The sequence below is a fragment of the Alloyangia pacifica genome, assembly GCF_900116195.1.
Taxonomy (GTDB): Bacteria; Pseudomonadota; Alphaproteobacteria; order Rhodobacterales; family Rhodobacteraceae; genus Salipiger; species Salipiger pacificus.
Genome location: NZ_FOZW01000014.1, coordinates 1 through 53,516, shown reverse-complemented (window position 1 = coordinate 53,516; position 53,516 = coordinate 1). Strand labels below are relative to the sequence as shown.

The following is a 53,516-nucleotide window of genomic DNA, read 5'->3' as shown; positions in this document are numbered from 1 at the left end:
GACGATGACGACACTGCTGTCGAGCGACAGCAGCAGCCTGCTGTCGGCGGTCGATCCCGCCAGCGGCTTCGACTACGCGATGTTGGGACTTTGACGATGACGAACGATGCCTCCCCGACGCCGGAGCAGATGCCCGGCGCGAAGAAGCCCTCGGGGGCGCCGCGCTGGATGCGCTGGCTGCTGCTGGGATCGCTGGCGCTGAACCTCGCGGTGGTCGGGGTTGTCGCGGGCGGCCTCCTGCGCCATGGCGGCCCCGAGCGCGGCGGTCCGCCGCGCGGACGCGAGTTCATCACCCCCTACACGCAGGCCTTCTCGCAAGATCAGCGGCGCGAGCTGGGCCGCCAGCTGTTCAGCTCGTTCGAGCGCAAGCAGGGTGACCGCCCGCGTCCCAGGCCCTTTGCCGACTATCGCAGCGCGCTTGAGCTGCTGCGTGCCGAACCTTTCGACAGTACGGCCTTTGCAGAAGCGCTGTCCGCGCAGGACGCCCGTGCAGCGGAACGGCAGAAGATGGGTCAGGACGTTCTGGTGGACTATGTTGCCACGCTCTCCCCGGAGGCGCGGGAGGCCTATGCCGACCGGCTCGAAGCGGAGCTTGACGCCCTGGCGAAGCGGCTGCCCCGGAAGCCCCGGGACTGACACGTCGCCCGGATCGCGGGCGTGACAGTGGCGCGGGAAAGGCCATCTGACGGGCCTGTCAGGCCCTCGGCCCATACCCGCAGGCAGCGCGCTCGGCTGTGTCCAGGAACTCTCCTCAGATCCGGCGCAATTCCCTGATGTTCAGCCACGGCTGTGGCTGCCGTTCGGGCTCTGCCAGCCGGACCTGGTTCCGCCCCGCCTGCTTGGCGGCATAAAGCGCCCCGTCGGCTCGGCGCAGGACCGTCTCGACAGGGTTTGACCCCGGCTCGGTGAAGGCGATGCCGATGCTGATGGTCAGCGCGATGCCGGCCTGTGACCCGCCCCCCGGACCGATCAAGGGCAAGGTCAGCCCGGCGATGCGTTCACGCAACTGCCGGGCGGTGGCAAGGGCGGCTTCTGCGTCGCTGCCGGGCAGGGCGATGAGAAATTCCTCTCCGCCAACCCGCGCGACGAGATCCCGCGGGCGCAGCGCATCGGACAGCGCGCGCGCCGTCGTCGCGAGCACGCGGTCGCCGATGGAATGCCCCCAGTGATCGTTCACCTTCTTGAAATGGTCGAGGTCGGCGATGAGCAGGGCCAGCGGCTGTTCGAGTTCGGCGGCCTGCTGCGCCAGCCGCGCCAGCTCTGGCATGGCGTAGCGGCGGTTGTAGAGCCCGGTCAGAGGGTCGATTATCGCGGCGCGCAGGCCGTTGCGGAGAGCGGCATGATGTTGCTCCGCGCGGCGCCTCCGGTTGATCAGTCGCGGCAGACGGAGCGCAAGCTCCAGTGCATCCGGCCCCCGGTGCAGCAGCTCGTCCGCGCCCAGATCCAGTGCACGGGCCGCATATTCGGCGCGCTCCGGCTCTGTCACATACACCAGCGCGGCGCGACGCCGGGCACGGGCGGTGCGCAGTTGCGACAGAAATGCCAGCCCGGCCTCGGGGGCTGCAGGGTTGTCAATCAGCACGATAGCCTCGGCCGGGGTGACGCCTTGTTTCAGCAGATGGCCCGGCGCGAGGATGCGGACCTGAGCGCCGAGATTGATCCGCAGCCGGGTCGCCATAAGGGCGACATCCGCCTCCGGGTCGAGCGGGACAAGGGAGATACGCGCCGGGCGGTCGAAGTTCCGTGGCAGTTCTGACAGCCCAAGCGCGCGCTGGGTGTCATTGCGCAGCTGCAGTTCGTCCTGGGCGCGGCTGCGGTGGATGAGGTTTCTCAGCCGGGCGAGCAGCAGGATATCCTCGACCGGGCGGGCGATGACATCATCGGCGCCGACCGCGAGCAACGCCAGCCGCCGCTCGGGCTGATCCTTTTCGCAGAGCAGCACGAGCGGGGTGTCGGCGTGGCCGGGCAATGAGCGCAGCCGGGTGCAGAAGCCGCTGCTGCACATGTCGGGCAGCATGGTCGCAGAGAGAACGAGATCGGGGTGGAGATCGTCGATGCTGCGCAACGCCTCGGCGCCACTGGCCACCGTCGCGACCTGGTAGAAGGCCGAGGCGAGCTTGGTCCGAAGCTGGTCGCACTGACTGGCCGAGCCCCCGACGATGAGTATGCGTCCTGCCATCGTCCTGTTCCTGCCCTCGTGTCGTCCGCGTGTCGCCCATCCGGAGGCCGTCCCGCGCCGCGCGGCCTTGCATCCCCGTCGCGGCTCAGTCTTTATGAAAACTGGTTAAGAAAGCCTTTCGATTGGCGGGGAGTTGCACGGATGGTGGGGCGTGACGAGGCAGAGCTGATCGGGTTGCAGGCGGCGGCCTGGCTGGCCGCGAACGACGAGCTTCTGCCGGTTTTCCTCGGCGCCACGGGAGCGTCTGCCGAGGATTTTCGGTCCGGTCTGTCGGACCCGGGCTTTCAGGGCGCGGTGCTCGACTTCCTGCTGATGGACGACGCCTGGGTGCGGAGCTTCTGCGACGAGGCGGGGCTGGCCTATGATCTTCCGTTCCAGGCGCGCCAGCACCTGCCTGGCGGCGGCGAGGTGCATTGGACGTGAGCCCGCAATCCGGCCCTCGTGTGGCGGCGGTACTCTTCGACAAGGATGGCACGCTGTTCGATTTCACCCGCACCTGGAGTGCCTGGGCGCTGCGGGTGATGCATCAGCTTGCCGAGGGTGATGCGCGGCTCATCGATGCCATGGCGCGCGAGCTTCGCTTCGATCTCGGCAGCGGCACCTTCCTCAAGGACAGCCCGGTGATCGCCGGCACCAGTCTCGAGGCGGCGGAGTGCCTTGCGCAGGGGTTGGGCGGGCGTGATGCCACGGCGCTCGAGCGCTTTCTATCCGAAGAGGCGGCCCGCGCGCCGCTGGTCGAGGCCGTGCCTCTGGCGCCGCTGCTGGATTCGCTGCGGCGGTCCGGGCTTCGGCTGGGCGTGATGACCAATGACAACGAGGCGGTGGCCCACGCGCATCTGCGGCAGGTCGGTGTTTCCGACAGGTTCGATTTCGTCGCCGGCTTCGACAGCGGCCACGGCGCCAAGCCATCGCCCGCGCCCTTGCTGGCCTTTGCGACCGCCCTCGGTCTGCCGCCCGCCCAGGTGGTCATGGTCGGCGACAGCACCCATGACCTGCAAGCGGGCCGCGCGGCGGGCATGAGAACGGTTGCGGTGTTGACCGGTCCGGCCGGGGCAGATGACCTGCGTGACCTCGCGGATGTCGTGCTGCCCGATATCGGGCATCTGCCCGGATGGCTCTGCGCCGTGGAGGCCTGAGCTGGACAACTCCGAAGAATTTTCGGCATTGCGGATTCGTTAAGTTCCGTCGCCTAGAGTGACCGCATTGGGCCTGCCATGGTGGCAGCGGCGCACCGGCGATCACATTGGGCGGCCTCCGCTCAGGGGCATTTGGTCAGAGGTGTCTTGTCAGGGGCGTTCATTCTGGCGTGTGCAGGCTGATCTGCGGGGTGCCTGCGAGGCCTCACCATGCGGGGAATTTCCGCAGGCGCTAGGACTTCAGTCGGCCCGTCGCTCGTTGCGCTCAGGGGCGATGTTTCCTGAGCTGCGTTTGGTGTGGCTGCGCCGGCGCCAATGCGCAAGGCACCTTACAGGCGGGCGTGGGCGCGGCCGGAAAGGGTGCTGGGTCCTTGCAGAAGAGCGTGCGCCGTTTGCGGCAGGACTGCGGGATCAGCTCCTGACCTTCAGAAAGGGAAGTATCGATGTCGCCAAGATCGCGCGAAACGGCGCTCCCGGGCTCGGGCGGAGCCAGCCACGCAACGGGCGGCGCCTAGCGCGCCGGACCCCTGATGGATCGGCGGATGCACGGTCTTGTCGCACGCACTCTGCAGTGCTTCGTTCAAGACACCTACGGGGAGGAGCGCTGGCGCCGGGTTGCCGATGACGCGCGACTGGAACTGCCTGAGTTCGAGGCCATGCTCGACTACGAGGCCCAGCTTATCGGGCGCGTTCTGACGCGGGCCGAGCTGGAGTTGGACAAGCCGCGCGCCGCGATGCTCGAGGACATTGGCACCTACCTCATGACCCACCCCAACAACGAGCGCCTGCGCCGGCTCATGCGCTACGGCGGCGAGGATTTCATCGACTTCCTGCATTCGCTCGAGGAACTGCCGGGCCGGGCGCGGCTCGCGGTGCCCGATCTGAGCCTACCGGCGCTGGAGCTGAGCGAAACCGCGCCGCGTCGCTTCGCCCTTGTCTGCAAATGCACCGGCCCGACGAGTCGGGGGTACTCCCACGTTCTGGCCGGTGTGCTGCGCGCCATGGCCGACGACTACGGGGCGCTGATCCTGCTCGATCTCGCCGACGGTCCCGGCGACGACGAGCTGATAGAGATCACGGTGATCGAGACCGCCTATACGAGGGGGCGCAGCTTCGTTCTGGGGGCACATGGCGCAGGACAGGGCGGATGACGCCGCTGGTTCTGCCTCAGGCGACCCTGGATGCACTGTGCCCCATGCACGCGCGGCTCGATTCGTCGGGACATGTGCTTGGCGTCGGGCCGACATTGCAGCGCGTGCTCCTCGGTGAAGCGAGCTGCCGCCTGCATTTCTCGGACCTCTTCGAGATATTCCGGCCCCGGCACGTCACGGGGCTCGAGGATCTCCTGTCGCTTGCGGGGCGCCGGCTGCAAGTGCGGCTGGCCGGCCCGAGGCGCGAGACGCTGCGCGGCCTGGCCATGCCCGACGCCTCCGGTGGGGCAATCCTCGATCTGTCCTTCGGTCTCGGCCTCGTCGAGGCGGTGCGCGACCATGCGCTCACCAGCAGCGATTTCGCCGCCACCGACCTTGCCATCGACATGCTCTACCTCGTCGAGGCGAAATCCGCCGCGATGGAGGCGTCGCGGATGCTCAATCGCCGCCTGCAGGGCGCGATGCTCGAGGCTGAGGAACGCGCCTTCACCGACCCGCTCACCGGCCTGCGAAATCGCCGCGCCGTGACCCGGACGCTGACCGACTTGCTGCGGCGCGATGCGGCCTTCGCGCTGATGCACCTGGATCTCGACTTCTTCAAGCAGGTCAATGACACGCTCGGACATGGCGCCGGGGACCGGGTGCTGGAAGCCGTGGCTGGACTGATGCGCGAGCTGACCCGCGAAGGAGATACCGTGGCGCGGATCGGCGGTGACGAATTCGTCATCATCGTCGCAGGTGTGACCGAGCGCCAGCGACTCGCGGAGCTTGCCGCGCGTCTCATTGCGCGGCTCGAAGCTCCAATTGAACTGCAGGCGCAGGGTGCGGTTCGGCCGGCTCGGGTCTCGGCAAGCATAGGGATCGCCCTGCACCGCCCGGGCGCAGCGGTCTCCCCCTCCGGCGCTGAGACGCTTCTCGAGGAGTCTGACATCGCGCTCTATGACGCAAAGCGGGCCGGGCGCGGGCGCTATGCGTTCTACCCGCCACCGGAGCCCTCCGTTGGAGAGGAGCGCTGCCGTGCACCCGGCCGTCGCGATGATGCCGGCGAGGGTTCCGCAAGGTGAGGAAAAAAAGACCGAGATTTTTTCCAGAAGGGGGTTGCGCCCTCCCGGAGGCTGGCGTAAATCCCGCGCCACGGTTGGGGCGTAGCCAAGTGGTAAGGCACCGGTTTTTGGTACCGCGCACCGTAGGTTCGAATCCTACCGCCCCAGCCAATATCTCCTAACATACCGAAGTTACGAGACTTTCGGCCCGAGGGCGGTAGAAATGCCCCCGTAGGTGCCCCACCTATCTGCCCCCTGTTTTGCTGACCGCTTCCCGCATGCGCTGAGCATAATGACGGGGTCATTTGCCGTGTGCGGTCAGGTGGTCTCCTGGTCGGTCAAGCAGGAGGATCGAGGGGGATAAGCAGCATGTGCGGCGGCAGGATGAGGTCGATCGTTATCGGCCCGCCTTCTGTCACTTCGTCCAGTCGGCGCCCGCTCTGGGTCAGGCTACGTTCGGTCGTCGGACCTTGATTTCGCTGCAGCGTTGGCCCCACGCGATCGACCAACTTCCCGGCGCCTGTCTTCGCGAAGGTCATTGCATACGCTTCATGCGGCAGCACGATGGCCCCGCCGGTGGCGGACGGGGCCGCTTCCGACCCAATCTCAGAGCGGCGGTGAGAGCGTCGACCACGGTGGCGGCGGGATGAGCCCGCGGCGGGTGTCGTGTTCCAGGGACAGCAAAGCTCTTAGTTCAGAGCATGCCCGTGTTCCGCGGAGCTGAGGGCGCGGCTCGATCCGTCCTGCGCGGGTTGGTCTCGTCCTGCCGCAGATGAGGCACCTGCGGCAGGGCTGTTCTCACGCGGCGATGGCGTCGTCGATGGTCGAGAAGAATTCGCCCCGGGTGAAGGGCATCGTCAGGATGCCGCTCGCGCCCAGCCCCTTGGCGAGCAGCGTCGTGGCGACCCGCGCATAGCGGTTCAGCACGACGATCGGCTGCCGTGTGTTGCCAGCGCGCAGGTCGCGCAGGAAGGCAAACCCGTCCTGATCCGGCAGCTCGGGATCGAGCATAACGAGATCGTACTGGCCGCTTTCGATCAGCGGGCGCGCATCCACGGCAGTGGCCGTCTGAAAGGCGCGATGACCACCCTCTGCAAGGATGCGGTCCAAAGCACTGCGCTGGTCCTGGTCGGGAAGGATCAGAAGGATCCGGGCCATGAAGGTCTCCTCTTGAGCGGGTTCACAAGCTCCCAAGGATGTCGGGGTCGGTGAAATCGCTCAACCGAGTCGTCCAGAGGTTTACGTAGCGTCCACGTGGATAAGCCGGGGGGAATGTGTGGGGTTACCCTTTCGGTTGCGAAAAGGTCACTGTGCGGGCGAGGGGGGCAGGACATGGCGCGCCGGAGTTGGAGGGGCACCCGCAAGAAGCGAATGACCTCCAGAGGCGCCCTCTATGGGTGCAATGCGATGCGCCTCTGCCCGCCTTGGGAGCAATCCGTCGCGCCCCGGTGAAAACTTGCGGCATCCGGGCAAATGCCTGTGCTAGCGCTGAGCTTCGGAAAATCAGGCCAGTGATGGAGCAAGCCATGGATCCCCGCCAACTCGAGATGACCGTGCTGATGACACCAGACATGGCGAACTTCAGCGGCAAGGTGCACGGTGGTGCGCTTCTCAACCTGCTCGACCGGGTCGCCTTTTCCTGCGCCTCGCGCTTCTCCGGACGCTACGCGGTGACGCTCTCGGTGGACCAGGTGACTTTCAAGCAGCCGATCAACGTCGGTGAACTGGTGACCTTCCGCGCGAGCGTGAATCACGCGGGCCGCACCTCGATGGAGATCGGCATTCGTGTCGAGGCCGAGGATATTCGCAAGGGCACGCGCCGCCATACCAACTCGTGCTATTTCACCATGGTCGCGGTGGATGACGAGGGGCGTCCTGCCGAGGTGCCGGCGCTCACGGTCAGCACCGAGCTCGAGAAAAAGCGCCATCGTGCCGCCGCGTTGCGCAAGAAGCTGCGGGTGCAATTCGGCGAGGAGATGCGGAAGGCTGCGGAGGGCTGACGCGCCGCCCCCGCGGGGACGCAGGCTCATCGAATTTCGCAAGACGCCCCGCTTGGCGGGGCGTCTTCTTGTTTCATCGGGTGTTTCGCCCGTCCAGTCACAGGCGGCTTGAAGAGCATGTGCTTCTTTTCGGCCGACGACATCCTCGCTGAGGGCATGTTTCGCTTGTCGTGAGGGGCTCAACTTCCTTGTGAGCGCTCACATTTCCCGGAGTGCCGGAATTGACAGCTCTCCGTGTGGATGTTTAGATATAAATGTTAAGCTCGAATATGAATATACCCCCGCCTCGCGAGAGCGGGGCCCATCCTTGCCCGCATTGCCGAGGACCAGACATGACCGCCCAACGACACGGCCAGATCATCGCCGTCGATCCGGAGGGGATCGCGGAATACAAACGCCTGCACGCCGCGGTCTGGCCGCAGGTGCTGGAGATGATTTCCGCCTGTAATATCAGAAACTACTCGATCTTCCTGAAGGAGCCGGAGAACCTGCTCTTCGCTTACTTCGAGTATGTCGGCACCGACTTCGAGGCGGACATGGCAAAGATGGCCGCGGACCCGGTGACTCAGGACTGGTGGTCGCATTGCATGCCGCTGCAGCGTCCGCTCGACACTCGGAGCGAGGGCGAGTGGTGGGCCGAGGCTGAGGAGGTCTTTCATCATGACTGACCCTGCACAGAAGCCCGGCAGCACCATGATCGGTCCCTTCCTTCTGCTCAGCGCCGCGGACAACGTGCTGGTCGCTCGCGAAAGTGCTGCCGAAGGCACCGAGGTGCCTCTCGAGCACGGGCCGGTGGCGCTGGCCCGCGCGATCCCGCTGGCCCACAAGATTGCCCGTCACGACATCGCCGAGGGCGAGAGAATCCTGAAATACGGAATGCCTATCGGCATCGCGACCGAGGGCATCCCTGCGGGCGCGCATGTGCACGTGCACAACATCCGCTCCGCCTACACACCAACCCACATGTTGCAGGATGCCGACGGGGTTTCGGCGGCGGTGGCGCAATGAAGGGCTGGCTGCGGCAGGACGGGCGCAAGGGTATCCGCAATACGGTGGTGGTCGCCTACCTGGTGGAATGCGCGCATTTCGTTGCCTCGAAGATCGTTTCGGGTTTCCCCGAAGAAGACGTGCAACTGATCGGCTTTCCGGGCTGCTACCCCAATGAGTATGCCGCGCGGATGATGGACCGGCTCTGCACCCATCCCAATGTCGGCGCGGTGCTCTTCGTCAGCCTCGGCTGCGAGAGCTTCGACAAGGTGCGTGCCTCCGAGGCCGTCTCGGCCTCGGGCCGGCCGGTGAAGACGCTGGTGATCCAGAAGGCCGGGGGCACCGCCTCGACCGTGCAGATGGGCCGCGACTGGGTGCGCGACGCGCTGGCGCAGGTGGCCGAGGTGCCGCGCGTGCCGATGGGCGTCGACGAGCTGGTGATCGGCACGGTCTGTGGCGGCTCCGACGGCACGTCGGGCATCTCCGGCAATCCGGCGGCGGGCAAGGCCTTCGACCTGCTGGTGGGAGAGGGGGCGGCCTGCATCTTCGAGGAGACCGGAGAACTCATCGGCTGCGAGGAGATCATGGCCGAGCGCGCGGTGACCCCCGAGCTTGGCCGGGCCCTGCGCGAGAGCGTGCAGAAGGCCGAGCGCTATTACGCCACGCTGGGCTACGGCAGCTTCGCCGCGGGCAACGCGGCGGGCGGGCTCTCGACCATCGAGGAGAAGAGCCTCGGTGCTTACGTCAAATCCGGCGACAGCCCGATCTCAGGGCTGATCAAGCCCGGCGACGTGCCGCCGCGCGGCGGGCTCTACCTGATGGACGTGGTGCCCGACGGCGATGTGCGCTTCGGCTTCCCCAACATTTCGGACAATGCCGAAATCGTCGAGATGATCGCCAGTGGCGCGCATCTGTCGCTCTTTGTCACCGGACGCGGCTCGGTGGTCGGCTCCGCCATTTCTCCGGTCATCAAGATCTGCGCGAACCCGCAGACTTACAGAAACCTCTCCGAGGACATGGACGTGAACGCCGGGGACGTCATAGAAGGGAAGCGCAGCATCGAGGAGGTTGGCCGCGAGATCAGGGATCTGGTGGTCGCGGTGGCGGCAGGCGCACAGACGAAGTCCGAGGCTCTGGGGCACAGGGAATTCATCTTGACCTACAAGAGCTTCGAGCCGATTGGCCCGGCCTGTCTGCCGGCCGCATGATGCAGGATGAACGAGGAGGAAGAATGAACCTTCAACAAAGACTTGCCGGCAAGAAGGCGGTGATCACCGCCGCCGGTCAGGGAATCGGTCGCGCCACGGCGGAGCGTTTCGCCGCCGAGGGGGCCGAGGTGATCGCCACCGACATCAACGACGCCGCGCTAGAAGAGCTTGGCAAGATCGAGGGCATCACGGCCAGAAAGCTCAATGTGCTGGACGGAGATGCTATTTCGGCTTTTGCCGAAGAGGTTGGTCCGGTCAATGTGCTGTTCAATTGCGCGGGCATCGTTCACGCCGGCACGCTTATGGATGCGACCGAGGACGAGTGGGATTTTGCCTTCGATCTCAACGCCAAGGCGCAGTTCCGTATGATCCGCGCCTTCCTGCCGGGGATGCTCGACAACGGCGGTGGCTCGATCATCAACATGTCCTCGGTCGCGGGGCCGATCACCGGCCCGGTCAACCGGCTGGTCTACTCGGCCTCCAAGGCCGCGGTTGTCGGACTGACCAAGGGCGTCGCCGCCGACTACGTGACCCGGGGCATCCGCTGCAACGCGATCTGCCCGGGCACGGTCGACAGCCCCTCGCTGCACCAGCGCCTGCGCGACACCGGCGATTACGAGGGCGCGCTCAAGGCCTTCATCGGGCGTCAGCCGATGGGCCGCGTGGGTGACCCTGCCGAGGTCGCCGCGCTGGTCGCCTATCTCGCTTCCGACGAATCCGGTTTCACCACCGGTCAGGCCCACGTCATCGACGGCGGCTGGACCACCTAAGAATTCAAAAGGATTTCCCCATGAAACTCGCACGTTACGGCGCACGCGGCGCCGAGAAACCCGGCCTGATCGATGCCGATGGCAAGCTGCGCGACCTCTCGGGCCATGTCTCGGACATCGCGGGCGATGTGCTGACCGACCTCGACAAGCTGAAGTCGATCGACCCGGCCTCGCTGCCGCTGGTCGAGGGTGAGCCGCGCTTCGGTGCCTGCGTCGGCGGCACCCGCAAGTTCATCTGCATCGGCCTGAACTACGCCGACCACGCCGCCGAGAGCGGCATGGATGTGCCGCCCGAGCCGGTGATCTTTGCCAAGTTCACCTCGGCGATCTGCGGCCCGAACGATCCGATCATCATCCCGCGCAATTCGGTCAAGACCGACTGGGAGGTCGAGCTTGGCTTTGTCATCGGCAAGACCGCGAAATACGTCAAGGAAGAGGACGCGATGGATCACGTCGCGGGCTTCTGCCTGATCAACGACGTCTCGGAGCGCGAATTCCAGGCCGAGCGCGCCGGCCAGTGGGTGAAGGGCAAATCCTCGGACAACTTCGGTCCGACCGGACCCTGGCTGGTGACCCCGGATGAGGTGGGCGACTTCGACAACCTCGGCATGTGGCTCGAGGTGAACGGCGAGCGCGTGCAGGACGGCTCAACCGCCACCATGGTCTACCGCGTGCCCTTCCTCGTCTCCTATCTGTCGCAGTTCTTCACCCTGGAGCCGGGTGATATCATCTCGACCGGCACGCCTCCGGGCGTCGGCCTCGGCTTCAAGCCGCCGCGCTATCTCAAGGCGGGTGACACGGTGGAACTGGGCATCGAGGGGCTTGGGACTCAGAAGCAGCTCTGCGTGGCTGACGACTGACATATGCGGCCTTGCCCCGTGCGGGGCAGGGTCCCGCCCTGAAAACAACGCGGCGCGGTCCCATGGGCCGCGCCGTTCGTCATTTCGGAAGATTCCGAAAAAGCCTCAGTTCAGGCTTTTGGGGTAGATGAAGCCAGTCACCGGGTAAATGCTGCCAAGCGCGCCGGGGTTGCTCTCGAGCCGGACCTCGGACCAGTCGTTGCGCGGCGAGACATCGACCACGGCCATCTTCAGCGACACCTCGTTGCGGTGCCAATTGGCGTGATCGACCATAACCTCGCGCGGCGAGACCACCTCGGATACGACGGCGACATGGCCCATCGGCAGGCGCGAGGTCTTGCTGAACGCCATGACCGCACCGATCGCCGGCTGCTTGCCGCGCTGGTAGAGGTTCTTGGCCTGGCCCCACCAGGTCTCGGCATTGCCGCGGATATTGATGCCGCTGAGGTTGCGCGCGTAGGGCACGCACCAGACTCGCTGTCCCTCGGACTGCAGTTTCTGCGCCTCGCGCAGGGCAAGCTCCTGGCGGTCCGGGCTCAGCTCGATGTCCGACAGGCGCTGGATCTCGGGCGTGCTGGAGCAGGCGGCGGTGATCATCAGCAGGAGTGCGCAGGCGACCGGCATGGCCCGCGACTTCAAGGTGGCGTTTTCCACGCGCATTGTGTCCCTCGGCGTCTTGTTTTTCTGCTCGGCGCCGCTGTTCCCGCGGCGGCCTCGTCGGCAGAATGGTAAACACGACGCTTGTAACAAATCGAAGAAAACGTGACCGCTTTGGAACCGGCGGATTTCCGCCTACACGTTCCCTTTCCGTTCCGGAATGCACTCGGCGATCACGGCAAAAGTGATTAAATTTTAGACTTTTGTCAGGGGCAAGTCCGGAACCAAGAGGCCGGCGGCGGCGACATGTCCTCGAAGCGCTGTCTGCCGGTGCTCTTCAGGCGGGCGAATCCGTGATCTCGGAAAGGTCCACGGCCACGAGGCCGAGCGCGCGGGCGGTCTCCAGCGACAGCTGCGCGCTGTCGAGGCCGCGCGCCGCCTGGTAGCGGCGCACCGCCGCCCGGGTTGCGCCGTCCATTTCGCCTGTCACCGTGCCGGAAAACTCCCCGCGCGCCGCGAGCGCGCGCTGCACCGATGCGATGAACTCCGGCGTCATCTGCGCCGAGCAGGGGGCCTCGAACCGCATCTCCCCGCGCGGGCGCACCAGCTTGGGGACCTTGGTGCGGCGGTAGATCGGCGCGCGCAGCACCGTGCCGTCCTCTGCGATCTCGGCTTGCACCACCAGCACTTCGCCCGAAACCTGCTCGTAGATCGCCGGCACGTGTTCGCGCGCCCAGCAACTGCCGTCCGCCGCCGTCTCGGTCGGAAGCGGTGCCTCGTCCTCGGGCAGCTGCGGTGCGGCGCAGGCGGCAAGCAGCACCAGCAGGGCGGGCAGGCAGGCGCGGGGCAGGAAAGGGGGCATGGCTCGGCCTCGTGACGTCTTTTGCGGCGGACCCTAGCAAGCGCCGGGCTGCCGTGGAAGCGGCTCGCGCGGAGCGCTTTGCCCGCGCGACAGGGATCCCACGCCTCCCTGCACGGAAACCGCGCCGCTGACCTCTGGACCCGCCCCCATGACGAAGGCTACAACGCGCCCTGACGAATGATGGAGACAAGGCCGATGGCGAAGATCACCTATATCGAGTTTGGCGGCACCGAGCATGTCGTAGAGGTTCCGAACGGCCTGACCGTGATGGAAGGCGCGCGCGACAACAACATCCCGGGCATCGAGGCAGATTGCGGTGGCGCCTGCGCCTGCTCGACCTGCCACGTCTATGTGCACCCCGACTGGATCGAGAAGCTGCCGCCGAAGGACGACATGGAAGAAGACATGCTCGACTTCGCCTTCCAGCCCGACGCCGACCGCTCGCGCCTGACCTGCCAGCTCAAGGTGACCGATGCGCTCGACGGTCTGGTCGTGCAGATGCCGGAAAAGCAGATCTGAGCCGAGCGGCCGGATCCCCGCGCGGGTCTGCCCGCGCTGACCGGGCGCGATGCGGATCTGTCCGCGCGGGCGGCGCGGCGCTCACCGTCGGACTGGCACTCGCGCTGGCACTGAGCTTTTTTCTCGGCGCGGCGCGCGCCGAGCAGCCCCCGGATGCGCGCTACGCCGAGCCCACCACGCGCTACGATCACGGCGTGCTCGGCGATGCGGTGGAATGGGGGGCGTTGCGCTTGGACGGACCCGGTGGCCCGGTGCTGCTGCGCCTGCCCAAGACCCGCGTCTTCGAGGACATCGCCCCGCGCGTCCTGCCGCTGCCCGAGGGCGGCTGGGCGGCGCTGGTGGTCGAGAGCGATCTGGCGAAGGGCGCCCGGCTGGCGCTCTATTCCCGCGCGGGACTGCTGGCGGCGACCGACTTCATTGGCCAGCCGCACCGCTGGCTCGCGCCGCTGGGCGGTGCGGACCTCGACGGCGACGGCGCGCTGGAACTGGCCTATGTCGATCGTCCCCACCTTGCAAAGACCCTGCGCGTGGTGCGCTATCATCCCGGCGATCCGCATCTGCGCGAGGTCGCCGCGCAGCCCGGTCTGACCAACCACCGCATCGGCTGGGACTTCATCGCGGGCGGCCTGCGCGACTGCGGCGATGGTCCCGAAATAGTGCTGGCCGACGGGTCCTTCTCGCGGCTGGTCTCGGCACGGTTGAGCGGCGCGACCCTCGTTCTGAGGGACCTCGGCCGCTGGTCTCGTTCCCGCTCCGAGGCGGCGTTGCGCTGCCGCTAGCGCAGCGGTGTCCGCAATAAAGTCAGCCCGCCCCTTCTTCTCTTTCCAAATACGCCCGCCGGAGGCGGTCCCGGCGCGCCACGCGGACTCAGTGGGGGTAGGGCACCAAGATCAAAAGGGGCTTTGCTTTCCCGCCCGCCCCGCGTACCCATGCCCGTATGAGAACACTCTTTCTTGGGGACGTGATGGGCCGCGCCGGACGCGCCGCCATCGCCGAGACGCTGCCCCGCCTGCGCGAAGACTGGAAACTCGATTTCGTCGTGGTCAACGGCGAGAACGCCTCGAGCGGCACTGGGCTCACCGGTGCCCATGCCAAGCTGATTCTCGAGGCCGGCGCCGACGTGGTGACGCTGGGCGACCATGCCTTCGACCAGAAGGAGATGCTCACCTACATCGAGAGCGAGCCGCGCATCATCCGCCCGCTGAACTTCGCCAAGCAGGCGCCGGGCAGGGGCGCCGCGCTCTATACCGACCGCCGCGGGCGCAAGGTGCTGGTGCTGCAGGTGCTCGGGCAGGTCTTCATGAAACGCGCCTTCGCCGATCCCTTCTCGGCAGTGGACGAGGTGCTGCGGCGCCATCCGCTGGGCGGTCAGGCGCAGATGATCCTCGTTGACGTGCATTGCGAGGCGACCTCGGAGAAGATGGGCATGGGGCATTTCTGCGACGGGCGCGCCAGCCTCGTCGTCGGCACCCACACCCATGTACCCACCGGCGACGCGCAGATCCTGCCGGGCGGCACCGGCTACCTGACCGACGCCGGCATGTGCGGCGACTACAACTCGGTGATCGGCATGGACAAGGCCGAGCCGATGCGCCGCTTTGTCACCGGCATGGGCAAGACCCGCTTCCAGCCGGCCCTCGGCGAGGCGACGCTCTCGGGCGTGCTGGTCGAGACCGATGACCGCACCGGCAAGGCGACCTCGGTGCGCATGGTGCGCCAGGGCGGGCGGCTGGAGCAGGCCGGCCCCTGATGCGCCGGGCCTGGCCCTTTCTCGCGCTGATCGGCGTCGGCGCGCTCTGGGGAGCGGGCCAGCCGCTGGCCAAGACCGCCGTGTCCGAGGGCTACCGCCATGTCGGCATCCTGTTCTGGCAGCTGGCGCTCGGCGCGCTGCTGCTCGGGGCGGTGACGCTGCTGCGCGGACGGAGCCTGCGGTTCTCGCGCGGCGATCTGCCGCTGCTGCTCTTCGTGGCCCTGGCCGGGACCGTGCTGCCGGGCATCTCCTCCTATACCGCCGCGGTGCACCTGCCCTCGGGGCTGATCTCGATCCTGCTCTCGGCGGTGCCGATGTTCACCTTTCCGCTGGCGCTGGCGCTCGGCAACGACCGGTTTTCCTGGCGCCGCCTCGCGGGGCTCTTGTTGGGGCTCGGCGCGGTGGCGCTGCTTGTGCTGCCCGAGGCCAGCCTTCCCGAGCCCGGCATGGCGCGCTGGATCCCGGTGGCGCTGATCTCCTCGGCCTTCTACGCGCTCGAGGGCAATGTTGTGGGGCGCTGGGGCACACGGGGGCTCGATCCGGTGAAACTGCTGGCTGGCTCCTCGGCGCTGGGGGCAATGGTGGCCCTGCCGTTGGCGCTTGCCACCGGTCAGTTCATCGATCCGAGCCTGCCCTGGGGGGCACCCGACCTTGCCATCCTCGCCAGCGCGGCGATCCACGCCTTGGCCTATGCGGGCTACGTGGCGGTGGTGACCTCGGCGGGAGCGGTCTTTGCCGTGCAAGTCAGCTATCTGGTAACCCTTTTCGGGCTTTGCTGGGCCATGCTCTTCCTTGGCGAGAGCTACACCGGGGCGATCTGGGGGGCGCTGCTCATGATGTTGGCAGGCATGGCGCTGGTGCAGCCGCGGCCGCGCGGGTTCCTTGTAAGCGCCGATACATGCGCTAAGAATGGGAGCGCACCAAGTAAGGTCGGGCTCGCAGTGACAGGCGATTTGCAAGCATGAATTTTCTCGATCTGAGCCAGACGGCGCAGGCATGGATGACGATCGGCACGGTTCTTGCCATGTTCATCCTCTTCATCCGCGAGACCTATCCCACCGAGGTTGTGGCGATCGGCGGGACCGCCTTTCTGCTGGCCATGGGCGTGCTGCCCTACCAGGACGCGCTGGCGGTTCTGTCGAACCCGGCGCCCTGGACCATCGCGGCGATGTTCGTGGTGATGGGGGCGCTGGTGCGCACCGGCGCGCTGGACACTTTTGCCACCTACGCACAGGCGCAGGTTCAGCAACGCCCGAAGAAGGCCATGGCGGTGATCATGGGGGTGGTGATCCTCGCCTCGGCCTTCATGAACAACACGCCGGTGGTGGTGCTGATGCTGCCGGTCTTCGTGCAGATCTCGAAATCGCTCGGCCTGCAACCCTCCAAGCTGCTGATCCCCCTGAGCTACGCGGCGATCCTCGGCGGCACCACCACGCTGATCGGCACCTCGACCAACCTGCTGGTGGACGGCGTGGCGCGGGCGCAGGGGCTCGAGGCCTTCAGCATCTTCGAGGTGACGCCGCTGGCGATCATCCTCGTGGCCTGGGGGATGCTCTACCTGACGCTGGTGGGGCGCTTTCTGCTGCCGGACCGTCATTCCATGGCCGGGATGCTGTCGGACCGCTCGCGGATGAAGTTCTTCACCGAGGCGGTCGTGCCGCCCGATTCAGACCTCGTCGGCCGCGAGGTGCTCGGCGTGCAGCTCTTCAAGCGTGAGGGCGTGCGACTGATCGACGTGGTGCGCGGCGACGAGTCGCTGCGTCGCAACCTCGAGGGGGTGACGCTGGAGGTCGGCGACCGCGTCGTGCTGCGCACCCAGATGACCGAACTCCTGTCGCTGCAGCGCAACAAGTCCCTCAAGCGCGTCGACCAGGTCTCGGCCAAGGAGACCACCACGGTCGAGGTGCTGATCTCGCCCGGCTGCAAGATGGTCGGCCGCAGCCTTGGCGGCCTGCGCCTGCGCCGACGCTTCGGGGTCTACCCTCTGGCGGTGCACCGGCGAAACCAGAACATCGGCCGCAAGATCGACGAGCTGGTGGTCCGCGTCGGCGACACGCTGCTTCTCGAAGGCGCGCCCGAGGACATCAAGCGCCTCGCCGAGGAAATGGAATTGGTCGACGTCTCGCGCCCCTCGGCCCGCGCCTTCCGCCGCGGCCACGCGCCGGTGGCTATCGGCGCCATGGCGGGCATCGTGTTGCTGGCGGCGCTCGGCGTCGCGCCGATCCTCGCGCTGGCGGTGATCGCCGTGGCGGTGGTGCTCTTCACCCGCTGCATCGACAGCGACGAGGCGTTTTCCTTTGTCGAGGGCCAGCTGCTGGCGCTGATCTTCGCCATGCTCGCCATCGGCGCGGCACTGGAAAGCTCGGGCGCGGTGCAGCTGATCGTGGGCGCGGTGGCGCCGCTGCTCGAGACGCTGCCGGGGCCGCTGCTGATCTGGGCGGTGTTCCTGATGACCTCGGTGCTGACCGAGGCGGTGAGCAACAACGCCGTTGCCGTGGTGGTCACTCCGATCGCCATCGGGCTGGCGCATCATCTCGGGATCGACCCGCGCCCGCTGGTGGTGGCGGTGATGGTGGCGGCCTCCTGCAGCTTCGCCACGCCGATCGGCTACCAGACCAACACACTGGTCTACGGTCCCGGCGGCTACCGCTTCTCGGACTTCCTGAAGGTCGGTGTGCCGCTGAACCTGACCATGGGCATCCTCGCCTCGGCGCTGATCCCGTTGTTCTTCCCGCTCTGAGCGAGCTGGGTTCCGGCCCTGTCAGCCCGATCGGGCGGCGGTGTTCATCGCAAGAGGCGCGATGGCGCCTTTGCTCACCTCCGCGCGTACGGGCTCTCGGCCTGGCTCCGGATGAATTGCGCCGCGGTCGCGCGTGGCGTGACATCCCTGCAAAACAGGGGCGTCGGGCTTGCGGGGGCAGGGGGCTCTGGGGTATGAGACCGCGATATTCCACATGACAGACGAGGCAAGGGGTCCACATGGCCGGCCATTCCAAATGGGCAAACATCCAGCACCGCAAGGGCCGTCAGGACGCGGTGCGCGCCAAGCTCTTCTCGAAATTCTCTAAAGAGATCACCATCGCCGCCAAGATGGGCGATCCCGATCCCGAAAAGAACCCGCGCCTGCGGCTCGCCGTCAAGGAAGCCAAGAGCCAGTCCATGCCCAAGGACAACATCGAGCGGGCCATCAAGAAGGCCATCGGCGGTGACGGCGAGGATTACGAGGAAATCCGCTACGAGGGCTACGGCCCGAACGGCGTCGCGGTCATTGTCGAGGCGATGACCGACAACCGCAACCGCACCGCCTCCAACGTGCGCTCGACCTTCACCAAGAACGGCGGCAACCTCGGCGAGACCGGCTCGGTTGCCTTCATGTTCGAGCGCAAGGGCGAGATCATCTACACGGCCGCTGCCGGTGATGCCGACACCATCATGATGGCCGCGATCGAGGCGGGTGCCGAGGATGTCGAGAGCGACGAGGAATCCCACGTCATCTACTGCGCCGACACCGACCTGAACGAGGTCGCGACCGCGCTCGAGGCCGATCTCGGCGAGTCGGAATCGACGAAGCTGATCTGGAAGCCGACCACCACCACCGAGCTCGATCTCGACTCGATGCAGACGCTGATGAAGCTGGTCGATGCACTGGAAGACGACGACGACGTGCAGCGCGTCACCACCAACTTCGAAGCTTCCGACGAGGTCATGGCGCAGCTCTGACCCGGGGCGCCTGACGGATGCCCAAAGATATCTGAAGGAGCGGGGCTGAGCCCCGCTCCTTTGCGTTTCGGCCGCCTTCTGCCCTGTGCCGGGCGCGGCCCGTCAGACTTGCGCGGTCCGCGTGATCGCCAGTTCGACCACGCCGGTCACCGCGCCGGAGTAGGTGGCGGTCAGCGACAGGTCGAGATCGCCCAGCGTGATGTGCGTGTGCTGCGCGCGCCGCGATCCGCCCCGGTCCTCGAGCTTCTCACCGACCCGCAGGACGAATTCGTCGCCGTCATGGGCCATGCCGTCGAGGGCGGCCTTGGGCAGGACGCCGGCGTAGAGCTCGACCCGGTCGGCGGTCGCTCCGGGGCTCGCGCCGAAGACGATGAAGAAGGCGCTGAGCGTTCCCGCCGCTGGATCCTGGAAATCATGCCGGAAGCCGAGCGAGGCACCGACACCGCCGCGGATGTTCTGGGCGGTGGCTCCGACCGCCTGGAAGCGCGAGATCATCGCGGGCGGCATTGCCTCTTCCAGCCACTCCCCGGCATGCAGCGCATCGCCCATGAGGTGCCAGCTCAGTTCGGTGTCGTTGGCGATCACGAATTCCACCTGCAGCGCCGCTCCCGGCTGCTGCATCGTGCCGAGATCGTCGCGCATCGTCTCGAAGGCACCGAGGATGTCATGCGCCGCAATGGAGGTTGTATGCGGGGAAATCCCCGGGTTGGTGGCAGAACCTGCCATGACTATCTCTCCTGAAAAATGGACTTGTGAAAAAGTATCCACAGTGTGACGCAAACGGGCCCGACCTCCAACCTCTTTGTGGCGGTGCAGCGCGGGGTGTGGCGGGACTTCGCCCGGAGATGCTAGGGGGGCGGGCGCACTTGCCTCGGCGCGGGCGAGGCGTCAGGTTGGCGCCGATACATATACCCCGAGACACTCAAGGACCGATGACCCAGTACCTCGATATGCCCGACTACCGCCTCGCCTATGTCCACACGCCGGGGGAGGGCCCGACCGTGGTCTTCCTGTCGGGCTACAAATCGGACATGGAGGGCACCAAGGCCGTGCATCTCGAAGCCTGGGCCAAGGCCCGGGGCCGGGCCTTCCTGCGGCTCGACTACTCCGGCCACGGCCAGTCCGGCGGCGTCTTCGAGGAGGGCTGCATCGGCGATTGGGCGTCGGACGCGCAGGCGGTGATCGAGCATGTCACCTCCGGCCCGCTGATCCTCGTCGGCTCGTCCATGGGCGGCTGGATCGGCAGCCTGCTGACCCAGCGGCTCCGCGACGTGCGCGGCTTCGTCGGCATCGCCGCCGCGCCGGATTTCTCGGAAGACAGCTTCTGGGCCGGCTTCTCCGATGAGGAGCGCGCCGAGGTGATGGAACAGGGCGTCGTCTACCTGCCGTCGGCCTATGGCGAGCCCTATGCGGTGACGCGCAAGCTGATCGAGGACGGGCGTGCGAATCTTGTGCTGCGGGGCCCCCTGCCGATGCCTTACCCGGTGCGGCTGGTGCAGGGCACCGAGGACGAGGCGGTGACGCGCGAGACCGCGCTGCGCCTGCTCGACCATATCGACAGCCCCGACCTGCGGCTCACGCTCGTGAAGGGCGCCGATCACCGCTTTTCCGAACCTGACAACCTGACCCACATCGAAACCGCGATCCTCGAGGTCGGCGGCTGAGGAGAGACCATGGACCATCGCATCAGCCTGATCACCCTGGCCGCCCGCGACCCCGAGGCGCTGGCGGGCTTCTACGAAGCTCTGGGCTGGCAGCGCGTCGAGACCGTGCCCGGCATGGTGGTCTTCGACCTGCTGGGGCAGGCGATCGGCATATACTCCCGTGAGGCGCTGGCCGAGGACATGGGCGTGGCGCCCGATACGCTCGGCCATGGCGCGATGACGCTGGCGCACAACGTGGGCTCCGCCGAGGATGTGGATGCGCTGATGGCGAAAGCCGAGGCGGCGGGCGCAAAGATCCTGCGTCCGGGCGGTCCGGTCCACTGGGGTGGCCACATCGGGTATTTTGCCGACCCGGAGGGCCACGTCTGGGAGATCGCCCACAATCCCTTCTCGCCGCTCAGGGCCGAGGATGGCGCGTTCCGCTGGCGCGGCTACTGACGTTGAGGGGCATACCAAAAGGATTTCTTTACCAAGCGTGATCATGCTGCCTGCCAAGACAGGGAGGCAGCAGTGCGCGGCTTCGATCCGGAGTTCAAAGATTTTTCCGACTACCTGCGCAAGCTTGCGCAGCGGGTCTGGTCGCGCCGCGGCCTTGGGGCGGGGCAGAGCATCGAGCGGTGCTGGCATCCCGGTGTCATCCTGCGCCGCCCGGAGGGGATCGGCTTTGGCCCCGAGGCGCTGCGCACCGAGGTGGTCGAACTGGTCTCGGCCTTGCCCGACCTCGAGGCGCTGACCGAAGAGGTGGTCGGCACCGGCACGCCGCGCCGCGGCCTGCTCGGCGCGCAGCGCCTGCATTTCACCGCAAGCCACGCCGGCGACGGGATCTTCGGCGCGCCGACCGGACGGCCGGTGCGGTTTCGGATGCTGGCGGAGCTGCATGCCAAGGACAATCGTGTCGCGGACCTCTGGTCGGTGCGCGACACCGGCGCGCTGCTGAACCAGATGGGGCTGTCGGTGAAGGACTGGGCGCGCTGGCGCCTCGCGGGGCTCGAGCCGGACACCCAGCCCTTCCGGCCCGGGGTCGACGTTCAGGGACCCTATACCGGGCAGGGCGACCAGAGCCGTTGGGGCGCGGGTTTTGCTGAGTTGATCGAGGAGATGATGGGCGGCGGCTTCTCGGTCGCCCCCTCGCGCTACGATCCGGCTGCCCGTCTTTGCCTGCCCGGCGGCGAGCAGGTGCGAGGACCCGAGGGGGCGGAACGATTCTGGCTCGGGCTGCGCGCGGCCTTCCCGTCGGCGCGCTTCACCATCCACCACCGTATCGGTGCCGAGGATCCGAAGATGCCGCCCCGCGCTGCGCTGCGCTGGTCGCTGGATGGCCGGCACGACGGCTGGGGCCGCTTCGGCCCGCCGACCGGGGCACAGGTGCACGTCATGGGACTCAGCCAGGCAGAGTTCGGTCCGCGAGGGCTGCGCCGGGAATGGTCGCTCTATGACGAAGCGGCGGTCTGGATGCAAATCCACCTCGCCACGGGACAGGTGGCGGGGCGGACGGCAGCGGCGCAGCTGTCCCCGGGTGCGCAGAGCGGCTAGGCGGCGCCCCGGCATGATCACGGTTGCGTGGGGCGCCGGCGGCCGGCCGCCGGCGGGGCGCTTTCCGGCTTTCGCTGGGAATTGCGCCCCGCTACGCTAGCTGTCACTGCAGGGACCGGCGCGTTGGGCGCCGCGAAGAGTTCCGCGGTGTGACGACAGGGCAGAACAGAATTGGTGTTTCATCCACGACAGTTGATGCGCGCGGAGCCCGCGCGGCGCACAGGTCCGGGATTCGGGTCGGGATTTGGCTTGGAATCTGAGTTGGAAGTCGGGCATGGCACAGATGTCTGAGCCGCTCGTTCTGTTGCCCGACGCCCTGTGCGATGCACGGCTTTACTGGCCGCAGATCGCGGATCTCTCGCACGACATGGCCGTGATGGTCGCCCCGGTGCATCTTGGCGACCGGATCGAGGAGATCGCCTCGGGATTGCTCGACGTGCTGCCCCGGCGCTTCGCGCTGGCGGGCTGCGGCTTCGGCGGCATGGTGGCGATTGAACTGCAACGCCGTGCGCCTGACCGGGTGGTGCGGCTGATGCTGATCGGCAGCACGCCGCTCGCCGACACACCACAGCAGGCCGACGAACGCGACCGGCTGGTGATCAAGGCCCGTGCCGGAAAGTTCGATGAGGCCGTCGCCGGGTTGCTGCCCGAGGAAAGCTTCGCCGACGGTCCCTTCAAGACCGAGATCATGGCGCTGGTCCGCGACATGGCGAAGAGCTTCGGCTCCGACATTTTCGTCCGGCAGGCGCGCGCGATGCAGCGGCGGCGCGACCAGCAGGCGGTGATGGTCAAGCTGCGCATCCCGGTGATGATCGTCGCCGGCACGCAGGACACGCTTTACCCCGAGAAACGGCAGAGCGTGCTGGCCGAACTGGTGCCCGGTGCGGTCCTGCGGATGATCGACGGCTCCGGCCATCTGCCCATGCTCGAGGAGCCCGACGCGCTGTGCGCGGCGATCCGCGACTGGATGCGCTTGCCCGCCTCGCGCTGAGCCCCGGCGCGGCGCTTCCCTGTACCAACGCTTGACCGCCCCCGCGCTGCCGCCTATGGGAGCCGGGCGTGGAGGGCCGGGCGGCCGCTGCGGCGGGTTGACCGCCGGAGAGGAAAGTCCGGACTCGCTGAAGCATCGGTGCCGGGTAATGCCCGGGCAGGGCAACCTGACGGATAGCGCCACAGAGAACAGACCGCCGCCCTCCGGGGCGGTAAGGGTGAAACGGTGGGGTAAGAGCCCACCGGGGGGCTGGCAACAGGCCCCGCATGGCAAGCCCCACCGGGAGCAATGCCAAATAGGGACCCCGCGCGGGGCATGATCTCTTCGGAGATATCGCCGCAGGGCCGCTTCAGCCCGAGGGGTCCGGGTTGGCAGCTTGAGCCGTGCGGCAACGTACGGCCTAGAGGAATGGTCGCACAGGGGCGGGGCAACCCGTCCTGGACAAAATCCGGCTTACAGGCCCTCCACGCATGACATCCCGCCGCGCCGGTACTGGCGCGCTGGGGAAGAAATTGGGGAAAAACCGTCTTCCTCGCGATTCCGCGCCCAAGAGCTGTTGACTCCGGGCCGCGGCTGAGTAAAAGGCGGGCTTCAAGAGATTTCACGGGCGGCGCTCGCCCCCCGTTGCAGGAGAAGAAGAATGGCGAAGCCGACCACCATCAAGATCCGCCTGAACTCGACCGCCGGGACGGGCCATTTCTACGTGACCAAGAAAAACGCACGTACCATGACCGAGAAGATGACCGTGCGCAAGTACGACCCGGTCGTGCGTAAGCACGTGGAATACAAAGAAGGCAAGATCAAGTAAGCCTTCCTTGATTTCGGATCACGAGAGCCGCACGGGAAACCGCGCGGCTCTTGTCGTTTCTGCGGCTCGGACCGGTCGGGACGGGGCGGATCAGGCCGCGCGGCGGGGCGGGGCGTTCGATCTGGCTTTTTCCTGATATTGGAACAACTTGCCTGCTTTCGTATGCCAAAGTGCCCCGTGGTATGCAGCTAAGGCATTGATTTCACTGCATGACGGCCATTCCGTCACGTGGGTTTTCGGGCTCGCCGCTTCGTGAGATTCTGCATTGCAGAAATTCGACCGCCCGAGTCGCGGTCCTTCCTCCCGGCGCGAACCGCGCAGACCCGAAAAGAGTCCGATATGATCAAAGCTCCCCTCCTGGCCGCTCTGGCCATCGCCCTTCCCGTTGTCGCATCCGCTGGGTCGCTGACCCTTTCCGAGCCGCTCGCCGGCGGCACGCTGCGCGAAGGCACCGTGGACATGTCCGTCTACACCCAGCCCGCAGGCGAGACCGGTGTCGAGGTCGTTGCCTTTTACACCGAGCGCGCCGGGGCAGAGCCGCTGCGCCTTGCGATGCGGCTCGAGGAGGGCGACAGCACAACCTTCGGCCTGCCGGGCGTTTCGGGCGTTTCCTACCGCTTCGAGCGCAGCGCCGATGCGGTCATCGTGACGAGTGCGCCGGCCCGCACCGAGCTCGCGCTGAACTGAGCGCCGCGCGGTTGCGCTGACTCCGTCGAATTCGGAAAGGGCCGTCCCCGCAGGGACGGCCCTTTCCTGTTGCGCATTGCCCTCTCGCGCCGGGCCGGGCGCTCTGCTAGGGGTCGCGCCGGGATTTGACCATCGGGTGCGGCGATGAACGACACGCGGATCATTCTTGAGGCGGGGCCGGAGGGCGCGCCGGTGCTTTTCGAGCGCCCGCGCGAGCTGGTGTCCGCATCGACCCCCGCCGGGGCGCTTGTCGCCCTCGCGCGGCTCGAGCAGGCCCGCGCCGCCGGGCACTGGGTGGCGGGCTACGCCGCCTACGAGCTCGGATTCGCGCTGGAGCCCGCGCTTGCGCCTCTCTGGGAGCCCGGCGCGCCGCTGCTGCATTTCGGCATCTTCGACGGCCCGCAGGACGCCTCTGCCGCGCTTGCGCAGATGCCGGGGCAGGCGGCCCGCGTCACCGCTGTCACGCCGCTTTGGACGCGGGAGCGCTACGGCGAAGCGTTTCACGAGATCAAGGATATGCTGGCGGCGGGTGACCTCTATCAGGTCAACCTCACCATGCCCGTCGAAGCGCTCTTCGAGGGCAGCCCGGAGGCGCTCTGGTCCGCGCTGCGAGCCTATCAGCCGGTCGGCCACGGTGCCTTTGCGCAGATCGGAGGAGAGGTGATCCTCTCGCGCTCGCCCGAGCTCTTCTTCCGGCTCGATGCCGCGGGGCGGGTCGAGGTTGCGCCGATGAAGGGCACTGCGCCGCGCGGAGCCACGCCAGCCGAGGACGATGCGCTTCGCGATGCGCTGGTGGCGGACGAGAAGAACCGGGCCGAGAACGTGATGATCGTGGACCTCATGCGCAACGATCTCTCGCGGCTTGCGCGGCCCGGCAGCGTGAAGGTGCCCGAGCTGCTCAAGGTCGAGCGCTACGCGACGGTGCACCAGATGGTCTCGCACGTGGTGGCGGAGCTCGACTTCAGCCCCACGATACTGGAGCTCCTGCGGGCGATCTTTCCTTGCGGTTCGATCACCGGCGCGCCGAAGATCGCGGCGATGAAGGCGATCCACCGGCTCGAGCGCTGGCGGCGCGGGGTCTACTGCGGTGGCCTCGGCTGGATGGCGCCGGATGGGGCGGCGGAGTTCAACGTGGCGATCCGCACGCTGACGGTGACCGGCGCAGGCCGTGCGGTGCTGGGCGTCGGCGGCGGCATCGTGCAGGACAGCAGCTGTGACGCGGAATATGAGGAGGCGCTGTGGAAAGCCCGATTCCTGACCGGATTGATGCAGCAGGGCTGAGCCCCGACCTGCGGCTGATCGAGACCCTGCGCTGGGAGCCCGGCGAGGGGCCGATACGCGGCGAGCGCCATCTGGCCCGTTGCCTGCGCAGCTGCGCGGCGCTCGGCATCCCGCTGCAGCGCGCTGCGCTGGAGGCGGCGCTTGCCGGGTTTCGCGCCGACGGTCCGCAGCGGCTGCGACTCACTGTCGGGCGGGCGGGGGACATCGAGATCACCTCGGCGCCCTTCGATCCCGCCTCTGTCCTCGCGGGGACTCGGGTGATGCTCTGCGCGGCCCGGCTCGATGCAGGAGAGGCGCTCTTGCGTCACAAGACCACGGCACGTGCGCTCTATGACGCCGCATTGAAGGCGCGGCCCGAGGGGATCGACGAGCTCCTCTTTCTCAATACCCGCGGCGAGCTTTGCGAAGGGGCCTACACGAACGTCTTTCTGGAGCGGGAAGACGGCGTGCGGGTCACCCCGGCGCTCTCCTCGGGGCTGTTGCCCGGGGTTCTGCGCGAGACGCAGCTCGAGGAGGGGGCCTTTGTCGAGGCGGTGGTTCACCTTGCCGACCTGCAGAATGCAAGACGGCTCTGGATCGGCAACGCGCTACGCGGGCTGATGACCGCCGAACTGCGTCCCGGGGAGGTGCCCGTCTCGCTCTGAGCCGCCCGGTTCCGGGGGCGCAGGCGCTGTGCCATTGTCGCGCGTCGCGAGAGGTGCGTGTCGCCATGGCGCGGACAGAGCGCGCGGATCGCTTGTGGCATGGCGATCCGAACCAAAGGCGCTCACTTGGCTTTGCGTTGCGTGAAAGCCAAAGAAAAGCCCCGCCAGACCGTGGGTCTGGCGGGGCCGGGATGCCGGTGCTGGCGGGGCGATTACTCGCGGTTGCCGAGCAGCTGCAGCAGGAACATGAACATGTTGATGAAGTCCATGTAGAGGTTCAGCGCGCCGACGATTGCCGACTTGGCGAGCCATTCGCTGTCGCCGTGGGCGGCGTGCTGGAGGTAGGTGTTCTTGATGTTCTGCGTGTCATAGGCGGTCAGGCCGGCGAAGATCAGCACACCCAGGATCGAGATGGCGAAGTAGATCGCCGGCGATGCGAGGAAGATGTTGATGATCGAGGCCACGAGAATGCCGATCACGCCCATGATCAGGAAGGAGCCCCAGCCCGAGATGTCCTTCTTCGTGGTGTAGCCCCAGAGCGACAGGCCGGCGAAGGCGATCGCGGTGACCAGGAAGACCTGGGCGATCGAGAAGCCGGTGAAGGCCACGAAGATCCAGCTCAGCGACAGGCCCATCACCGCCGCGAAGGCGTAGAAGAACAGCTGCGCGCCGGCGGCGGACAGGCGGTTGAGGGCCGCGCCAAAGGCGAAGACCATGATCAGCGGGGCGAACATGACGATCCAGCCGAGGATGTTCGGGCTCAGCGTCGCCGGGTCGCGGAAGACCGCAAGCAGGTTCGGGCTGGTGCCCACGGCCCAAGCGACTGCGAAGGTCAGCAGCATGCCCACGGACATGGTCGCGTAGACCTTGTTCATGTGCGCGCGGAGCCCCGCGTCAATCTGGGCCGCGCGTGCGCCCGCCGCGCCGTGGGTCCGGATTGTGTTCAAGTCTGCCATCGGGTCGTGTCCTCCGAGTTGAATATGTGCAGTCCAAAGATAACTGTTCCGGTTCGATATTGGCAGCGCCTTTCTACTTTTCAAGAAGCGCGGAGCACGAAAGGGACTGTTTCTGAACTAAAAATGCCCTCTCCGTGCGGTCCGCGGAAGAGCGGCGGCGGAGAGGGCAGTGCGGACCCCGGGGGGAGCGGCCCGAAAAGCAAAGCAGGGCAAGGGGCTTGGCAGGTTGCCCATGTCGAAGGTGCAGGGTTCAGAGGCGCCAGTGGTTCGGGGCGTCCCAGAAACCGCGGCGGGCTTCCTCCAGTGCCTGAGACCGGGTGAGGCCGAGGTCCTGCAGCTGGTGATCGTCGAGTGCCGCGAGCTTGCGGCGCTGGCGGGCGATCGCGAAAAACCCGGTCAGGAGCGCGAGCAGCGAGGGGCGGCGGCGTGTCAGGCGGGCGCGGGGGAGGGCGATATCACGGGGCATAAGGGCATCCTTCACATATGCTGATGTTTCTCGGTGTTTCCATGTTGCTGTGTGATGAGTTATGCTGCCGGCACGGAAATCTGTAAAACGAATGTTCCTGAAGCAATTCATCACGGAGCTTGATGTATGCGAAATCTTGACCTGACGACCCTGCGCTCCTTCGTGGCTGTGGCGGATTCCGGCGGTGTGACTCGTGCGGCGGGCTTTCTGAACCTGACGCAATCGGCGGTCTCGATGCAGCTCAAGCGGCTCGAGGAGATGCTCGGGCTGGCGCTGCTCGACCGCTCGGGGCGCGGTGTGGCGCTCACCCCCGCAGGCGAGCAGCTGCTGAAATACGCCCGCCGCATGGTCGAGATGAACGACGAGATCTACGCCCGGCTCACCCGTCAGGACTGGGAGGGCGAGATCGTGCTGGGCGTGCCGCATGACATCGTCTACCCGGTGATCCCGCGCATCATGAAGCGCATGCAGCGCGACTACCCGCGGGTGCGGGTGCAACTGATCAGCTCCTACACCTCGGACCTCAAGGAGCAGTTCGCCCGCGGCGCCATCGACGTGATCCTGACCACGGAAAGCGAGCCCGCCGAGAGCGGTGAGGCGCTGCTCGAGGTGCCGCTGCGCTGGTTCGGCGCGCCGGACGGTACCGCGTGGCGCAGCAAGCCGCTGCGCATCGCCTTCTCGCGCCGCTGCGGCTTCCGGCCGGTGGCAATCGGCGAAATGGAGCGCGCCGGACTGGACTGGGAACTGGCGGTGGATTCCGAGATGGACCGGACCATCGAGGTCTCGGTCTCGGCCGATCTCGCGGTGACGCCGATCCTCGAAGGACACGCGCCGCAGCATTTCGAGATGATCCCGCAAGGCGTGTTGCCGGACCTCGGGATGCAGAAAATCTGCCTCTATGGCTCGGGGGCCAAGCCGCAGATTATCGAGCCGTTGCAGGAGATGCTGCGCAGCGAGTTCTGCACCCTGCGCCGCCGCCCGGAGCTGGCGGCGGAATAGGGTTCAGCCGGGGATCTCGATCACCACCTTGCCGGTGGAGGCGCGGCTGCGCAGCAGCTCCAGCCCCTCGGCAACGCGGGCCAGCGGCAGCACCTGGCTGACGTGCGGGTGCAGCTTGCCTTGCGCGTGCCAGTCGAAGAGCTGCGCCAGAGAGCCGGTCAGCGCCTCGGGGCGGAACTTCAGATAGCCGCCCCAGTAGAGCCCCATGACGGTGAGGTTCTTAACCAGCAGGTGGTTGGCCTTGATCTGCGGGACGGTGCCGCTGGCGAAGCCGATGGTCAGGATGCGGGCCTCGGGATTGCACGCGCGGAAGGCGGCGTCGAACTGTTCGCCGCCGACGGCATCGTAGACCACGTCCGCCCCGCCGAGTGCCTTCACTTCGGCGCGGATGTCGGCCTCGCGCGCGTCGATCAGATGGTCGGCGCCGGCGCGGCGCGCGACCTCGAGCTTTTCCGGACCGCGGGCGCAGGCGATCACCCGCGCGCCCATGAGCTTGCCGATCTCCACCGCCGTGAGCCCGACGCCGCCCGCCGCGCCCAGTACCAGCAGCGTCTCGCCGGGGGTCAGCCGGGCGCGATGATCCAGCGCGAGGTGGCTGGTGCCATAAGCGATCTGGAAACCAGCAGCCACGACGCTCGACATGCTGTCCGGCAGGGGCACGGCGCGGGCCGCCTCGAAGACGCCGTATTCCGCCAGACCGCCCTGACCGCCGAACAGGGCGACGCGCTCTCCGGGGACGAGGTCCGTGACCCCGGGACCCACCGCATCGATCACGCCGGCGACCTCCATCCCGAGGGTGAAGGGCAGGGGCGGGGTGTCTTGGTAGCGTCCCTCGATCATCAGCAGGTCGGCAAAGTTGAGCCCGCAGGCCTCGATCTGAAGGCGGACCTGACCCTCTCCGGGAGCCGGAATCGGTGTCTGAGAGAGATTCGGAACCCGGTCCGACGAGTCAATCCGATAGGCTAGCATGGTATATCCCTCGGTATAGGTTTCGCTCTGCGACGCCTAAGAAAAGCGCTTCTGTCCAAAGAACTTGGCAAAAATGTGAAAGCACCGGAAGCGACGTTAAGTCATTGTTTGGATTTACAACCAAGGAGTGCAACCCATTAACCGTGCTCATCGTTAGCGGCGCAACTCTCTTGATCTGAGTCCGGGAAGCAAGGTAGTTTTTGCTCACCTTATAAGTGTGGCTCCGGCCGCTGCTGTGGGCGGGCGGATTTTTTTGTTGGTGCTCTGGTTTTTTCGCAGGGCGAGTGAAAGGAAAATACGATGACGCATCCCGTGGACGTTCATGTGGGTAAACGCATTCGTCACCGCCGCTGGCTTGTCGGTATGACACAGCAGCAGCTCGCAGAACATGTCGGTATCAAGTTTCAGCAGATCCAAAAGTACGAGACGGGCGCCAACCGCGTCAGCGCGTCCCGGCTGTGGGATATTGCCGATGCGCTCGAGGTGCCGGTGAGCTTCTTCTTCGAGGGTATCGAGAGCGAGCATCAGGCCGAGGATGCCGCCGCCGAGCCGGCGAGCCCCGCCATGCCGACCGACATTTTGGGCGACAAAGAGGCGCTCGACCTCGTGCGCTCCTACTACGCGATCCCGGAAAACCAGCGTCGCCGCCTGTTCGAACTGGCCCGCGTTCTCTCCGACGTCGCTTGAGCCTGAGCGCCCCCTGCGCTAGCTGGACCCGGTAGGGACCGCGCAGCAGGGGGCCATCATGGCTGAGACTTCCGAAACGATTTCCGCAACCCTGGCCGAGGAACTCTGGCAGACCGCCGGAGAGATGGCCGAGGCCGCGCGTGCGGCAATCCTGCCGCATTTCCGTGCCGAGGGTCTCGGCGCGGATAACAAGCTCTCCGAAGGCTTCGATCCGGTCACCGTGGCCGACCGCGCCGCCGAAAAGGCGATGCGCGAGGTTCTGGCGGCGCGCCGCCCGATGGATGCGATCCTCGGCGAGGAATATGGTCGCGAAGCGGGCGAGAGCGGCCTGACCTGGGTGCTCGATCCGATCGACGGCACCCGCGGCTTTCTTGCGGGCACCCCGACCTGGGGCGTGCTGATCGCCCTGTCGGACGCCTCGGGCCCGGTGCTGGGGGTGATCGACCAGCCCTATACCTCGGAACGCTTCGAGGGCGGGTTTGGTCGCGCCGTCTGGTCCGGACCGTTGGGCACCCGTCCGCTGGTCGCGCGCGCTGCGCGGCCGCTCTCCGAGGCGATCCTCTTCACCACCTTTCCCGAGGTCGGCACCGAGGCCGAGGCGGAGGCCTTCCGCCGGGTCGCGGCGCAGGCGCGGCTGACCCGCTACGGCATGGACTGCTACGCCTATGCTCTGCTCGCCGCCGGACAGATCGACCTGGTGATCGAGGCCGGCCTGCAGGCCTATGACATCCAGGCCCCGATCGCGGTGATCGAGGCCGCCGGCGGCCTGGTCACCGACTGGCAAGGCGGCAAGGTGCATGAGGGCGGGCAGGTGCTGGCCGCCGCGAACGCCGAGATCCACGCCGCCGCGCTGGCGCTGCTGAACGGCTGAGCGCGCAGGGGGGCAGGACCCGGGACAGGCTAGGGGCGCTCGCGGCGGGGGCGCCATACTTGCGAACGCTATTAGGAGAGGTGCCAAGCGCCATGCGCGCCTCGACCTTTGCCGATAGCGGGCGTATCAGTCGTATGGTCAGCGGGACTTGGGTCACGGCGGCTGGTCCTGTTTTAAGGGTGGCCGCAGCCTTGGAAGTCTCGCGAGGCTGACAGGGACCGGCATGGTTGCGGGTATCGTGCGATGCCTGCCGCATTCTTCGGCATTTCCCGAAACACCCTCACTCCGCGCCAGCCTTCCCTTTGGCACGCCGAAGGGGCAGGGTGTCCGGACCCATCCGAGGAGACCGATATGAGCGAAATCCTGATCCGCAACGCGCGCGCGGTCCTGACCATGGATGATGCCGAGACCGAACTGTCGGACGCGGACATTCTTCTCCGCGACGGGGTCATCGCGGGGATCGGGTCGCGGCTGGAGACCACCGGAGAGATCGTCGACGCGCGCCATTGCGTGGTCACCCCGGGTCTCGTGAACACCCACCACCACCTCTATCAGGGGCTGACCAAGGCGGTGCCCGGCGGGCAGGACGCGCTGCTCTTCGGCTGGCTGCAGACGCTCTATCCGATCTGGGAGCGTTTCGGCCCCGAGGAGTTCTACGTATCGGCCCAGGTCGGGCTGGCGGAGCTGGCGCTTTCGGGCTGCACGCTGAGCTCGGACCATCTCTACCTCTATCCCAACGGCGCGCGGCTCGATGACAGTATCGCCGCGGCGCAGGACCTCGGGGTGCGCTTCCACGCCACCCGCGGCAGTATGAGCATCGGGGTCTCGAACGGCGGCCTGCCGCCGGACTCGCTGGTCGAGCAGGAGAGTGCCATCCTCGAGGATTGCATCCGGGTGATCGACGCCTTCCACGACCCGTCGGAGGGCGCCATGGTGCGCGTCGGCGTCGCGCCGTGCTCGCCCTTCTCGGTGAGTCGCGAGCTGATGCGCGACAGCGCGATCCTCGCTCGCGACAAGGGCGTGATGATGCACACCCATCTTGCCGAAAATGACGAAGACGTGGCCTACTCGCTGGAGAAATTCGGTTGCCGCCCGGGCCAATACGCCGAGGACCTCGGCTGGACCGGCCCCGATGTCTGGCACGCCCATTGCGTGAAGCTCGACGGGCAGGAGATCGACCTCTTTGCCGCCACCCGCACCGGGGTTGCACATTGCCCCTGTTCTAACTGCCGCCTCGGCTCGGGCATCGCGCCGGTCCGGGCAATGCTCGACGCGGGGGTGAACGTGGGGCTGGGGGTCGACGGCTCCGCCAGCAACGACATGGCAAGCCTCATCGGCGAGGCGCGGCAGGCGATGCTGCTGCAGCGGGTGCAGAACGGCGCCGACGCGATGAGCGCCCGCGCGGCGCTGCGCGTGGCGACGCGCGGCGGCGCAGAGGTGCTGGGCCGCCACGACTGCGGGCAGGTTGCCGTGGGGCTGCGCGCCGATCTGGCGCTCTGGGATGTGAGCGGGCTGGAAAGCGCCGGCTCCTGGGACCCGGCGGCACTTTTGCTTGCGGGGCCGCAGAAGGTACGGCACCTGTTTGTCGAGGGGCGGCAGGTGGTGCGCGACGGGCGCATCGCGACGCTCGACATCGACGCGGCCCTCGTGCGCCACAGAGAGATGGCGCGCACCCTTGCCGGCCTCGGCTGAGACCGGCCAGCGAGCCTAAACCGGGCCGAAGACGCGACAGATTTGACCGGAGGAACCGATGCGACACGCCCTGCCAGCCCGCCTGCTGCCGCTTGCGCTGAGCGTGGCTCTTTCCGCCTGCGTGGTGGTGCCTCTGCCGCAGACAGACTCCGGGGGCGCCCCGGCGCGGTTCCTCGAGGATGCCTCCGGCGCGCAGCTCAACGCGCTGCGCGAACGCAATGGGCTGGCACCGCTGAGCCATTCACCGAGGCTCGAGAAAGTGGCGCAGGGCCATGCGACCGATATGGCGCGCATGCAGAAGATGACCCACACCGGCAGCGACGGCAGTTCCATCGGCACGCGGATCAAGCGCAGCGGTTACAACCTGCGGCGCGGCGCCGAGAACATCGCCGAGACCCGGCGCGGGCTGCGCGGCGCGATGGAGATCTGGACCAAGTCGCCGCCGCACCTGTCCAACATGCTCATGGCCGATGTGACGGAATACGGCATCGCCGGGTCCGGTCGCTACTGGGCCATGGTGGTGGCGCGCACCAAGTAGCGCCGAGACCCGCGCTTGCCGTGACGGCCGTTCCGCGCCAACTATCGGGGCAAGCCAGACCTTCCGGAGCTTGCCCATGACGTTCTCGTCGCCCGTGCTGTCGAACTCTCCGCTACGCTATGTCGTCGCGTCCCTGCTGCCGCTGGCGCTCGCCGCCTGTGTCGACGTGCGCACGCCCGCCGGCGACGCGCCGGCAGCGCCCGTGACCCTAACTGTGCCCGTGGCCAGCCAGCCCTCGACGCCCGGGCGGGTCGACGGGGCGAGCATCTACGAGCTGCGCCGCGCGCCGGCGCAGGTGGTGCAGAACTCGCAGGCCGAGGCGGCGGCAGCCTTCAACGGCTGGCGGCGCGCTCAGGGCCTCGCGCCGCTGACCCGCGCGGCGCAGCTGCAGCGCGCGGCGCAGGTCCATTCCGACGACATGGCCCGGATGAATACGATGAGCCACGTCGGCAGCGACGGCAGTCGGGTCGGAGAAAGGAGCCATGCGCAGGGCTACCAGTACAGCCACGTCTCGGAGAACGTCGCCATGACCCCCTTCGGCATCGACAGCGCGATGGAGCTCTGGGCGAAGTCGCCCTCGCATCGCGCCGCCATGCTGCGTACCGATGTGCGCGAGTTCGGCCTCGCGCAGAATGGGCGTTACTGGACGCTGGTGATGGGGGTGAGGAAGTAGCGCCCCGCTCTCAGAGTGCCCGTTTTCCTGCCACGTAGGTCGCACGCACGGCCCGGTCGTCGCCCATCATGATCGTCGGAAAGAGCGCCTCCCAGATGTCCTCGGCCTGCGCCACGCGCTGCGCGATGGCCGGGGTGGAGGCCAGGTCGAGCACGGTGAAATCCGCCTCCAGCCCCGGTGCGAGGTTGCCGATCCGGTCCTCGGCCATCAGTGCGATCGCCGATCCCTGGGTCGCCAGCCACAGCAGTTCCGCCGGATGCAGCGGGCGGTGGCGCAGTTGCGCCACCTCATAGGCCGCCGCCATGGTGCGCAGCATGGAAAAGGACGAGCCGCCGCCGGTGTCGGTGGCGAGCCCGACGCGCATCCCGGCCTTGGTCAGCCCGTCCATGTCGAAGAGCCCCGAGCCGATGAAGGTGTTCGAGGTCGGGCAATGCACCAGCGCCGCGTTCACCTCTTTAAGCCGCGCGTGCTCACGCGGCTCCAGATGGATGGCGTGGCCGTAAAGACCGCGCTCCCCCAGCAGCCCGTAGGCCTCGTAGGTGTCGAGATAGTCGCGCGCCTGCGGATAGAGCGATTTCACCCAGGCGATCTCATCGGTCTGTTCCGACAGATGCGTCTGCATCAGCACCTCGGGATGCTCGGCCCAGAGCGCGCCGAGCGCCTGCAGTTGCTCGGGCGTGGAGGTGGGCGAGAAGCGCGGGGTGATCACATATTCGGCGCGGCCCCTGCTGTGCCAGCGCTCGAGCAGCGCCTTGCTGTCATCATAGGCCGACTGCGCGCTGTCGCGCAGGAACTCGGGGGCGGTGTCGCGGTCCATGCAGGTCTTGCCGGCAAAGACCCGCATGCCGCGCGCCTCGGCGGCGCTGAACAGCGCCTCGACGGACTCGGGGTGGATGGTGCAGTAGGAACAGACCGAGGTGGTGCCATGCGCCAGCAGAAGGTCGAGGTAGCGCCCGGCGATCTCGTCCGCGTAGGCGCGGTCGGCGAAGCGCGCCTCGGTGGGGAAGGTGTAGTGGTTCAGCCAGTCGATCAGCCGCTTGCCCCAGCTCGCGATCATCGGGGTCTGCGGATAATGCGCATGGGCGTCGACGAATCCGGGCACGATCAGCGCCTCGCCGTGATCCACGACCTCGGCCCCGGGGTGGGCGGTGCGCAGCGCCTCGGCGGTTCCGGCCTGGCGAATCACGCCTCCCTCCACCAGCAGCGCGCCGGCGCTCTCGTGGTGCGCTGCCCCGGGCCCCTCGGCAAGCGGGGAGGCGGTGAAGGCGAGCGTCTGGCCCAGATGAAGGGTCGTCGGTTGGGTCTGGGCCATGCTTGTCCTCGTTTCGGCGGTCGCCTTAGGATGCGGGCGGGCAAGATCAAGCGCAATGCGCCTCTGTTGCTCGTTCCTGCATTCCCCTAAGGTCTCCGCGAACGGCATTCAACGGGGCAGGCATGAGCGAAGAGACCGGAAACCCGGCGGAAGAAACTCAGGACGACGAGACCAACCCGCTCGAGCGCAAGGTGGTCTCGGCGATCCTCTATGCCGTGGACGTGGAAGACCGCGAGCAGCTCGTCGAGCTGATGGAGCCGCTGCACGCCGCCGACATCGCCGACCTTCTGGAGCAGATCAACGCCTACGACCGGATGCGGCTGATCAAGCTCTACGACAAGGAGTTCGACGGCGAGATCCTCTCGGAACTCGACGAGTCGATCCGCGAGGAGGTGATCCGCGGGCTGACACCCGAGGTCCTGGCCGACGCGGTCCGCGAACTCGACTCTGACGACGTGGTCGACCTTCTGGAAGACCTCGACCAGGAACAGCAGGACGCCATCCTCGACGTGCTCGAGGACAGCGACCGGGTCGCGGTCGAGAAATCGCTGACCTATCCGGAGTATTCCGCCGGCCGACTGATGCAGCGCGAGGTGGTCATGGCCCCCGAGCACTGGAACGTCGGCGAGGCGATCGACTTCCTGCGCAGCAATGACGATCTGCCCGAGCAGTTCTACCACATCATCCTGGTCGATCCGAAGCTGCGCCCGGTGGGCAATGTCACGCTCGGCAAGCTCATGGCGTCGCGCCGGGAGGTGCTGCTGAAGTCGCTGGTCGAGGAGACCTTCAACGTGATCCCGGTGACCCGGCCGGAATCCGAGGTCGCCTACATGTTCAACCAGTACCACCTGATCTCGGCCCCGGTGGTCGACGAGAACGAGCGGCTGGTAGGTGTGATCACCATCGACGACGCGATGACCGTGCTCGACGAGGAGCACGAGGAGGACATCCTGCGCCTCGCCGGCGTCGGCGACGAGAGCCGCATCTCCGACAGCGTACTCGAGACGACGCGCCAGCGCCTGCCCTGGCTTGCGGTGAACCTGATGACGGCGATCCTTGCCTCGCTGGTAATCGCACAGTTCGAAGACACCATCGGCCAGTTGGTGGCGCTCGCCGTATTGATGCCGATCGTCGCCTCGATGGGTGGCAATGCCGGCACCCAGTCGCTGACCGTTGCAGTGCGCGCCCTGGCGACGCGCGACCTGACCAGCTCCAACGTCTGGCGGGTGATCACCCGCGAGCTGATGGTCGGGCTGATCAACGGGCTCAGCTTCGCGCTGGTCATGGGGGTGTTGGAATTCCTCTGGTTCGGCAGTGCGATGCTGGCGGTGGTGATCGCCGCGGCCATGGTGATCAACCTCGTGGTGGCGGGGCTGGCGGGCATCGCCGTGCCGGTGGTGCTCGACAAGTTCAAGATCGACCCGGCACTGGCCTCCGGCACCTTCGTGACCACGGTGACCGACGTGGTCGGCTTCTTCGCTTTCCTCGGCCTCGCGCAGGCGGTGCTGCTGTGAGCCTCGCCGCCGCCAAGCGCGCCGCCCGGGCCGAAGCCGCCCTGCGCCGGAAGGCGGCCCATGCCGAAGATACCGGCGCCGGGGCAGGGATGCTGAGCGCGGTCCTGGCCGGCTATCGCGGCGTGCCGCTCTCGGGCTACATGCCGATCCGTTCCGAAATCGACCCGCTGCCTGCCATGGCCGAGGCGGCGGCGCATGGTCCGGTGGCGATCCCGGTGATCGAGGCGGCGGGCGCGCCCCTGCGCTTCGCCCGATGGGAGCCGGACATGGCGCTGGTGCCCGGCGCCTTCGGCGCGATGATCCCCGAGGCGCCGGAGTTCCTCACCCCAGAGATCCTCATCGTGCCGCTGCTGGCCTTCACCCGCAGCGGTCACCGGCTCGGTTACGGCGGCGGCTTTTACGACCGCACGCTCGAGGTGCTGCGCGCGGCGCGGCCGACGCTGGCCATCGGCTTTGCCTACGACGCGCAGGACGCCGGGCAGATCCCGCTCGAGCCCACCGACGCACCGCTCGACATGATCGTGACGCCGACCGGGGTGATCACGCCGCCCGCCGGCTGAGCGCGCTCCGGAAGCGCGATCCGTGCGGGGCAGGACCGGCAGTGCGCCTGCTCCTGTGCGGAACTCGCAACGATGGGTTCAGCGCTTTCAGACGGGGTGCGGTCCACGCGCAAATCCCGCGCCGTTGGCGTGCTGATACCGCTGGCACCTGCAGCCTCCGCCGCTTCCGATGCCACTTCCGATGAATGCCAGCTCGGCCCCGGTCGCGGTCCTGATTTCACGGCTGCGCCGTGAGCGCCTGCGGCGCGCGTATTTTCAAAGAGAAGAAGACCGGACAGTCGCGGCTTGCCTGGGACTCTTGGCCTTCTTCTCTTTCCAAATACGCCGGGGGAGTCCGCGCAAGCGGACGGGGGCAGCGCCCCCTCGATTCCGCCGCGCGTCGTTCAGAGAGCGCGCCAGCCGATGTCGCGGCGGCAGAAACCCTGCGGCCAGTCGACGGAATCCACCAGCGCATAGGCGCGGGCCTGCGCCTCGGCGAGGGTCGCGCCGCGGGCGGTGGCGTTCAACACCCGCCCACCGGTGGCGACGATCTTGCCATCCTTCTCGGCGGTTCCGGCGTGGAACATCTGGGTGAAGCTGTCCTCGGGCAGTGCCTCGAGCCCGGAGATCACCGTGCCCTTCTCGTAGCTCCCCGGGTAGCCGTCGGCGGCCATGACCACGGTCATCGCGTGATCGTCGGCCCAGGTCACCTTGGCCTCGGCCAGCCGGCCTTCGGCGCAGGCGTGGATGAGATCCAGCACCTGGCCGCCGAGGCGCATCATCAGCACCTGGCACTCCGGATCGCCGAAGCGCACGTTGTATTCCACCAGACGCGGCTGCCCGTTCTCGATCATCAGGCCGACATAGAGCACGCCCTGATACGGTGTGCCGCGGCGGGCCATCTCGGCCATGGTCGGCTTGACGATCTCGTCGAGCGCCTTTTGCGCCACCTCGTCAGACAGCACCGGGGCGGGGGAATAGGCGCCCATGCCGCCGGTGTTGGGGCCGGTGTCGCCCTCGCCGACGCGCTTGTGGTCCTGTGCGGTGCCGATCGGCAGCACGTCGGTCCCGTCTACCAGCACGAAGTAGGAGGCTTCCTCGCCGGTCATGAACTCCTCGATCACCACCTCGGCGCCGGCACCGCCGAAAGCGCCGCCGAACATGTTGTCGATGGCCGCTTCGGCCTCTTCAACCGTCTCGGCGATGATCACGCCCTTGCCGGCGGCGAGCCCGTCGGCCTTGACCACGATCGGCGCGCCCTGAGTGCGGACATGCGCCTTGGCGGCTTCGGCGTCGGTGAAATGGCCGTAGCCCGCGGTAGGCGCCTTGGCAGCGTCGCAGATTTCCTTGGTGAAGCTCTTCGAGGCCTCGAGCCGGGCGGCGGCCTGCGACGGGCCGAAGACCAGCACGCCGGCCTCGCGCAGCCGGTCGGCAACGCCCGCGGCGAGCGGCGCCTCGGGGCCGACGATGACGAGATCGATGGCGTTCTCCCCGGCAAATTCCGCCACCGCGCCGCCGTCCTCGACGTCGAGCGTGGCGCATTCGGCGATCTGCGCGATGCCCGCATTGCCCGGGGCGACGATCAGCTTGTCGCACTTGGGGTTCTGCATGACCGCCCAGGCCAGGGCATGTTCGCGACCACCGCCGCCGAGGATGAGGATGTTCATGGGGCCCGCTCTCTCAAGGTAAGGATCGCGGGCTTCCTAGCGGCGGCAGGGGGATCTGGCAAGAAGTCAGGGGATCGCGGGGCGCAGGCGGAGGCGCCTTTGTAACAACAGCATGGAATCGCCGGAGCGGCGCCGCGTCGCGTCGCGGTGCTCCAAGGCGATGCGGTGCATCTGCGGGCCCCGATCCTGCTGAAGGCCAGCGAGAGCCGCGACCCGGTCGAGGCCTGCGCTCTGTGCTGCCCGCGCTGCCACAAGGCGGCAGAGGCCGAGATGACGCGGGCCTCGAACGCCTCGGCGCCTCGAGCGCACCACCTTTCGCTCGCCGGCGGGTGCCGCTAGTCTGGGGGCAACACGAGCAGGACGAGCAGCATGGACCTCTTCGAAGACGACGCCCCTGAAGGCGCAGGCGACGGCAATATGCCGGAATTCACCGTCTCCGAGCTTTCGGGCGCGGTGAAACGGGTGATCGAGGGCGAGTTCGGCTTCGTGCGGGTGCGCGGCGAGCTCGGGCGCATCTCGCGGCCGCGCTCGGGGCATCTCTATCTCGACCTCAAGGACGACAAATCGGTGATCTCGGGTATCGTCTGGCGCGGCGTCGCCTCTAAGCTCGATATGCAGCCCGAGGAGGGGATGGAGGTCATCGCCACCGGGCGGCTGACCACCTATCCCGGCCAGTCGCGCTATCAGATCATCATCGAGGACATGCGTCCCGCGGGCCTCGGCGCGCTCATGGCGATGCTGGAGAAGCGCAAGGCCATGCTGCAGGCCGAGGGGCTCTTCGATCCGGCCCGCAAGAAGCCGCTGCCGTTCCTGCCCGAGATCATCGGCGTGGTGACCTCTCCTTCGGGCGCGGTGATCCGCGACATCCTGCACCGCCTGCGCGAGCGGTTTCCGCGCAAGGTGCTGATCTGGCCGGTCGCAGTGCAGGGCAAGGCCTGCGCCCCCGAGGTGGCGCGGGCGATCGAGGGCTTCAACCAGCTCACCCCGGGCGGCGCGCTGCCGCGGCCGGACCTCTTGATCGTCGCCCGTGGCGGCGGCTCGGTCGAGGATCTTTGGGGTTTCAACGAGGAGATCGTCGCGCGTGCGGCTGCCGCTTCGCAGATCCCGCTGATTTCCGCAGTGGGGCACGAGACCGACACGACGCTGATCGACTTCGTCTCGGACCGCCGTGCGCCAACCCCCACCGCCGCCGCCGAGATCGCGGTGCCGGTGCGCATGGAGCTGCTGGCGCGGGCAGGCGAAGGGCAGATGCGGCTGACGCGGGCGTTGACCCACCGGCTGGAGGTGCGCGGCCAGCGGCTGCGTGATCTCGCCCGGGCCATGCCGCGCGCCGAAACGCTTCTCGACCAGCCACGCCAGCGGCTCGACCTGCTGTCGGACCGCTTGCCGCAGGCACTGATCCGTGGCGTCGACCGGCGCCGGCTGGCGCTGTCGCAACCTGCGGGCGCGCTGCGCCCCGGGCTGCTCACCCGCATGCTGGCCACCCGGGCCGAGGCGCTGGGGCGTCGTGCCGACCGCCTGTCCATCCGTCCGATCCAGCGCGAGATCGCGCTCGGGCGCGACCGGCTGGAGGCGCTCGGCAAGCGGCTGGGTGATGCTGGCGCGCGCCGGGTCGAGGCGCCGCGAGACCGGCTCGACGGGCTCGACCGGCTGCTGCAGACGCTGAGCTACAAGGGCACGTTGGCGCGGGGCTACGCGGTGGTGCGCGGCGAGGGCGGCCAGGTGCTGACCAGTTCCGCCGCCGCCAAGGAGGCCGCGGGTCTGGAGATCGAATTTGCCGATGGGCGGATGAAGATCGGCGGCGGAAGCGGCGGGACGGGCAAATCGAAAACCGCCAAGCGGCCGGAGCAGGGCAGCCTGTTCTGATTTCTCGGTGGGCGAGGAAGGGGGCTCTGGGCCGCCTCGCACCTTGTGGCAGGGAATTCAGAAGGGGGCGCTGCCCCCGCCGCGCTGTGCGCGACTCCCCCGGGATATTTTTACCATGTGGAAGCGGCGGAGGCGGGGCCACCGGGGGCGCTGCGCCTCATACGCCCGTGTCGGGGCCGTAGCAGAGCATCGGCTTGTCGTCCTGCTGCGCCTCGTAGAGCACGGTGTTGGCAGGGTCATTCTGGAACACCGCGCGCAGCCCGCCGCCCTCGCGGAAGAAGCTCCAGCATTGCGGTACGTTCATGTCCTCGTAGACGAAGCAGATCATCTGCGCCTCGGCGTACCATTCCCCGTCCTTGCACTCGCCGTCGAGGAAGGACCAGCGCACGCGGCGGTCCGGCAGGTATTCCTCGACCCCGTAGGCCTCCCCCTCGCTGCCGAAGTAGAGGGTCTTGCCCGTGACGTAGGCCTCGAATTCCTCGGCGCTCATCGGCTGGGCGGCGGCGAGCGGCGAGGCGAGAAGGGCGAGCGAAAGAAGGAGCCGGATCATGCGGCAAGCCTGCCAGAGGCGCGGCGCTTGGGAAAGCGGAAAGACGTCGCGCCGGGCGTCGGGGCACGGAGGCGCTTGAGGGCGAAAATGTCGCTAATGTGACATTAACTTGGTCAAGAGGTCGGAAAATTGTCCGATTGACGTCGCTTTTGTGAAGCTCTGTGCGGTCAGGAATTTTTGTAAACGGCGCAGATGCAGCCCGATTTTCTGAGCGTCGCACAAAGTTCCGCCGCTGCGCCGCGGCCGTCGCGACCGAGGCGCGCCATCCAGTAGCCGCCGCGCGGGCTGGCGCGGCTCTTCTGCCAGACCAGCTCGGGCTGCTCGCCGCCGACAGTGCCGGAACAGCTCTGGGCGCGGCGGCGGAATTGCGCCAGCGCCCGGTCCTGCGTGGTGCCGAAGGCCATCTGCACCCCCCAGGGGTGCAGCGGCGGTTTCGCCTCGGGGTAGGCGGTCAGGGTGCGATTCCGCGCCAGCTCGTGGCAGGCTTGGCGGAAGGGTTTGTCCCCCTGCAGGCGGAAGTCATGGGTTTCGGGCGGGGTGTCGCGCCAGGTTTCGGCGGCGAGCCCGGTGATCAGCACCACGTAGTTGATCGTCTCGCGTGCCAGCCCGGCGCGGCGCGCCACCAGCCCATCGGCCCGCGCCTCGCCGCCGTTGTAGGCCACCGCCGCGAGCCCCTGGTTGCCGTAGTGGCGCGCTAGCTCGCCGAGGTACTCGGCGGAATTTTCCAGTGCCTCCGCAGGGTTGTAGGGGTCCTTCAATCCACGCAGCTTCGCTGTCGAGGGGATGAACTGGGCGATGCCCTGTGCATTCGCGGGGCTGAGCGCATTGGGATTGAACCGGCTTTCCTGCCAGATCAACCGCGCGAAGAAGCCCGGCGACAGCCCGTTCCGGAGGGCGAAGTGTTCGATTGCCTGGCAGGTGTCGTAGACATAGTGCGCCGGCCGTATGCATTGCACCGGACCGAAGGCGCCGGGGGAGCAGAGTGTGCCGGGTTCGACGGGGCTGACGTGGGGATGGAGCGGTTCGGCCCGCAGGGAGAGCGGGGCGAGCAGGAGGACGAGGAAAAACACGGCCCGCAACATGCCCCCATGAAGGCCGCGCGGCGCGGAAAGGTCAACTCACACTTTTATCTACGCGCGGCCCGTATTAGGTGAGAGCAAAGGCAGCGAGAGGTCCGGCCAATGTCCTTCTTCGGCAAGCTCAAGAGCAAGCTTTTCAAATCCTCCTCGAAGCTCGAGGAAGGGCTGGACGCGATTGTCCAGGAGGGCGGCACGGCAGACGCGCCCGACACCGCTCCCGAAACGCCGGAGGTGCCGCAGACTCCGGCGCCCGAAACGCCCGCGCCGGTGACACCCGGCCCCGACGTGCCGCCGCCGGCACCTGAAACACCGCCGCCCCCCGCGCCCGAAACCCCGCCTGCCCCGGAAGAGGTGCCGCCCGCCCCGCCGCAGGAGACGCCTCCGGCGCCGGAACCCGAGGCGCCGCCGATGCCGGAGCCCGCGCCGCAACCCGAACCCGAAACGCCGCAGGCGCCGCCGCCCGCCGATCCGCAGCCCGCGCCGCAGGAAGCCCCGGTGATGCCGCCGGCGGACCCGTCGCCGATGCCTGCGCCGCTGGAGATTCCCGAACCGCTTCAGACGCCGGAAGTGCCCCAGCAGCAACGTGGTGGCGGGCTCATCGGGCGGCTCTTCGGCAAGGGCCAGCCGGCCGCTCCGGTGGTGCGCCGCGCCCTCGACGACGAGATGATCGAGAGCCTCGAAGAGCTGCTCATCCAGTCCGACATGGGCGTGGATACCGCGCTGCGCGTGACCTCGAACATTGCCGAGGGCCGCTACGGCAAGCGCGTCTCGACGCAGGAGATCAAGCAGCTGCTGTCGGGCGAGGTGGCGCGGATCATGGAGCCGGTCGCCAAGCCGCTGCCGCTCTATGCCAAGAAGCCGCAGGTGGTGCTTGTGGTGGGGGTCAACGGCTCGGGCAAGACCACCACCATCGGCAAGCTCGCCAGCCAGTTCCGCGCCGCGGGCAAATCGGTGGTGATCGCCGCGGGCGACACCTTCCGCGCCGCCGCTGTCGAGCAGCTGCAAATCTGGGGCGACCGCGCCGGCGTGCCGGTGCTGACCGCGCCCGAGGGCTCGGACCCGGCCAGCCTTGCCTTCGACGCGATGACCAAGGCGCAGGCCGAGGGGGCGGACCTTCTGATGATCGACACCGCCGGGCGCCTGCAGAACCGTTCGGATCTGATGGAAGAACTGGCCAAGATCGTCCGGGTCATCCGCAAGAAGGATCCCGACGCGCCGCACAACACGCTTCTGGTGCTGGACGCCACCACCGGACAGAACGCGTTGCGGCAGGTGGAGATCTTCCAGCAGGTTGCCGATGTCTCGGGGCTGGTGATGACCAAGCTCGATGGCACGGCGCGCGGCGGCGTGCTGGTGGCGCTGGCCGACAAGTTCGGCCTGCCGATCCATGCCATCGGGGTGGGCGAGCAGATCGACGATCTGCAGCCCTTCGATCCCGAGGAGTTCGCGGCGGCACTGACCGGGCTTGAGACGCGCTAAGGCAGGGCGGGGTTATTCCTCGCTCCAGCCCATCTTGTTCTCGACGAAGCGCAGCAGCGTCAGCACCACCAGAACGATCACCGTTGCCATCGCGGCGAGCGGCATCTGCCCGGCTCCGCAGCCCAGTCCCACCGCGCCCGCGAGCCAGAGCGAGGCGCCGGTGGTGATGTTGCGGACCTTGCCGCCGGAGGTGAAGATCAGCCCGGCAGCGAGGAAGGCGACACCGGCAGTCACCGCCTCGATCATCCGCAGAGGGTCGTTGCGCTGCTCGTCCGAGCCGCCGAAGTCCATCGCCGCCAGTTCCAGCCCGAGCAGGACGAAGAGACAGGCCGCGACCGAAACAAGGATATGGGTGCGCAGGCCCGCGGGCTTGCCGCGCCGTTCGCGTTCGAGGCCGATCAGCCCTGCCAGCACGATCGCCGCCAACAGCCGGGCAAAGGCACCGGCGGGCGGGATCACCGAGAAGGTGTTTTTGAATTCGTTCAGGATTTCCCCGATCATCACGTCTCCTCCGCTGCACCGTGATCAACGAGGCGGCGGGTCGGGCAGTTCCGCCATTGAGAAGCCGCCGCCGCGAGGTTATCTGTGCTTGCGCACAAGGAGACCCGCATGGCCACGAAGCAGATCAACCCCTTCCTCAAGTCGGCGCTCGAGTTCGGACCGGTGCTGGCCTTCTTCGCAGCCTACCTGCTGCTGAAGGACAACGCCTACGTCATCGGCGGCCGCGAGTACCAGGGTTTCGTGGTGGTCACAGCCGGGTTCATCCCGCTGATGCTGGTCTGCACCGGGCTGCTGTGGAAACTCACCGGGCACCTCTCGGCCATGCAGGTGGTTACCGCGGTGCTGATCGTGGTCTTCGGCGGGCTCTCGGTCTGGCTCAACGACGAGCGCTTCTTCAAGATGAAGCCCACGCTGATCTACCTGCTCTTCGGCGTCGCGCTGCTGGCCGGGATCCTGCGCGGCGAGAGCTACCTGCGCAAGGTGATGGAGGGGCTGATGCCGCTGCAGGACGAGGGCTGGATGATCCTCACCAAGCGCATCTGCGCCTTCTTCTTCGGCCTCGCGCTGCTCAACGAGATCGTCTGGCGCACGATGAGCACCGAGAGCTGGGTCTACTTCAAGACCTTCGGCCTCACGGCGGCGGTTTTCGTCTTCTTCATGACCCAGAGCGGGCTGTTCAAGCGCTACGCGCTGGAGGCCGACAAGGACTGAGCGTCGCGGCGCGGTGCCGGTGACACGGCGCCGGTCGACCTGCTGAATCTCGGGTAATTTTGTTGCGCGCTGGCGGACAGCAGGTTCAAGCGGCTGACCTTGGGGAATAATTCGTGCGAAATCCGGCCAAAACCTCGGGTTTTGTCCGGATCGCGATCATTGCCATGCGTCCAGAGCATAGCGGGACTGACGAAAACAGTCAGGCACTTGGGTTACACCCGCCTGCTGATTGCGTTAACCGATCCCATCCCGGAACAAAGCTGTTCCAGACGCAAGGAAAGACGAAATAAAATGTCCCTCTCAGACGCAGCCCACGCGGCACCGCGCGCTGGGGCCACGCCGGCGCTGAACTCCCCGGCCAAGGTCCTGACCGCGAGCCTTGTCGGCACCACCATCGAATTCTTCGACTTCTACGTCTACGCGACCGCTGCCGTGCTGGTCTTCCCGGCGCTGTTCTTCCCGAGCAGTGATCCGATGACCGCGCTGCTGGCGAGCTTCGCCACCTTCTCCATCGCCTTCTTCGCGCGCCCCTTCGGTGCGCTGGTCTTCGGCCACTTCGGCGACCGCATCGGCCGCAAGGCGACGCTGGTCGCGGCGCTGCTGACCATGGGGATCTCGACCGTCGTGATCGGCTTCCTGCCGAGCTACGAGCAGATCGGCGTGATCGCGCCCCTGCTGCTGGCGCTCTGCCGTTTCGGCCAGGGCTTCGGCCTCGGCGGTGAATGGGGCGGGGCGGTGCTCATGGCCACCGAGAACGCTCCCGAGGGCAAGAAGAACTGGTACGGCATGTTCCCGCAGCTCGGCGCACCGCTGGGCCTGTTCCTGTCGTCCGGCCTGTTCTGGATCCTGCTGCACTTCATGAGCGAAGAGGCGCTGCTCAGCTGGGGCTGGCGGATTCCCTTCGTCTCGTCGCTGCTGCTGATCGCCGTCGGCCTCTGGGTGCGCCTGTCGATCACCGAGACGCCGGACTTCCAGAAGGCCATCGACAATGAAGAGCGCGTCGCCGTGCCCGCGGTCGAGCTGTTCAAGAACCACAAGGTCTCGATCGTGCTCGGCACCTTCGTGGCTCTGGCGACCTTCGTGCTGTTCTACATCTGCACGGCGTACCTGCTGAGCTACAACGTCAAGGTCGTGAAGATCCCCTTCACCGACGCGCTGGCGATCCAGATCTGGGGTTCGGTTGTCTTCGGCGCCTTCATTCCGCTGGCCGGCAAACTGGCCGAGCGCTTCGGCCGCCGCGAGATCCTGACGCTGACCACCATCCTGATCGGCGTGTTCAGCTTCCTCGTGCCGGTGCTGATGGTCGAGAACGAGATGCGTATCATGGGCTTCGTGACGCTGGGCATGGCGCTGATGGGTATGACCTACGGTCTGATCGGCACCGCTCTGGCGGCACCTTTCCCGACCCGCGTGCGCTACACCGGCTCGTCGATCACCTTCAACTTCGCCGGCATCTTCGGCGCCTCGCTCGCGCCCTATATCGCGACCTGGCTGCAGAGCAACTACGGCCTCGCCTATGTGGGCTACTACGTGCTCTTTGCCGCCGCGATCACCCTGCTGTGCATCTTCGCCAGCGGCAAGGGCAAGGTCTGAGGCAGATTGCCTGAGCAGAATTGAGAAGGGCGCCGGTTTTCCGGCGCCCTTTTTCGTTGGGAGTCCGCCCGCCCGGAGCCAAGGCGCAGCCGCTGGGCGAGCGCCTGCCCGTCCCGGCGGGCTGGCGCTTTGTGACGCGTACGCAAAGCTCGAAGTTCGTGCGGAGGGGCAAAGATAAAGTGCCTTTGCCGAATGGCAGTGCGCCATCCCTCTCGGCAGGCGTCGCCCGGATCGCGCCGCATGATCTGATAGCCAAGAAAAAAGGGCGCGACCCGCTCGGCCACGCCCTTTCATCTTTCTTCAAATACTCACTTCCGGCCGATCAGTCCTCGCGCGGCGGCTCCGCGTCGGGATCTTCCTTCCCGACACCCTTGAAGACGAACTTGAAGGGCAGCATCCACAGGAACCCGAGGAAGACGTAGACCGCGAACTCCAGCCAGATCGGCGGGCGGTCGAGCGCGTTGACCACGCTGACCGCCGCAACGATGTAGAGCGGCAGGCCCACCAGCAGGATCACCAGCGACCAGCGGCGGCGGGATTTGTAGCTGAGGGCCATGCCGGTTCAGTCCGCGAAGGGGTCGGTGACGAGGATGGTGTCGTCGCGCTCGGGCGAGGTCGAGAGCAGCGCCACCGGGCAGCCGATCAACTCCTCGATGCGGCGCACGTATTTCACCGCGGCGCCGGGCAGGTCGTTCCAGCTGCGTGCGCCTTCGGTCGACTCGGACCAGCCTTCCATTTCCTCGTAGATCGGCTTGCAGCGCAGCTGCTCCTCGGTGGCGATGGGCAGGTGGTCGAGAACCTCGCCGTCGAGCTCGTAGCCGGTGCAGATGCGGATGGTATCGAAGCCGTCGAGCACGTCGAGCTTGGTCAGCGAGATGCCGTTGACGCCCGAGGTCACGCAGGTCTGGCGCACCAGCACCGCGTCGAACCAGCCGCAGCGGCGCTTGCGGCCGGTCACGGTGCCGAACTCGCGGCCGCGCTCGCCGAGACGCTGGCCGTCGGCATCGTCGAGCTCGGTGGGGAAGGGACCTTCGCCGACGCGGGTGGTGTAGGCCTTCACGATGCCCAGCACAAAGTCGATCGCGCCCGGGCCGATGCCGGTGCCGGTGGCGGCCTGGCCGGCGATCACGTTCGAGGAGGTCACGAAGGGATAGGTGCCGAAGTCGATGTCCAGCAGCGCGCCCTGCGCCCCTTCGAAGAGGATGCGCTTGCCCGCGCGGCGCTGCTCGTTGAGCACCTTCCAGACCGGGCCGGCATACTCGAGGATCTGCGGCGCGATCTCCTTGAGCTGGGCGATCAGCCCGTCGCGGTCCACCGGCTCGAGCCCGAGGCCACGGCGCAGCGCGTCGTGGTGCTGCAATGCGCGGTCGACGCGGTGTTCCAGCGTCTCGGGGTCGGCGAGGTCGGCGACGCGCACCGAGCGGCGGCCCACCTTGTCCTCATAGGCCGGGCCGATGCCGCGACCGGTGGTGCCGATCTTGGTGCCCTTGCTGGCCGCTTCCTCGCGGGCGCGGTCGAGCTCGCCATGGATCGGCAGGATCAGCGGGGTGTTCTCGGCGATCATCAGCGTCTCGGGGCTGATCTCGACGCCCTGAGCGCGGATCGACTCGATCTCCTTCACCAGGTGCCACGGATCAAGCACCACGCCATTGCCGATCACCGACAGCTTGCCGCCGCGCACCACACCGGAGGGCAGGGCATTCAGCTTGAACACCTTGCCGTCGATGACGAGCGTATGGCCTGCATTGTGGCCCCCCTGGAAGCGCGCGACCACGTCGGCCCGCTCCGAGAGCCAGTCCACGATCTTGCCCTTGCCTTCGTCGCCCCACTGGGCGCCCACGACGACCACGTTAGCCATTGCTCACCTGTCCTTTTGCCGGCGGTTCAAACGGGCTCCGTATAGATCCACGGCGCGGCGGTGGGAACCATCAAATTGGGCGTTCCGGCGGGCGGGGGAAAGAATCCGCGGCAGGCCTGCCCTCGGGTGGAGGGAAAAGGGGGCGGTGCTTTGCCGTTATTTGCGCTGCTCATGACTTCTGCACTGGAACATCGGATGTACCTTTGAAGAACGTCGCAACGCAAGGTTACTGAAACGTTGTTGCCGCGGTTCGAGACCCCGATTTCGGACTGCGGCGCGACTGTAAACAGCTTTACCCGGCGCCTCCCTCGAGGCGCCGGGTGATCTTCTGGGAGAGGTTGAGGCCCGGGGGCCGGTATCACCGGGCCGTAGGTGTCTCCGAAAGCGGCTTGTTCTTGAGCCGGTCTGCGAGGACACCGTCGGTCACTTCGGGACGAAGATTGTGGCGGCGAATGAGTTTCGCCGCGCTCTCTGGAGCGACTTGCTCGAGGTCAGCGAACAGCTCTGCGGCGCGCTGCTCCGGCATCTGGTCCAGCAACTGCTCCAGCGCCTCCACCATTGCAGCGCGGATCTTCGCGCGGGTTTCAGCGTCCTTCTCGCCATCCTGACGGGCCGAGGCCTTGAGGGCATCGATCAGGCGGTCGGTCTTCTTGCTCATGGGGTACTCCTTTGTGAGCGATGGGGTGAGCGTGACGGCGGTCACGGGGAGGAAATGGAAACGATCGATCCCAGACGGAAAGAAATCAGTCGTGGTCGGGCGGATATTCTTCGCCATGGTCATGGTCAGGGGTCTCATGCCGTCGAAGGGCCATGAGGCTACGCGTGAGGCCCCTCAGGGTGGCCTTGCCGGATGTTGCGACCTCCCCGGACAAGCGTGATACCAACCCTTGCAGCATGTCTCGCGCCTTGCCGATCTCGGCGATGTCGCGGCGCAGGGCCTGCTCCGCATCCACACGGGCATGACGCCTCATGACGCCGAAGAGACGGCCGACAAGCGCGGTGGCGCGTGTCCTGCCCTTCGGGGATGCCGTCAGTCGCTGCATCAGCCGTGCTGTTTCGGGCGCGAGCTTCTGCTCAGGGGGCGCGGCTTCAAGGCGGGGAACATCGCCGCTCTCGTCGAAAGTGAGGGTCCCACGTTCGACCCCTTCGATTGCGGCATCGATGGTATCGATTTCGGCTTCGCGCACGGCCAGAGCGGCATCCCGTGTGTCCAGGCGGCGATCACGCCGGGCGAGCGCGTCTTCGCGTTCGCTCAGTACTGCCTCTTGGGCTTCCAGCTTCAATTCCTGCACGGCACGCCATTCAGACGTGCGGGCATGATAGCGGCGCTTCGGCAGCGGCTGGCCCGCCGCACGCGCCTGGCGGATCGCGGCGGCGCGACGCTCACCGCGTTGCAGGTTCACGACGCTGAACGCGTCCCCGGCGCTGTCCTGCGCCTGCTCGTAGTCCTTGACCAGATCATGCTTCGACGGTTGCAGCATGTGGCGCACCGCGATCACCTTTGTCTCGCCAGTCTTCTTGTTCGTGCGGGTCATCTCGACCCGCTCGATCGGCAGAAGGACGGCGTGAACGTGGAACGCCGTCTCGTCGCGATCGACGCGCGCGTGGATGATGTCGCCCTTGAACTCCTTGCGCAGCCAGCTTTCGGCACAAGCCTGGAACTCTGCCTCCCGGTTTTCGCCCAAAAATTCGGCCACCTCATCCTCGAAGTAGGCGCGATTGGCCGTCAAGATGATCTCCCGAAGGGGCCCGTGCCGCGTCGCTCGCCACGGCTCTTTCGGACCTTCGGTAAGGCGTCGCTCCGCATCCTTCTTGCGCTTTCGCTTTCGCAGCGCCGTAACCTCGTCGAGGAAGTTCTGCAGGCGGATCTCCTGGATCCTTTCCAGTGCTTCAGCGGCCCAGGTTTCCTTGCCGATGAAGGTCTTGTTGAGGTGGCTTCGGGTCTTATCGACGTGGCTGATATCACCGCCCTTGCGCAGGCGGTGTGCTTCGTAGCCCGCAAGATCCTTCGGAAACATTCCGCGCATGCGAAGTACCACACGGTACTTTTCGTCTTGCGTTTGTGTTGGGGCCATCGACCGATCTCCTGCTGCTCGATGAGCAGAAGATCGGTCGATGTTGGGGCGCTCGGAAAATCGTGGGGGAGTGGGGCCTCAGACCATCGTAGCGGGCTAGGAGGAAGAGGAGCGGTTTCACGGGGAGACGCGGGCGGTTGGAAATCCTCGGCGACATTGCCGAAGAAATCGAGTTCCAGATGCACGAGTACTACCCGCTACGCCGTGCGCATTTGTGCTGGATTTCGATCCCAATGAGGAAACGGGAGGCCGCAGAGCTGACCATCCGCGCCCGGCTCAAAGTGATTCCAGAGCATGATCACAAAGCTCTGCTTGAAGCGCGCAGCACGCAGATGCAGCGACAAGAAAGCGGTACCGTACTGGTAAGGCCATGCCGGTTTTGAGGTCACGACGTCTGGGCATTCGTGATCACCGATTGGTTTGGATAGGGCGATCTCCGATACCTTCTGTGACCCTCACCCACGGCAGCTCTGCGCAGCATGCGGACATCGCACCGATGGGTTCATTTTTGGAAACTGCCGTTCAGGCTGAGCGCAGCGATCGATCCCTAAGAGCCCAAAATACCGAATTTCTGCGCGGCAGCTAACAGGCCGCTGATAAACTTGGTCGAGGCATCCGATCTTACCGATCTCGTTGGACCGGAGCCGTAGCCAAGACGATTAGCTCCACGAGATTGCGCCTGAGTGGGGCTTCTATGCAGCTCATCTGGCACCGCTGAATTTTTTCAACGGCCTGCTAGAGACCGCTTTACGCGATTTGCACTCAATTTGACGGCTTTGAAATTGTGCTAGCAGTAGTCCGTTCAGTAGTCGTTTTGGCAGGTGCGGTGCCTTGATAGCTGAGCTATCGTGCAAAGAACGATCATCTAGGAGGTAGATAGTGATGGATCTTGAACTCTCAAAAGTTTTGACTGAAGCCTATCTTGTACTCAGCGACATCTTTCACTCCGCTGTTGTAATGCTCCTGGCTTTTTGGGTCTCAAGCCGTTGCATTGACAATCAGCCCACGGGCGCCTTAGGTTATGTTGATAAAATATATCGAAGCCGGTCAACAATACAGATAGTACGTATTTCAAAAATATTTCGCCTGAGCGCCTTAATACCTATTTTTCTTCTGATATTGATTTTTTCCGGCTCACGTCTTTTGAGCGGGGTGCTAAAGTACCTAGGAGGTTTCACAGACTTCTTTCTAAGGACCTCCTACGACAGAAGCCTACAACACTTGAGACTAGGTGATGAGAACCAACTCGGCAGGTTGCTAAAGAGTGCATGTGGGGATGTATGTGAAACTGACGTCGGGCAACTTACCAGTTTGAGCTATGGCGACTTCATCAGCCACTTTCAAACTCTTCGAAACGAAGTAGCGGCGACTTCTCCAGAATTACTAGAGAGAACCTTTTCATCATTAACCGCGCCTTGGGAGATCACCCTATCCGGATATCTGGTCGCTACAAAGGTACTACTATTGTTGGTGGCAGCAACGCTGCTGTTCCGGGAGTGGATTGAAAGAACAACTTTCATATCTTTGTCTAGCACGAAAACGCGACGAAGAACCATTTATATACTCTTATTGATACTCGTATTCGTTAGGCTGGAGTGGGAGCAAGAAATTGAAACCACGGTTATGAGAGACTTTAATACCGTTGTGTCTTCGTCCGCTCCCCGCCTTACAATAGTTGAACTACGAAATTTGGATACGTCGGATAGGTCCTTAATTGAATGGAGAGAAGACCAGCTACGATTTGTCGAATCTGGAATCTGGTTGCGATACCACTACAATCAAGTTAAGCGCCTATTTTGTCTTTCGACAATCGGACTGGTCGCACTTCCGGAGTGGGGTGAGAGTCTCAGTGGTCAAATGTGTCGGGTGAAATACCAGATTGCAACCTTTGGGCGACCCCGATAGCCGCGTTCTGAAGCAGACCTCGGAACAGTTGCAGGGAAAGCTGACTTTGTCCGCTCCTTGATCGCCCCGGCCTCTCTTGACCGAGGTCCGCTTCGGCAGAATGGCACCGCAAGGCTAACGGGGAGTTTGGGGCTGGGACCAGCCGAATGCACTCGCAGCGGGGCCGTGGCCCAGCACCTACGAATCGGCCTCGGCGCCGCCGTGCAGCATCGCAGTGCTGGACCTCCATGGTAGCATTCCGCCGCCGGCAACGGGTCGGAGATGGGGCTGGGCGCGGTGGAGGGAAACCTTCACCATGGGAAATGAGAACCTACCCGCCGTTCGCCCCACCAAACCCGCCTGGAACCGTGGCCGCATTATCGGTCAAAAGCGGCCCCTATTACCTCGACACGTCTGGGCCATCCGTGTCCGTTTGGAAATCGCAGCGGAGATCCGCGACCTCGCCCTCTTCAACCTAGCGATCGACAGCAAGTTACGCGGCTGCGACCTCGTGTGCCTGAAAGTGGCGGACGTGCTTTCTGCCGGTTCGATCAAGGAGCGCGTATCGGTCGTGCAGCAGAAGACTCGACAGCCAGTGCGCTTCGAGATCACCGAGGGCACGAGGCGGTCATTGATGGCCTGGCTCG

Annotated in this window: 58 protein-coding genes, 1 tRNA gene and 1 other RNA gene (1 of these 60 running past the window's edge); 42 read left to right on the top strand and 18 right to left on the bottom strand. The window is 66.5% G+C overall.

What is annotated here, in order from left to right; all coding sequences use genetic code 11:
* Together BM397_RS24020 and BM397_RS24015 are read left to right on the top strand one after the other, a co-directional pair.
* Nucleotides 1-94: the 3' portion of a hypothetical protein gene (locus BM397_RS24020; protein ID WP_092429636.1), read on the top strand. 299 nt of this gene lie to the left of the window's left edge; only the last 94 of its 393 coding nucleotides appear in the window; the start codon falls outside the window, past its left edge; its stop codon occupies nt 92-94.
* Nucleotides 95-96: 2 nt separating this feature from the next.
* Entirely contained in the window at nt 97-636 is a 540-nt protein-coding gene (locus BM397_RS24015; protein ID WP_245696208.1) for a periplasmic heavy metal sensor, read from the top strand.
* 115 nt (nt 637-751) lie between these two features.
* On the opposite strand, the gene BM397_RS24010 is transcribed toward BM397_RS24015, so the two are convergent.
* Entirely contained in the window at nt 752-2,179 is a 1,428-nt protein-coding gene (locus BM397_RS24010; protein WP_092429634.1) for a diguanylate cyclase, read from the bottom strand.
* Between the two features lie 141 nt (nt 2,180-2,320).
* Here BM397_RS24010 and BM397_RS24005 point away from each other — a divergent pair, with 141 nt between their 5' ends.
* From BM397_RS24005 to BM397_RS23985, 5 genes are all read left to right on the top strand, one after another.
* Nucleotides 2,321-2,602, top strand: a complete 282-nt coding sequence (locus tag BM397_RS24005) for a DUF3572 domain-containing protein (RefSeq protein ID WP_092429632.1) — start codon at nt 2,321-2,323, stop codon at nt 2,600-2,602.
* The gene (locus tag BM397_RS24000; protein WP_176806853.1) at nt 2,599-3,315 is read left to right on the top strand and encodes an HAD family hydrolase; all 717 of its coding nucleotides are present in this window, start codon (nt 2,599-2,601) and stop codon (nt 3,313-3,315) included. The genes BM397_RS24005 and BM397_RS24000 overlap by 4 nt, the downstream gene beginning before the upstream one ends.
* A gap of 542 nt (nt 3,316-3,857) precedes the next feature.
* Nucleotides 3,858-4,466: a heme NO-binding domain-containing protein gene (locus BM397_RS23995; RefSeq protein ID WP_092429628.1), complete on the top strand. Its 609-nt coding sequence runs from the start codon at nt 3,858-3,860 to the stop codon at nt 4,464-4,466.
* Nucleotides 4,463-5,530 carry a GGDEF domain-containing protein gene (locus tag BM397_RS23990; RefSeq protein WP_176806851.1) on the top strand — a complete coding sequence of 356 codons (1,068 nt, stop codon included), beginning with the start codon at nt 4,463-4,465 and terminating at the stop codon, nt 5,528-5,530. The genes BM397_RS23995 and BM397_RS23990 overlap by 4 nt, the downstream gene beginning before the upstream one ends.
* A 75-nt stretch (nt 5,531-5,605) precedes the next feature.
* Nucleotides 5,606-5,680: transfer RNA gene (locus BM397_RS23985), tRNA-Gln, on the top strand.
* Nucleotides 5,681-5,847: 167 nt separating this feature from the next.
* On the opposite strand, the gene BM397_RS23980 is transcribed toward BM397_RS23985, so the two are convergent.
* Nucleotides 5,848-6,048, bottom strand: coding sequence for a hypothetical protein (locus BM397_RS23980; RefSeq protein ID WP_092429626.1), 201 nt, complete (start codon nt 6,046-6,048; stop codon nt 5,848-5,850).
* A gap of 259 nt (nt 6,049-6,307) precedes the next feature.
* Nucleotides 6,308-6,667, bottom strand: coding sequence for a response regulator (locus BM397_RS23975; protein WP_092429624.1), 360 nt, complete (start codon nt 6,665-6,667; stop codon nt 6,308-6,310).
* Nucleotides 6,668-7,035: 368 nt separating this feature from the next.
* Here BM397_RS23975 and BM397_RS23970 point away from each other — a divergent pair, with 368 nt between their 5' ends.
* The 6 genes from BM397_RS23970 (at nt 7,036) to BM397_RS23945 (ending at nt 11,334) form a co-directional block, all read left to right on the top strand.
* On the top strand, nt 7,036-7,509 hold the full coding sequence (locus tag BM397_RS23970) for an acyl-CoA thioesterase (RefSeq protein ID WP_092429784.1): 474 nt from the start codon (nt 7,036-7,038) through the stop codon (nt 7,507-7,509).
* 332 nt (nt 7,510-7,841) lie between these two features.
* A complete protein-coding gene (locus tag BM397_RS23965; protein ID WP_092429622.1) occupies nt 7,842-8,177 on the top strand; it encodes an L-rhamnose mutarotase in 336 nt (111 codons plus the stop codon).
* Complete coding sequence (locus BM397_RS23960) at nt 8,170-8,517, top strand: UxaA family hydrolase (RefSeq protein ID WP_143015424.1); 348 nt, start codon at nt 8,170-8,172, stop codon at nt 8,515-8,517. The genes BM397_RS23965 and BM397_RS23960 overlap by 8 nt, the downstream gene beginning before the upstream one ends.
* Nucleotides 8,514-9,704, top strand: coding sequence for a UxaA family hydrolase (locus tag BM397_RS23955; protein WP_092429620.1), 1,191 nt, complete (start codon nt 8,514-8,516; stop codon nt 9,702-9,704). Before BM397_RS23960 ends, BM397_RS23955 begins: the two co-directional genes overlap by 4 nt.
* Nucleotides 9,705-9,727: 23 nt before the next feature.
* Nucleotides 9,728-10,474 (top strand): SDR family oxidoreductase, encoded by a 747-nt coding sequence (locus tag BM397_RS23950; RefSeq protein ID WP_092429618.1) that lies wholly within the window; start codon nt 9,728-9,730, stop codon nt 10,472-10,474.
* Between the two features lie 20 nt (nt 10,475-10,494).
* A complete protein-coding gene (locus tag BM397_RS23945; RefSeq protein ID WP_092429616.1) occupies nt 10,495-11,334 on the top strand; it encodes a fumarylacetoacetate hydrolase family protein in 840 nt (279 codons plus the stop codon).
* A 105-nt stretch (nt 11,335-11,439) separates the two neighbouring features.
* On the opposite strand, the gene BM397_RS23940 is transcribed toward BM397_RS23945, so the two are convergent.
* Together BM397_RS23940 and BM397_RS23935 are read right to left on the bottom strand one after the other, a co-directional pair.
* Nucleotides 11,440-11,994, bottom strand: a complete 555-nt coding sequence (locus BM397_RS23940; RefSeq protein WP_425425978.1) for a CHAP domain-containing protein — start codon at nt 11,992-11,994, stop codon at nt 11,440-11,442.
* 274 nt (nt 11,995-12,268) lie between these two features.
* On the bottom strand, nt 12,269-12,793 hold the full coding sequence (locus tag BM397_RS23935; protein WP_092429614.1) for a peptidoglycan-binding domain-containing protein: 525 nt from the start codon (nt 12,791-12,793) through the stop codon (nt 12,269-12,271).
* A gap of 195 nt (nt 12,794-12,988) precedes the next feature.
* Between BM397_RS23935 and BM397_RS23930 the strand changes: the two genes are divergently transcribed.
* The 6 genes from BM397_RS23930 (at nt 12,989) to BM397_RS23905 (ending at nt 18,782) form a co-directional block, all read left to right on the top strand.
* Nucleotides 12,989-13,312, top strand: coding sequence for a 2Fe-2S iron-sulfur cluster-binding protein (locus tag BM397_RS23930; RefSeq protein WP_092429612.1), 324 nt, complete (start codon nt 12,989-12,991; stop codon nt 13,310-13,312).
* Between the two features lie 230 nt (nt 13,313-13,542).
* Nucleotides 13,543-14,091, top strand: a complete 549-nt coding sequence (locus tag BM397_RS23925; RefSeq protein WP_245696207.1) for a VCBS repeat-containing protein — start codon at nt 13,543-13,545, stop codon at nt 14,089-14,091.
* Between the two features lie 158 nt (nt 14,092-14,249).
* The gene (locus tag BM397_RS23920) at nt 14,250-15,062 is read left to right on the top strand and encodes a TIGR00282 family metallophosphoesterase (RefSeq protein WP_092429610.1); all 813 of its coding nucleotides are present in this window, start codon (nt 14,250-14,252) and stop codon (nt 15,060-15,062) included.
* Nucleotides 15,062-16,027, top strand: a complete 966-nt coding sequence (locus BM397_RS23915) for a DMT family transporter (RefSeq protein WP_092429608.1) — start codon at nt 15,062-15,064, stop codon at nt 16,025-16,027. Before BM397_RS23920 ends, BM397_RS23915 begins: the two co-directional genes overlap by 1 nt.
* Nucleotides 16,024-17,802, top strand: a complete 1,779-nt coding sequence (locus BM397_RS23910; RefSeq protein WP_092429606.1) for an SLC13 family permease — start codon at nt 16,024-16,026, stop codon at nt 17,800-17,802. Before BM397_RS23915 ends, BM397_RS23910 begins: the two co-directional genes overlap by 4 nt.
* Nucleotides 17,803-18,041: 239 nt before the next feature.
* Complete coding sequence (locus BM397_RS23905) at nt 18,042-18,782, top strand: YebC/PmpR family DNA-binding transcriptional regulator (protein WP_092429604.1); 741 nt, start codon at nt 18,042-18,044, stop codon at nt 18,780-18,782.
* Nucleotides 18,783-18,884: 102 nt separating this feature from the next.
* Here BM397_RS23905 and BM397_RS23900 read toward each other — a convergent pair whose 3' ends face one another.
* Nucleotides 18,885-19,508, bottom strand: a complete 624-nt coding sequence (locus tag BM397_RS23900) for a hypothetical protein (protein ID WP_092429602.1) — start codon at nt 19,506-19,508, stop codon at nt 18,885-18,887.
* Between the two features lie 206 nt (nt 19,509-19,714).
* Here BM397_RS23900 and BM397_RS23895 point away from each other — a divergent pair, with 206 nt between their 5' ends.
* From BM397_RS23895 to BM397_RS23855, 9 genes are all read left to right on the top strand, one after another.
* Nucleotides 19,715-20,446, top strand: a complete 732-nt coding sequence (locus BM397_RS23895) for an alpha/beta fold hydrolase (RefSeq protein WP_092429600.1) — start codon at nt 19,715-19,717, stop codon at nt 20,444-20,446.
* A gap of 9 nt (nt 20,447-20,455) precedes the next feature.
* Nucleotides 20,456-20,884: a VOC family protein gene (locus BM397_RS23890; RefSeq protein WP_092429598.1), complete on the top strand. Its 429-nt coding sequence runs from the start codon at nt 20,456-20,458 to the stop codon at nt 20,882-20,884.
* 72 nt (nt 20,885-20,956) lie between these two features.
* Entirely contained in the window at nt 20,957-21,979 is a 1,023-nt protein-coding gene (locus tag BM397_RS23885; RefSeq protein ID WP_092429596.1) for an ester cyclase, read from the top strand.
* Between the two features lie 274 nt (nt 21,980-22,253).
* Nucleotides 22,254-22,970 (top strand): alpha/beta fold hydrolase, encoded by a 717-nt coding sequence (locus tag BM397_RS23880; RefSeq protein WP_342707638.1) that lies wholly within the window; start codon nt 22,254-22,256, stop codon nt 22,968-22,970.
* A 68-nt stretch (nt 22,971-23,038) separates the two neighbouring features.
* An RNA gene (gene rnpB / locus BM397_RS23875) (RNase P RNA component class A) lies at nt 23,039-23,442 on the top strand.
* Between the two features lie 168 nt (nt 23,443-23,610).
* Entirely contained in the window at nt 23,611-23,778 is a 168-nt protein-coding gene (gene rpmG, locus BM397_RS23870) for a 50S ribosomal protein L33 (protein ID WP_007799108.1), read from the top strand.
* Nucleotides 23,779-24,117: 339 nt separating this feature from the next.
* Nucleotides 24,118-24,465 (top strand): hypothetical protein, encoded by a 348-nt coding sequence (locus tag BM397_RS23865; RefSeq protein WP_245696206.1) that lies wholly within the window; start codon nt 24,118-24,120, stop codon nt 24,463-24,465.
* 144 nt (nt 24,466-24,609) lie between these two features.
* A complete protein-coding gene (locus BM397_RS23860) occupies nt 24,610-25,746 on the top strand; it encodes an aminodeoxychorismate synthase component I (RefSeq protein WP_092429594.1) in 1,137 nt (378 codons plus the stop codon).
* Entirely contained in the window at nt 25,704-26,390 is a 687-nt protein-coding gene (locus BM397_RS23855; RefSeq protein WP_245696205.1) for an aminotransferase class IV family protein, read from the top strand. Before BM397_RS23860 ends, BM397_RS23855 begins: the two co-directional genes overlap by 43 nt.
* Nucleotides 26,391-26,602: 212 nt before the next feature.
* Here BM397_RS23855 and BM397_RS23850 read toward each other — a convergent pair whose 3' ends face one another.
* Both BM397_RS23850 and BM397_RS23845 read right to left on the bottom strand, forming a co-directional pair.
* Nucleotides 26,603-27,346, bottom strand: a complete 744-nt coding sequence (locus BM397_RS23850; protein ID WP_092429592.1) for a Bax inhibitor-1/YccA family protein — start codon at nt 27,344-27,346, stop codon at nt 26,603-26,605.
* A gap of 250 nt (nt 27,347-27,596) precedes the next feature.
* Nucleotides 27,597-27,812, bottom strand: a complete 216-nt coding sequence (locus tag BM397_RS23845) for a DUF1127 domain-containing protein (protein ID WP_092429590.1) — start codon at nt 27,810-27,812, stop codon at nt 27,597-27,599.
* Between the two features lie 126 nt (nt 27,813-27,938).
* On the opposite strand from BM397_RS23845, the gene BM397_RS23840 reads away from it, so the two are divergent.
* Nucleotides 27,939-28,811 carry a LysR family transcriptional regulator gene (locus BM397_RS23840; protein ID WP_092429588.1) on the top strand — a complete coding sequence of 291 codons (873 nt, stop codon included), beginning with the start codon at nt 27,939-27,941 and terminating at the stop codon, nt 28,809-28,811.
* Nucleotides 28,812-28,814: 3 nt separating this feature from the next.
* On the opposite strand, the gene BM397_RS23835 is transcribed toward BM397_RS23840, so the two are convergent.
* Nucleotides 28,815-29,780 carry an NADPH:quinone oxidoreductase family protein gene (locus tag BM397_RS23835; RefSeq protein WP_092429586.1) on the bottom strand — a complete coding sequence of 322 codons (966 nt, stop codon included), beginning with the start codon at nt 29,778-29,780 and terminating at the stop codon, nt 28,815-28,817.
* Between the two features lie 300 nt (nt 29,781-30,080).
* Here BM397_RS23835 and BM397_RS23830 point away from each other — a divergent pair, with 300 nt between their 5' ends.
* The 5 genes from BM397_RS23830 to BM397_RS23810 all read left to right on the top strand — a co-directional run bounded on the left by BM397_RS23830 (nt 30,081) and on the right by BM397_RS23810 (nt 34,241).
* On the top strand, nt 30,081-30,467 hold the full coding sequence (locus tag BM397_RS23830; protein WP_092429584.1) for a helix-turn-helix domain-containing protein: 387 nt from the start codon (nt 30,081-30,083) through the stop codon (nt 30,465-30,467).
* Between the two features lie 58 nt (nt 30,468-30,525).
* Nucleotides 30,526-31,338, top strand: a complete 813-nt coding sequence (hisN, locus tag BM397_RS23825; protein ID WP_092429582.1) for a histidinol-phosphatase — start codon at nt 30,526-30,528, stop codon at nt 31,336-31,338.
* A gap of 351 nt (nt 31,339-31,689) precedes the next feature.
* A complete protein-coding gene (locus BM397_RS23820) occupies nt 31,690-33,030 on the top strand; it encodes an 8-oxoguanine deaminase (RefSeq protein ID WP_092429580.1) in 1,341 nt (446 codons plus the stop codon).
* Nucleotides 33,031-33,088: 58 nt separating this feature from the next.
* A complete protein-coding gene (locus BM397_RS23815; RefSeq protein ID WP_092429578.1) occupies nt 33,089-33,568 on the top strand; it encodes a CAP domain-containing protein in 480 nt (159 codons plus the stop codon).
* A gap of 76 nt (nt 33,569-33,644) precedes the next feature.
* Nucleotides 33,645-34,241, top strand: coding sequence for a CAP domain-containing protein (locus BM397_RS23810; RefSeq protein ID WP_092429576.1), 597 nt, complete (start codon nt 33,645-33,647; stop codon nt 34,239-34,241).
* 10 nt (nt 34,242-34,251) lie between these two features.
* Here BM397_RS23810 and guaD read toward each other — a convergent pair whose 3' ends face one another.
* Entirely contained in the window at nt 34,252-35,553 is a 1,302-nt protein-coding gene (gene guaD / locus BM397_RS23805) for a guanine deaminase (RefSeq protein ID WP_092429574.1), read from the bottom strand.
* Nucleotides 35,554-35,675: 122 nt separating this feature from the next.
* Between guaD and mgtE the strand changes: the two genes are divergently transcribed.
* Both mgtE and BM397_RS23795 read left to right on the top strand, forming a co-directional pair.
* On the top strand, nt 35,676-37,067 hold the full coding sequence (mgtE, locus tag BM397_RS23800) for a magnesium transporter (RefSeq protein ID WP_092429572.1): 1,392 nt from the start codon (nt 35,676-35,678) through the stop codon (nt 37,065-37,067).
* A complete protein-coding gene (locus tag BM397_RS23795) occupies nt 37,064-37,627 on the top strand; it encodes a 5-formyltetrahydrofolate cyclo-ligase (protein ID WP_092429570.1) in 564 nt (187 codons plus the stop codon). The genes mgtE and BM397_RS23795 overlap by 4 nt, the downstream gene beginning before the upstream one ends.
* 383 nt (nt 37,628-38,010) lie before the next feature.
* Here BM397_RS23795 and purD read toward each other — a convergent pair whose 3' ends face one another.
* A complete protein-coding gene (gene purD / locus BM397_RS23790; protein ID WP_092429568.1) occupies nt 38,011-39,273 on the bottom strand; it encodes a phosphoribosylamine--glycine ligase in 1,263 nt (420 codons plus the stop codon).
* Between the two features lie 369 nt (nt 39,274-39,642).
* Between purD and xseA the strand changes: the two genes are divergently transcribed.
* On the top strand, nt 39,643-41,139 hold the full coding sequence (xseA, locus tag BM397_RS23785) for an exodeoxyribonuclease VII large subunit (protein ID WP_092429564.1): 1,497 nt from the start codon (nt 39,643-39,645) through the stop codon (nt 41,137-41,139).
* Nucleotides 41,140-41,296: 157 nt separating this feature from the next.
* On the opposite strand, the gene BM397_RS23780 is transcribed toward xseA, so the two are convergent.
* Together BM397_RS23780 and BM397_RS23775 are read right to left on the bottom strand one after the other, a co-directional pair.
* Entirely contained in the window at nt 41,297-41,689 is a 393-nt protein-coding gene (locus BM397_RS23780) for a hypothetical protein (RefSeq protein ID WP_092429562.1), read from the bottom strand.
* A 167-nt stretch (nt 41,690-41,856) separates the two neighbouring features.
* Nucleotides 41,857-42,759: a lytic transglycosylase domain-containing protein gene (locus BM397_RS23775; RefSeq protein ID WP_342707636.1), complete on the bottom strand. Its 903-nt coding sequence runs from the start codon at nt 42,757-42,759 to the stop codon at nt 41,857-41,859.
* A gap of 111 nt (nt 42,760-42,870) precedes the next feature.
* Between BM397_RS23775 and ftsY the strand changes: the two genes are divergently transcribed.
* Complete coding sequence (ftsY, locus tag BM397_RS23770) at nt 42,871-44,247, top strand: signal recognition particle-docking protein FtsY (RefSeq protein ID WP_092429558.1); 1,377 nt, start codon at nt 42,871-42,873, stop codon at nt 44,245-44,247.
* Between the two features lie 12 nt (nt 44,248-44,259).
* Here ftsY and BM397_RS23765 read toward each other — a convergent pair whose 3' ends face one another.
* Nucleotides 44,260-44,748 carry an MgtC/SapB family protein gene (locus BM397_RS23765; protein WP_092429556.1) on the bottom strand — a complete coding sequence of 163 codons (489 nt, stop codon included), beginning with the start codon at nt 44,746-44,748 and terminating at the stop codon, nt 44,260-44,262.
* A gap of 108 nt (nt 44,749-44,856) precedes the next feature.
* Between BM397_RS23765 and BM397_RS23760 the strand changes: the two genes are divergently transcribed.
* Nucleotides 44,857-45,459, top strand: coding sequence for an inner membrane-spanning protein YciB (locus tag BM397_RS23760; RefSeq protein ID WP_092429554.1), 603 nt, complete (start codon nt 44,857-44,859; stop codon nt 45,457-45,459).
* Nucleotides 45,460-45,750: 291 nt separating this feature from the next.
* Entirely contained in the window at nt 45,751-47,052 is a 1,302-nt protein-coding gene (locus BM397_RS23755; protein WP_092429552.1) for an MFS transporter, read from the top strand.
* 322 nt (nt 47,053-47,374) lie between these two features.
* Here BM397_RS23755 and BM397_RS23750 read toward each other — a convergent pair whose 3' ends face one another.
* The 4 genes from BM397_RS23750 to BM397_RS23735 form a co-directional block, all read right to left on the bottom strand.
* Nucleotides 47,375-47,608 carry a DUF2842 domain-containing protein gene (locus BM397_RS23750; protein WP_092429550.1) on the bottom strand — a complete coding sequence of 78 codons (234 nt, stop codon included), beginning with the start codon at nt 47,606-47,608 and terminating at the stop codon, nt 47,375-47,377.
* Nucleotides 47,609-47,614: 6 nt separating this feature from the next.
* Nucleotides 47,615-48,910 carry an adenylosuccinate synthase gene (locus tag BM397_RS23745; protein WP_092429548.1) on the bottom strand — a complete coding sequence of 432 codons (1,296 nt, stop codon included), beginning with the start codon at nt 48,908-48,910 and terminating at the stop codon, nt 47,615-47,617.
* A 358-nt stretch (nt 48,911-49,268) separates the two neighbouring features.
* Nucleotides 49,269-49,568, bottom strand: a complete 300-nt coding sequence (locus tag BM397_RS23740) for a hypothetical protein (protein WP_092567420.1) — start codon at nt 49,566-49,568, stop codon at nt 49,269-49,271.
* 85 nt (nt 49,569-49,653) lie between these two features.
* Nucleotides 49,654-50,985 (bottom strand): plasmid recombination protein, encoded by a 1,332-nt coding sequence (locus BM397_RS23735; protein WP_143187076.1) that lies wholly within the window; start codon nt 50,983-50,985, stop codon nt 49,654-49,656.
* Nucleotides 50,986-51,122: 137 nt separating this feature from the next.
* Here BM397_RS23735 and BM397_RS23730 point away from each other — a divergent pair, with 137 nt between their 5' ends.
* Nucleotides 51,123-51,368, top strand: coding sequence for a hypothetical protein (locus BM397_RS23730; protein WP_092429542.1), 246 nt, complete (start codon nt 51,123-51,125; stop codon nt 51,366-51,368).
* 1,817 nt (nt 51,369-53,185) lie between these two features.
* On the top strand, nt 53,186-53,516 hold a 331-nt coding region (locus tag BM397_RS23725; RefSeq protein WP_501037399.1), incomplete at its 3' end, for a site-specific integrase.

What these genes read in the sequence shown, in the direction of transcription:
- BM397_RS24015 (WP_245696208.1), top strand. Translation starts at nt 97, where the DNA reads ATGACGAACGATGCCTCCCCGACGCCGGAGCAGATGCCCGGCGCGAAG.
- BM397_RS24010 (WP_092429634.1), bottom strand. Translation starts at nt 2,179, where the DNA reads ATGGCAGGACGCATACTCATCGTCGGGGGCTCGGCCAGTCAGTGCGAC.
- BM397_RS24005 (WP_092429632.1), top strand. Translation starts at nt 2,321, where the DNA reads ATGGTGGGGCGTGACGAGGCAGAGCTGATCGGGTTGCAGGCGGCGGCC.
- BM397_RS23995 (WP_092429628.1), top strand. Translation starts at nt 3,858, where the DNA reads ATGCACGGTCTTGTCGCACGCACTCTGCAGTGCTTCGTTCAAGACACC.
- BM397_RS23990 (WP_176806851.1), top strand. Translation starts at nt 4,463, where the DNA reads ATGACGCCGCTGGTTCTGCCTCAGGCGACCCTGGATGCACTGTGCCCC.
- BM397_RS23980 (WP_092429626.1), bottom strand. Translation starts at nt 6,048, where the DNA reads ATGACCTTCGCGAAGACAGGCGCCGGGAAGTTGGTCGATCGCGTGGGG.
- BM397_RS23975 (WP_092429624.1), bottom strand. Translation starts at nt 6,667, where the DNA reads ATGGCCCGGATCCTTCTGATCCTTCCCGACCAGGACCAGCGCAGTGCT.
- BM397_RS23970 (WP_092429784.1), top strand. Translation starts at nt 7,036, where the DNA reads ATGGATCCCCGCCAACTCGAGATGACCGTGCTGATGACACCAGACATG.
- BM397_RS23965 (WP_092429622.1), top strand. Translation starts at nt 7,842, where the DNA reads ATGACCGCCCAACGACACGGCCAGATCATCGCCGTCGATCCGGAGGGG.
- BM397_RS23960 (WP_143015424.1), top strand. Translation starts at nt 8,170, where the DNA reads ATGACTGACCCTGCACAGAAGCCCGGCAGCACCATGATCGGTCCCTTC.
- BM397_RS23955 (WP_092429620.1), top strand. Translation starts at nt 8,514, where the DNA reads ATGAAGGGCTGGCTGCGGCAGGACGGGCGCAAGGGTATCCGCAATACG.
- BM397_RS23950 (WP_092429618.1), top strand. Translation starts at nt 9,728, where the DNA reads ATGAACCTTCAACAAAGACTTGCCGGCAAGAAGGCGGTGATCACCGCC.
- BM397_RS23945 (WP_092429616.1), top strand. Translation starts at nt 10,495, where the DNA reads ATGAAACTCGCACGTTACGGCGCACGCGGCGCCGAGAAACCCGGCCTG.
- BM397_RS23940 (WP_425425978.1), bottom strand. Translation starts at nt 11,994, where the DNA reads ATGCGCGTGGAAAACGCCACCTTGAAGTCGCGGGCCATGCCGGTCGCC.
- BM397_RS23935 (WP_092429614.1), bottom strand. Translation starts at nt 12,793, where the DNA reads ATGCCCCCTTTCCTGCCCCGCGCCTGCCTGCCCGCCCTGCTGGTGCTG.
- BM397_RS23930 (WP_092429612.1), top strand. Translation starts at nt 12,989, where the DNA reads ATGGCGAAGATCACCTATATCGAGTTTGGCGGCACCGAGCATGTCGTA.
- BM397_RS23920 (WP_092429610.1), top strand. Translation starts at nt 14,250, where the DNA reads ATGAGAACACTCTTTCTTGGGGACGTGATGGGCCGCGCCGGACGCGCC.
- BM397_RS23915 (WP_092429608.1), top strand. Translation starts at nt 15,062, where the DNA reads ATGCGCCGGGCCTGGCCCTTTCTCGCGCTGATCGGCGTCGGCGCGCTC.
- BM397_RS23910 (WP_092429606.1), top strand. Translation starts at nt 16,024, where the DNA reads ATGAATTTTCTCGATCTGAGCCAGACGGCGCAGGCATGGATGACGATC.
- BM397_RS23905 (WP_092429604.1), top strand. Translation starts at nt 18,042, where the DNA reads ATGGCCGGCCATTCCAAATGGGCAAACATCCAGCACCGCAAGGGCCGT.
- BM397_RS23900 (WP_092429602.1), bottom strand. Translation starts at nt 19,508, where the DNA reads ATGGCAGGTTCTGCCACCAACCCGGGGATTTCCCCGCATACAACCTCC.
- BM397_RS23895 (WP_092429600.1), top strand. Translation starts at nt 19,715, where the DNA reads ATGACCCAGTACCTCGATATGCCCGACTACCGCCTCGCCTATGTCCAC.
- BM397_RS23890 (WP_092429598.1), top strand. Translation starts at nt 20,456, where the DNA reads ATGGACCATCGCATCAGCCTGATCACCCTGGCCGCCCGCGACCCCGAG.
- BM397_RS23880 (WP_342707638.1), top strand. Translation starts at nt 22,254, where the DNA reads ATGGCACAGATGTCTGAGCCGCTCGTTCTGTTGCCCGACGCCCTGTGC.
- rpmG (WP_007799108.1), top strand. Translation starts at nt 23,611, where the DNA reads ATGGCGAAGCCGACCACCATCAAGATCCGCCTGAACTCGACCGCCGGG.
- BM397_RS23865 (WP_245696206.1), top strand. Translation starts at nt 24,118, where the DNA reads ATGATCAAAGCTCCCCTCCTGGCCGCTCTGGCCATCGCCCTTCCCGTT.
- BM397_RS23860 (WP_092429594.1), top strand. Translation starts at nt 24,610, where the DNA reads ATGAACGACACGCGGATCATTCTTGAGGCGGGGCCGGAGGGCGCGCCG.
- BM397_RS23850 (WP_092429592.1), bottom strand. Translation starts at nt 27,346, where the DNA reads ATGGCAGACTTGAACACAATCCGGACCCACGGCGCGGCGGGCGCACGC.
- BM397_RS23845 (WP_092429590.1), bottom strand. Translation starts at nt 27,812, where the DNA reads ATGCCCCGTGATATCGCCCTCCCCCGCGCCCGCCTGACACGCCGCCGC.
- BM397_RS23840 (WP_092429588.1), top strand. Translation starts at nt 27,939, where the DNA reads ATGCGAAATCTTGACCTGACGACCCTGCGCTCCTTCGTGGCTGTGGCG.
- BM397_RS23835 (WP_092429586.1), bottom strand. Translation starts at nt 29,780, where the DNA reads ATGCTAGCCTATCGGATTGACTCGTCGGACCGGGTTCCGAATCTCTCT.
- BM397_RS23830 (WP_092429584.1), top strand. Translation starts at nt 30,081, where the DNA reads ATGACGCATCCCGTGGACGTTCATGTGGGTAAACGCATTCGTCACCGC.
- hisN (WP_092429582.1), top strand. Translation starts at nt 30,526, where the DNA reads ATGGCTGAGACTTCCGAAACGATTTCCGCAACCCTGGCCGAGGAACTC.
- BM397_RS23820 (WP_092429580.1), top strand. Translation starts at nt 31,690, where the DNA reads ATGAGCGAAATCCTGATCCGCAACGCGCGCGCGGTCCTGACCATGGAT.
- BM397_RS23815 (WP_092429578.1), top strand. Translation starts at nt 33,089, where the DNA reads ATGCGACACGCCCTGCCAGCCCGCCTGCTGCCGCTTGCGCTGAGCGTG.
- BM397_RS23810 (WP_092429576.1), top strand. Translation starts at nt 33,645, where the DNA reads ATGACGTTCTCGTCGCCCGTGCTGTCGAACTCTCCGCTACGCTATGTC.
- guaD (WP_092429574.1), bottom strand. Translation starts at nt 35,553, where the DNA reads ATGGCCCAGACCCAACCGACGACCCTTCATCTGGGCCAGACGCTCGCC.
- mgtE (WP_092429572.1), top strand. Translation starts at nt 35,676, where the DNA reads ATGAGCGAAGAGACCGGAAACCCGGCGGAAGAAACTCAGGACGACGAG.
- purD (WP_092429568.1), bottom strand. Translation starts at nt 39,273, where the DNA reads ATGAACATCCTCATCCTCGGCGGCGGTGGTCGCGAACATGCCCTGGCC.
- xseA (WP_092429564.1), top strand. Translation starts at nt 39,643, where the DNA reads ATGGACCTCTTCGAAGACGACGCCCCTGAAGGCGCAGGCGACGGCAAT.
- BM397_RS23780 (WP_092429562.1), bottom strand. Translation starts at nt 41,689, where the DNA reads ATGATCCGGCTCCTTCTTTCGCTCGCCCTTCTCGCCTCGCCGCTCGCC.
- ftsY (WP_092429558.1), top strand. Translation starts at nt 42,871, where the DNA reads ATGTCCTTCTTCGGCAAGCTCAAGAGCAAGCTTTTCAAATCCTCCTCG.
- BM397_RS23765 (WP_092429556.1), bottom strand. Translation starts at nt 44,748, where the DNA reads ATGATCGGGGAAATCCTGAACGAATTCAAAAACACCTTCTCGGTGATC.
- BM397_RS23760 (WP_092429554.1), top strand. Translation starts at nt 44,857, where the DNA reads ATGGCCACGAAGCAGATCAACCCCTTCCTCAAGTCGGCGCTCGAGTTC.
- BM397_RS23755 (WP_092429552.1), top strand. Translation starts at nt 45,751, where the DNA reads ATGTCCCTCTCAGACGCAGCCCACGCGGCACCGCGCGCTGGGGCCACG.
- BM397_RS23750 (WP_092429550.1), bottom strand. Translation starts at nt 47,608, where the DNA reads ATGGCCCTCAGCTACAAATCCCGCCGCCGCTGGTCGCTGGTGATCCTG.
- BM397_RS23745 (WP_092429548.1), bottom strand. Translation starts at nt 48,910, where the DNA reads ATGGCTAACGTGGTCGTCGTGGGCGCCCAGTGGGGCGACGAAGGCAAG.
- BM397_RS23740 (WP_092567420.1), bottom strand. Translation starts at nt 49,568, where the DNA reads ATGAGCAAGAAGACCGACCGCCTGATCGATGCCCTCAAGGCCTCGGCC.
- BM397_RS23735 (WP_143187076.1), bottom strand. Translation starts at nt 50,985, where the DNA reads ATGGCCCCAACACAAACGCAAGACGAAAAGTACCGTGTGGTACTTCGC.